Raw genomic sequence first — 56,879 nt, 5'->3', positions numbered from 1 at the left:
TCGTTCGAACCGATCCTCGGCGACGACGCCGTCGTGCTCGGCAAGGTCGTCGCGGTGCTCCGCGCGGTCTGAGCCACACCCTTCGACAACGCAGAAACCGCCCTTCCCGGAGATCCGGAAGGGCGGTTTCTGCGTTGTCGGCGGCGTCAGACCGCGACGTTCACGTCCTCGCGCACCCGACGGGTCGCATCGACGATGTTCCGCAGGGATGCCGTCGTCTCGTCGTAGCCTCGGGTCTTCAGGCCGCAGTCCGGGTTGACCCACAGCTGCCGCGTGGGGATTTCCAGGGCCGCACGGCGCAGCAGTGCCTCGATCTCGTCGACCGCGGGCACCCGCGGCGAGTGGATGTCGTACACGCCGGGTCCGATGCCGTGGTCGAACCCGACCTCGGCGACGTCGGCCACGACCTCCATCCGGCTCCGCGCTGCCTCGATCGAGGTGACGTCCGCATCCAGTGCCCTGATGGCGTCGATGACGACGCCGAACTCCGAGTAACACAGATGAGTGTGCACCTGTGTGCCGACGGCGGCGCCACCCGTGGCTAGCCGGAAGGATGCCACCGACCAGTCCAGGTAAGCGGCCTGGTCTCCCTGCTTCAGCGGCAGCAGTTCGCGCAGCGCCGGCTCATCGACCTGGATGATCGCGATTCCGGCATCCTCCAGGTCGCCGATCTCGTCCCGCAGGGCGAGGGCGACCTGGTTCGCCGTCTCCCCCAGCGGCTGATCGTCGCGCACGAACGACCACGCCAGGATCGTCACCGGACCGGTGAGCATGCCCTTGACGTGCTTGTCGGTCTTCGACTGCGCGTACCTCGACCAGTCGACCGTGATCGGCGCAGGCCGCGACACATCGCCCCAGAGGATCGAAGGACGCGTCGCGCGCGAGCCGTACGACTGCACCCAGCCGTGCTCGGTCACCGCGAATCCGTCGAGATTCTCGGCGAAGTACTGCACCATGTCGTTGCGTTCCGGTTCCCCGTGGACGAGGACGTCGAGACCGAGTTCCTCCTGCAGTCCGATGACCGCGTCGATCTCGCTCCGAAGGAACGCCTCGTACTCATCGCGCGGGAGCTCGCCCCTCGTGAACCGGGCACGCGCACGGCGGATGTCCCCGGTCTGCGGAAACGAGCCGATCGTGGTCAGCGGCAGCGCCGGCAGCTGCAGCGCCTCCTGCTGCGCCGCCTCGCGCTCGGCGTACGGCGCGCGTGCGAAGTCGGCGTCGCCGAGCTCTCGCGTACGCACCGTGCCGTCGCTGACGCCCGGCGCGCTCCGGCGGTCGGACAGAGCCGCGGTCGCGGCATCCAGCTCGCTTCGAATGGCCTCACGACCCTCGGCGATTCCGCGGGCCAACGCGACGACCTGCTCGACCTTCTGATCGGCGAAAGCGAGCCACGACACCAGCCGCGGATCCAGTGCGGACTCCTCGGTCACATCGTGCGGGACGTGCAGGAGCGAAGTGGACGTGGATGCCGAGACGGATGCCGCGCCCAGCCGTCCCAGTGCCTCGAGCTTCTCGAACGCTGCGGAGAGGTCGCCTCGCCAGATGTTGTGGCCGTCGATCGCCCCGCCCACGAGCACCTTGCCCTCGAGCCCCTCAGCAGCATCAGGCACCGTGCCGCGCACGAGGTCAACGGCGATGCCCTCGATCGGCGCTGCCGCCAATACCGCGAACGTTGCGCCCAGCGACGCGTACGGCGCGGCCACGAGGATCGCGGGACGGTCGGTCGCGCCACCGATGATGTCCAGGGCGCGAGTCGCGGCATCCGCCAGCTGCTGCGTCGATGCGGGCAGGGATTCGCTGACGAGGGCCGGTTCGTCCAACTGCACCCACTCGGCGCCGGCTGCGCGCAGGCGTGCCAGCAGCGCGACGTACACGGGTACTAGGTCGTCGAGACGGGAGAGCGGGTCGAAGCCCTCCGGTGCGGCATCCGACGCTTTCGCCAGGGCGAGCAGGGTGACCGGACCGACGATGACAGGACGCGTCACGAACCCGGCGGCCACGGCCTCCTCGACCTCGCGGACGAGCCGGTCGCTGGAGAGCGAGAACGTCGTCTCCGGCCCGATCTCCGGCACGAGGTAGTGGTAGTTCGAGTCGAACCACTTGGTCATCTCCAGCGGCGCGCGGTCGCCCTCCCCACGGGCGATCGTGAAGTACGCCGGGAGGCCGATCGAGCCGTCCGCCGAACGCAGGTCGTCGAAGCGCTCCGGGATCGCGCCGACCGTGACGGCGGCGTCGAGCACCTGGTCGTAGAACGAGAACGACTCCGGGATCGCGGAGTCCGCACGTCCCAGACCGAGTGCGACGAGGCGCTCCCGTGTGGTGGCGCGCAGCTCGGCTGCGGTCTGTTCGAGGGCTGCCAGGTCGGAGCGGCCAGACCAGAACGCCTCGACGGCCTTCTTGAGCTCGCGGCGACGACCGATGCGCGGGTAGCCGAGGATGGTCCCCTGAGGGAGTGCAGTCATGGTGTGTTCCTTTCGGGATGGATCTACGAACGCAACGCGGGCAGGAGGCCCGCCTCGGCGAGGACGGTGAGCACGGTGTCGTGCTGGTTGAACGCGTACAGGTGCACGCCGGGGGCACCGGCTGCCACGACCTCCCTGGTGAGACGAGCGGCCCACTCGATGCCGATCTCACGTCGTCCCTCGGCTGTCGGCTCGATCTCCAGTGCGATGGCGAGTTCGCTCGGCAGGTCCTCCCCCGTGAGCTCGAGTACGCGCGCGAGCCGCGCCGGCGATGTGATCGGCATGATGCCGGGGAGGATCGGGATCGTCACCCCGGCCGCACGGGCGCGCTCGACGAACGCGGAGTAGTCGTCCGGGTGGAAGAACAGCTGTGTGATCGCGAAGGTCGCGCCGGCCGCCTGCTTGGCCAGAAGCGCCTCGACATCCTGCGTGCGGTGCGTCGCGCGCGGGTGCCCTTTCGGGAAGGCGGCGACGGCGATGTTGACGTGGCGGCGGCTGGTGATGCGCGCGGCGCCCGGAAGCCCGGGTATCGGCGTTTCCTCGTACGGCGCGCACTCGGCCTGCACACGACCGATCAGCTGCACGAGCTGCGCCGAGGTCTCCAGGTCGCCCAGGAACGGCTCGGTCTGGCCGGCAGGCGGATCGCCCCGAAGGGCGAGAAAGCTGAGGATGCCGGCATCCAGGAACTCGCGGATGAGCGCGGCGGCCCCGGCGTAGGTGTTGCCGACGCAGGTGAGATGCGCGAGCGGTTCGACGTAGGTGTTCTCGCGGATGAATCGGAGCACCTCGAGCGAGCGACCGCCCGTCGATCCTCCCGCGCCGTAGGTGACCGAGATGAAGTCGGGGCCGGCATCCGCGAGTCGGCGGATGGTCTCGTGCAGCGCGTCCTCGCCCGAGGCGGAGCGCGGCGGATACAGCTCGAAGGAGAAGGGCACGCGCGAGCTGTCGAGCGTCGCGGACTCGGGTGGCATCTCTCTCCTGACAAGTGGGCTGGCCACGACGCTAGAGCGCGCGTGCATCGGCCGCACCATCTGTGACCGCATGTGTACCCGTGTGACGTCGTGTGTCGGACGGCGCGCATAGGCTCGAGTCATGCCTCAGCCGTACGGAACCTCGCCCTATGGAACATGGCCCTCGCCGTTCGCCGCCGCCGACATCGCGTCCTCCGCGCCACGCATTGACGGCGCCCGGTTCGTCGGCGTCGAGGTCTGGTGGGGCGAGTCGGTGCCGGCAGAGGGCGGTCGCGTCACCGTGCGGAGCTCCTCCGGCGACGTGCTGCTGCCGGAACCGTGGAGCGCGCGCTCTCGCGTGCACGAGTACGGTGGCGGAGCGTGGACTGCGGATGACGATGGGACGCTGTTCTTCGTCGACGCCGGCGATCAGCGGGTGTACCGGATGCCGCGCGGCGGCGAACCCGTCGCTCTGACTGCGCCGGGGCCGAACCACGGCGGCCTGCGGCAGCAGCACGGGCGCCTGTTCGCCGTCCGGGAGGATCTCACCGTCGAGCCGCATCGGCGATCGATCGTCGAGATCCCCACCGGCGGCGGCGACGCGAGCGTGATCGTCGCGACGTCCGGCTTCGTCGCACATCCCGCCCTCTCCCCCGACGGCGAACGCATCGCCTGGGTGCAGTGGAGCGACCGGCACATGCCGTGGCAGCTCGCACAGCTGCACGTGGCCGCTCTCGGCGGGGACACGATCGCGTCCACTCCGACTCGCGCGGCGCTGCAGCCGGAGTGGCTGAGCGACACAGAACTCGTGTACGCCGACGACCAGGACGGACGATGGCAGCTGCAGCGGATCGTCCTGGACGGGCTCGATCGTGTGTCCGAGGCCGACGCGCTGACATCCACCGACGCCGACACCGGCTACGGGCTGTGGGTGCTCGGCAACCGCTGGTACCAGCCGCTCGCCGACGGCCGCATCGTCGCGGTCCGCACGAACGGCTCGGACGAGGTCGTGGTGATCGGCCCTGGTGAGGCGATGCGGACTCTCGATGTCCCCGCCACCGCCCACGTCAGCGTCGACGACACCCGCGGCACGCGAGTCCTGCTGTCGGGCGGAGGCACGGGCGTCAGTGCCGGGCTCTGGAACGTGGACGTCGACTCGGGTGCGGTCACTCGCGTTCGCGGCGGAACCCCCGCGGACCCTGCGTGGATGCCGCCCGCGGCTCAGCTCACGATCGACGGCGCCCATGGACCGGTGCACGCTTTCGACTACGCACCGGCGAATCCCGACTCGTCCGCCCCCGAAGGGGAGCTGCCGCCGTACATCGTGTTCGTCCACGGCGGGCCGACCGCCCACGTCGCCGGCGCAGCATCGGCAGCCATCGCCTTCTACACGAGTCGCGGCATCGGCGTGCTCGACGTCAATTACGGCGGATCGACCGGGTACGGCCGCGAGTACCGCGAGCGACTCGACGGGCAGTGGGGCGTCGTCGACGTCGACGACGTGCTCGCCGCCGCGCGCGGCCTGGCGGAATCCGGTCGCGCCGACCCCGCACGGATCGCGATCCGCGGCGGATCGGCAGGAGGCTGGACCGTGCTGTCGGCTCTGGTCCGTGGCGGAGTGTTCGCCGCTGGCATCAGCCGATACGGCGTGACCGACCTGCGGATGCTGGCGCAGGACTCGCACGACTTCGAGAAGCACTACATCGACGGGCTCGTCGGACCGCTGCCCGAAGCCGAGCAGGTGTACATCGATCGCTCGCCGCTCACGCACGTGGAGCGGATCGACGTGCCGGTCCTGCTGCTGCAGGGCGAGGACGACCGGGTCGTGCCGCCGTCGCAGTCAGAGGCGATCCGCGACGCGCTGGCGGCACGCGGCATCCCGCACGAATACGTGCTGTATCCGGGTGAGGGCCACGGCTTCCGCCGGGCGGAGACGATCGTCGACGCGCTGGAGCGGGAACTGGCGTTCCTCGGCCGTGCGTTCGGCTTCACTTCGACTCGCTGAAGCTCGCTCAGTACAAGCACACCGTCGGAGTAGGCGCTACTCCCCCACGCGGTTGCGCAGACGCATAGCGCGCTCGGCCTCGCGGGTGTCCTGACGCTCGCGGAGCGTCTGGCGCTTGTCGTACTCGCGCTTGCCCTTCGCCAGGGCGATCTCGACCTTCGCGCGCCCGTCGAGGAAGTAGAGCTTGAGCGGCACGAGCGTGTAGCCGCCGGCCGAGACGGCGTGCTCGAGCTTGTGGATCTCCTCGCGGTGCATCAGGAGTTTGCGGATGCGCTTGGCGGAGTGGTTGGTCCAGTGTCCCTGCGAGTACTCCGGGATGTGCACGGAATCGAGGAAGATCTCGTTTCCCTTGATGAAGGCGTACCCGTCCGACAGGTTCGCGCGTCCCTGGCGCAGCGACTTCACCTCGGTGCCGGTGAGCACCATCCCCGCCTCGTACGACTTCTCGATGTTGTAGTCGTGACGGGCGCGACGATTGGTCGCGATGACCTTCTCCCCGCGTTCCCTTGGCATGTCTGTCTCCTGTGCATCCTGTCGTACGGCCAGCCCTCCACCCTACCCTTCGACAGGCTCAGGGACCGACACGACTTAGGTACGCAGCCAGCGACGGATCGCGAAGCCGGCCGAGAGTGCGGCGAGGACGACGCCGATCGCGATGAGGATCGGCACGACGACGAAGGCGTCCTGCATGCTCACCCACGTGGTGATAAACGGCACGCGCCCCTTGAGGTAGCCGTCGACGCCGAAGTGCATGCCGAGGATCACCGCGCCGCTCGCGAGCGCGGACCCGAGGAATGCGGCGAACACGCCCTCGAGCACGAACGGCGTCTGGATGAAGCGGTTCGATGCGCCCACCAAGCGCATGATCCCGATCTCCTTGCGGCGCGCATACGCCGACAGACGGATGGTCGTCGCGATCAGGAGCACCGCGGCGATGAGCATGAGCACGGCGATGCCGACGGCGATGTAGGTGGCGACCGTCAGCGCCGAGAACAGCGGGTCCAGGTACTGGAGCTGATCGCGCACCTCCTCGACGCCGGCGACACCGGAGAACGCCTCGACGATGACCTGGGACTGCGTCGGGTCCTTGAGCGTGACGTAGAAGCTCTCCGACATCTGCTCCTCGGTGAGGACGCTCGCCTGCTCGCCGAGCAGATCGGTGATGTTGGCGTACGCCTCTTCCTTGGTCTCGAACCGCAGATTGCTGATCAGCGAGCCCAGCGCGTCGCCCTCGAGCTCGCCCTTGACCTGATCGCGCTGGTCCTCGGTGGCCGCGCCGTCGAGACAGGTCTCGGCCGTCGAGACGGTGGAGCACATCGAGACCGACACCTGAGCGCGCTCGGTCCAGTAGCCGCGCATCGTGCTGATCTGCCCCTGCATGAGGATCGCAGCGCCGACGAAGGTCAGTGAGACGAAGGTCACGAGCACGACGGAGATCACCATCGAGATGTTGCGACGAAGGCCTCCGAGGGCCTCCATCAGGATCAGTCCCACCCTCACGAGGTCGGCCCCACTTCCTCGTCGTCATCGGCCGCGGACAGTCCGAGACGATCGGCGACGCCGAGCTCGGCGACATCGACCTCGGGCAGGAGGACCGGATGAGTGCGAGGAGTGGCCGGCTCCGCCGGCGGTTGCGCGTCTCGTGCGGCCTTCATCGACGCGATCATGTCGGCGGTGAGCGGCTGGAGCGACTCGGTCTGCCGCTGCACCTCCTGCACGGCCGTGAGCGCGGCCGTCGCGGCGGCTCCCCGCTCCTGCTCGGGAGCCAGTTGCGGGATCATCGAACGATCGCCGTAGCCGCCGTGCGTCTCGTCGCGCACCATCTCGCCGTTCTTGAGTTCGATGACCCGGCGCTGCATCTGGTCGACGAAGGCCGCCTCGTGCGTCGCCATCAGCACCGTGGTACCGCCGGCGTTGATACGCGCGAGCAGCTGCATGATATCGACCGAGGTCGCGGGGTCGAGGTTTCCGGTGGGCTCATCGGCGAGCAGCACCTGCGGGCGGTTCACGAGCGCCCGCGCGATCGCGACGCGCTGCTGCTCACCGCCGGACAGCTCGTGCGGCATCCGCTTCTCTTTGCCCTCGAGGCCCACCAGGGCGAGGGCCTCCGGAACGGCCTGCTGCACGAAGCCGCGCGAGGAGCCCGTCACCTGAAGCGTGAACGCGACATTCTGGAACACCGTCTTGGACGACAGCAGCCGGAAGTCCTGGAAGACCGAGCCGATGTGGCGGCGGAAATACGGCACCTTCCGGTTCGCGAGCGATCGCAGGTCGCGTCCGAGGACGGCGACGCGACCGGTGGTGGGCACATCTTCGCGGAGAATCAGCCGGAGACAGGAGGACTTTCCCGACCCGGATGCCCCGACGAGGAAGACGAATTCGCCCCGCTGGACTTCGAAGTCGACACCGGCGAGAGCCGGCCTCTTCGTGCCGCGGTAGCGCTTGGTGACGTTTTCGAACCGAATCATGGCCTTATGAGCCTAAGCGCGGGTTCGCGCCTGGCCGCGAGCGACACCCGGAGGGTGTCAGTCCTCGTCGGGGCGCTTGCGCCAGCGGATGCCGGCCGAGATGAAGTCGTCGAGATCGCCGTCGAACACCGCTGCCGGGTTGCCGGACTCATGGCCGGTGCGGAGGTCCTTCACCAGCTGCTGGCCGTACAGGAAGTAGGAGCGCATCTGGTCGCCCCAGCTCGCGGTGATGTTGCCCGCGAGCTCCTTCTTCTTCGCAGCCTCTTCCTCCTTCTGCAGCAGCAGCAGGCGGGTCTGCAGAACGCGCATGGCGGCGGCGCGGTTCTGGATCTGCGACTTCTCGTTCTGCATCGACACGACGATGCCGGTGGGAAGGTGCGTCAGGCGCACGGCGGAGTCGGTCGTGTTGACCGACTGCCCGCCGGGGCCGGAGGAGCGGAAGACGTCGACCCGGATGTCGTTCTCGGGGATGTCTACCTCGGTGGCCTCTTCCATCAGCGGGATGACCTCGACGGCGGCAAAGCTCGTCTGGCGCTTGTCGGCGGAACCGAACGGGCTGATGCGTGCCAGGCGGTGGGTGCCGGCCTCGACCGAGAGCGTGCCGAAGGCATACGGCGCGTCGATCTCGAAGGTCGCGGACTTGATGCCGGCGCCCTCCGCATAGGACGTGTCCATCACCTTGACGGGATACTTGTGCTGCTCGGCCCAGCGCAGATACATGCGCATGAGCATCTCGGCGAAATCGGTCGCGTCGTCGCCACCGGCACCGGAGCGGATCGTGATGATCGCGCTTCGGTCATCGTACTCGCCATCGAGCAGCGTCTGGACCTCGAGCTGGCTCAGCACGTCGGTGAGGGCGGCGAGCTCGGCGCGCGCTTCGGCAGCGGAGTCCTCGTCCTCCATCTCGTTGGCGAGGTCGATCAGGACCTCGAGGTCGTCGAGACGCTGGCCGATGTCGTTCACGCGCTTGAGCTCGGCTTGCTTGTGGCTGAGTGCGCTGGTGACCTTCTGCGCCTTCTCCGGGTCGTCCCAGAGATCGGGTGCGCCGGCCTCTTCGCTGAGCCGGGCGATGTCCGTCTGGAGTCGCGTGATGTCGACGACCTCGCTGATGTCGCCGTATGTGTGCCTGAGCGCCTGAATTTCGGCGGAGAGATCGAGTTCGAGCATGACGACTCAGCCTATCGCGGATCGGCTGATAGATGCGGCCGGGAAAGGCCGAGGGAGATCCGGAGTAGCGTGGCGGGAGTGAGCAGTGCGTCGACGGTCCTGAGACAGTTCGGGCCGATGGTCTACCTGCCCACCATCCTCTTCTCGATGGGCGAGGGCGCGGTCATCCCGCTGATCCCGGTCATAGCGGCGAACATGGGCGCCGACGTCGCGGCGGCAGCGCTGGTCGCCTCCGCCCTCGTCATCGGTCAGCTGTGCGGCAATCTGCCCGCCGGCTGGGCGGTCGCACGGATCGGCGAGCGATTCACGATGGTGATCGCCGGCGTCATCTCGATGATCGCCGTCGTCGGCATGGTTCTGGCGCCGGTGATCGCCGTGTTCGCGGCATCCGTCTTCCTGCTCGGGTTCTGCGCGGCGGCCTTCGGGCTCGCGCGCCACGCGTTCATGACGACACGCGTGCCGTTGGAGTTCCGCGCCCGCTCTCTGTCGCTGCTGGGCGGGAGTTTCCGCCTCGGCATCTTCGTCGGTCCGTTCGTCACCGCCGCCCTGCTGCAGGTCTTCGGCGACGAGCACGCCGCGACCTGGTTCTTCCTGGGCTGCCTCGTCGTCATGGTGCTGCTGGTGCTGTTCGGTCCCGACCCGGAGAAGACCAATCCCCCGGTCGTGAACCACTCCCCGCTCGCCGAGGACTCCGGCGAGGCCGTGAGCGGATCGATCCCCACGTTCGAACGGGTCGGGATCTTCCGCACGATGTGGCGCTTCCGCGGTGTGCTGCGACGGCTCGGGCTGGCCGCGGCATCCCTCTCGGCAGTGCGCTCCGCACGTCAGGTGGTCCTGCCGCTGTGGGGCGTCTCGCTCGGACTCGACGCGCAGACCATCGCGCTCGTCGTCGGCGTCTCCGGCGCCATCGACTTCGCGCTGTTCTACGCCAGCGGTCAGGTCATGGACCGCTTCGGCAGGCTCTGGGCGGCGATGCCGGCGATGGTGCTGATGGGCACCGGGTTCCTCGTACTCTCGGTCACCCACGACGGCGAGGCGGCCGTGCTGTGGTTCGGGATGCTCGCGGCGGTGCTCGGTGTCGGGAACGGCCTCTCCAGCGGCATCCTGCTCACACTCGGCGCCGACGTCGCACCGGCGCAGGACCCGGCACCGTTCCTGGGGTCGTGGCGAACGCTGACGGATGCCGGCGGCGCCGCAGCTCCCCTCATCGTCTCCGGCGTGACAGCGATCGCCTCGCTGTCAGTGGCATCGGCTGTGGTGGGCGTGATCGGCCTGCTGGGGGCGACGGGGTTCATCCGCTGGATCCCGCGGTTCAGTCCGCGCCGCAGCCCCGGCGACTGACGGCCACCGCGCTCAGCGGAGCGCGGTGCGGCTGGTCGCCGTCGCCTCGAGATCGACGCCCGCTGGCACGAAGGCGGAGACGAGCGGCGGATGCCATCGGGTCGTGACGGTCACCTGAGCGGAGACTCCGTCTGGCGCGGATGCCGACACCAGCCGGGCACCTGACGCCATCGCCGAGACGATCGCGGCGGCCTGATTCTGCACGCCGTCGTCGGTCAGTTCGGCGCGCACGCCATCGCCCTCCACGACGAGAGTGAATCCATCGGCTCCGGCGAGCGCCGCGGCATCCGCCAGAGAATCCAGACGCTTCTGGGCGATGTACAGGTCGGTGGCGCACGTGCAGACGAAGACCACCGCGATGGCCAGCACGACATAGCCCAGAAGAAGCGGAAGGATGCTGCCCTCGTCATCGCGGCGCACGTGACCGATCATCCCGCGCCCCACAGCCGGGAGACCTTCTGAGCGGCAGCGGCCTGCAGGGGGATCTGCGTGGCGCGATCGAGGCCGAAGATCTCGGGGACGAACGGCAGCGACACGTGAGTGCTGACGGTGATGATCACCGTCGCCCCGGCGGATGGGCACTCGCTTCCGGCCGGAGTGCAGGTCATGGAGACATCGACGTTCTCGGCATCCATGCCGTACTCCTCGATCACGCTGGCCAGCACCGCATCCCCGCGCTCGGCGGCGGCCCCCGCATCCTCGGCCTGACCGATCACCCGAGCAGTGTGCCGAGCTGCGGCCTCCGCACCGAGGAGCGTCTCCTGCACAGAGCCGAGCGTGATCACGAGGTAGGCCAGCGGTACGAGCAGGATCACACCGACCGTGATGAACTCCAGCGCGGCCGAGCCCTCGTCATTCCTCGCCCAGCGATTCCATCGGCGCATCCGCATCCACCTCCAGCGCGTACGGGATCCCGAGCAGTCCGATGATCGGCAGGGTGGCGCGGACCGTCACCACAGCCGTCGGATATCCGAGCCGGTCGCTCTGCGTGACCGCGACGTCGCCGGCGAACGAGTCTCCGACGGCTCTGCTGATCGCCAGCCGGGTCCGATCGGCGCCGTCCTCCAGCGCCGTGTCGGCCAGCGCCGCATAGTGGGCGCCTTCGACGGCGGCATCATGGACGACGTTGCGCACGTACACGGCGAAACCCAGCTGAAGGACGGCGAGGGTGAGCGTGGTCAGCAGTGCACCGACGAGGACGAAGTCCACCGGACTCGACCCGCGATCGTCGCCTGCCCGCCCGCGCATGTCAGAGTCCGGACACCCTCGATATGGCCTGTTCGAACAGCCCGGTCAGCGCGGGGCCGGCCACGGCCCAGATCACGACCACGAGTCCTGCGGTCATCAGCGTCACGAGAACCCAGCCAGGGACATCTCCGGTGTCGTCGTCGACGAACTCTCGCGCATCTGCGGTGAGGCCGTCCCACCAGCTTCGTAGTCGCTTCATGATCAATCCTTTCTTCGGTACGGTCGGTCGATTCGGTCAGCCCAGCCCGAGCTGCAGGATGAACATTCCCGGGAAGACGGCAAAGAGTACGGACAACGGCAGGATCAGGAAGACCAGCGGCAGCATCATGAGGATCTCGCGGCGGCCGGCCTGTTCGATCAGCGAGCGCTTGGCGTCCTCACGCGCGTCGGCCGCCTGCGCGTGGAGCACGGCCGCGAGCGGCGCTCCGTGCTCGAGCGCGGCGGTGATCTGGTCCACGGCGCGAGACAGCCCTGGCTGTCGAAGCCGCGAAGCCATCTCACCCAGCGCGTCCGCCAGCGGCGATCCGGTGCCGACAGCGAGCACGACCTGGCGCAGTTCCTCGGTGAGCTCGCCCGAACCGATCGCGGCGACGCGCCGCAACGCGTCGAGGAAGCCCTCCCCTGCCGACAGGCACAGAGCGAGGAACTCCAGGGTCGTCGGCAGCTCGTCACTGAGGCGCGCGAGGCGCGCTTTCACGCGAGTGCTGAGTACGACGTCGACGGCCATGGCCGCGCCGACCCCCAGCAGCACCGGCAGTACGGCTCCCGGCGGTGTCATGCGCCCGGTGATGGCGAGGATGATGACCAGCACGCTGCCCACTGCGAATCCGCCGAGCGCCCAGCCCAGCTGTCGCGCGCGGAACGCGGCGGGTTCATCATCTGTTCCAGCCTGCGCGAGGCGCAGCGCCAGCGCATCGTTGTCGCCGAGGCCGCCCAGCATTCGCACGCGCACGCGCTGCCACAACGAAGAGGCATCGACCGGGAGCACACCCGGATCGGGCAGGATTCCCGACGGCAGCGCGGCGTCCTCCACCGCGTCACGGATGTACGGGGCGATGCGCGCGGTCAACGATGCCGCCCGCCACCGCGGTGCCGTCGCGAGAATGCATATGATGCCGGCGCCGAACAGACCGCCCAGCAGGATCGCGATCGCGGCATCCGTCGCCAGCGTCACGCGAACCACCGCCGCGGCTCGGGAAGGCGGCCGATGCGGACCATGATGCGGAATGCGATCACCGAGACGATCACGCCGCCGATGATCACCATGACGCCCTCCGGGCTCGCGTACGCCTGGGCGCCCTCAGGGCGAAGCGCGAGCAGCGCGAGGATCACCCAGGGTGCGACCACGCCCAGCACGGCCGCCCCGCGGATCCAGGACTGCTTGGCCTCGATCTCTCCCCGCAGCGTCGCGTCTGCCCGCACCGATGAGGAGAGCGCGCGCAGCACGCCGGTGAGCTCGGTGCCGCCGACCTGGCGCGCCATCTTCAGGGCCTCGATGATCCGGTCGGCGATCGGATCGGCGAGCGTGGTCTTGAGCCTGTCGATACTGGTCTCGAACCGTCCGGTGGCGCGAAGATCGCGGGCGAAGACGACGAACGCCGGGCGCACGGCCGCGGGCGCCGAATCGGCCAGACTCGCGACGGCATCCGGAAGGGAGAGCCCGACCCTGATCGCCGCCACGAGCAGATCACACACGTCCGGCCACATCTGACGCCTGGCCTTGAGAAGGCGCAGCCGCCGCGCGCGCAGGAAAGCGATCGGCGCGGCGCCGGCGGCTAGCGCGGCGAGCACTGCCAGCACCGGGATGCCGGTGATCAGCCACGCGACTGCGGCGGCGAGAAGCGCGAGGACGAGCATCACGGCGATCACCCTGTGCCGCTCGACGGATGCGAGACCCGCCTCGTCCATGAGCCGGGTGAGCCGGTCGTCGCGACGCTCCTGGCGCTCGACACGCTCGCGCGCCGGCCACAGCCATGGCGATGCGCACAGCAGGAGTCCTGCCGCGAGCGCCGCTCCCAGCAGCAGCGTCATGTGCGCGGCTCCGCACGGTACACCGGGCGGGTGATGATGCGCCCTTCGACGATCTCGCCGGTCGGGGCGATGATCTCTTCCACGAACCGGTTGCCCGCCGCGTCGCGGGCGCAGTGCACGACGAGCGACACGGAGGCGGCGAGCGCCGGCGCGATGAAGGACCGATCGATGTTGCGACCGGCCAGCAGCGGCAGGATGGTGAGCTTCTCCAGCGCCTCGACCGCCGAGTTCGCGTGCACGGTTCCAGCGCCAGGGACGCCCGTGTTCAGCGCGAGCACGAGATCGAGCGCCTCGGCATCGCGCACCTCGCCGACGACCAGCCGATCGGGGCGCATGCGCAGCGCCTCCTTCACGAGCCTGCGCAGCGTGATCTCCCCGGTGCCCTCGAGGCTCGCCTGCCTGCCCTGAAGCGCGACGAGGTCTGGGCCGTCCACCGCGAGCTCGAACGTCTCCTCCACCGTGACGATGCGCTGCGCGTCGGCGCAGGACGCCAGCAGCGCTCCGAGCAGAGTAGTCTTGCCCGCGTGCGTCGCGCCGGACACGATGACGCTCATCCCGTCGCGCATCGCGCGGCGCAGCATCCCGGCGACCTCCTCGGGCATCGAGCCGAGCGTGACCAGCGCGTCCAGCGTGCGGTACCCCGGCAGGAACTTCCTGATGTTGACCGCCCAGGAGCCCCGCACGACATCCGCGATCGCGACGTGCAGGCGCGACCCGTCGGGAAGCGACGCATCGACGAAGGGCTGGCTGATGTCGACGCGGCGACCGGTGGCCTGCAGCATCCGCTCGACGAGGTCGCGCACCATGGCATCCGTCAGTGCGAGCGGGATCCGTTCGGAGACGCCGTCGCGCGCGATGAACACGCGGTCGGGGCCGTTCAGCCAGATCTCCTCGATGCTGGGGTCATCCAGAAGCGGCTGCAGCGCGCCGAATCCGCTGACCGACGCCAGCACGTCCCGCACGCAGGCTGACTCGTCGTCGATCATCGTGTCGCCGCGCGAAAGCGCGAGGTCGTTGTGCCGTCTCACCTCGGCCTGGGCGATCCGGCGCGCTTCGTCGGGAGCGAGCGTCGGATCGGTGCGCTCGGCGCGCAGCCGTTGCCGCACGCGCTCGGCGACGAGGAGGGACGGCTGGCTCACCCCGGCATCCTCGCAAGAATCCGGAACGGACCTCGGAAGTTATCCACAGCCGAGTTCGGGGTTCCCGTAATCGTGGCACTGGAATCCCGTGCTGTCACGCAAGCGGGCGCGCATCTAGACTGAATGCGCCGGCGGGAGTGGTGGAATTGGCAGACACGCAGGATTTAGGTTCCTGTGCCTCACGGCGTGTGGGTTCAAGTCCCACCTTCCGCACTGACGACAGCACCATCTGGCCATTTCTGTTCGACAGGAAACCATGCATCACATCGCACTCATCCCCTGGCTCGACCCCGAGGTGATCATCGGCGCGGCCGGCCCCTGGGCGCTTCTGGTGGTGTGCTTCATCGTCTTCGCCGAGACCGGGCTCCTGGTCGGCTTCCTGCTCCCCGGCGACACCCTGCTCGTGATCTCCGGTCTCCTGACGCACACCAGCGACGTGTTCGGCGTGAACATCTGGATGGTGTCGCTGCTGATCGCCCTCGCCGCGTTCGTCGGAGGCGAGGTCGGCTACCTGATCGGCCACAAAGGCGGCCCGGCCGTGTTCGAGCGCAAGGAATCAGGGCTGTTCAGCCGCAAGAACGTCGAGCGCACGAACGCGTTCTTCGAACGCTACGGCGGTCTCACCGTGATCCTCGCGCGCTTCGTCCCCATCGTCCGCACGTTCGCTCCGGTGGCCGCGGGCGTCGGTCATATGCCGTGGAAGAGATACAGCCTCTACAACTTCCTCGGAGCCGTGCTGTGGGGCTTCGGGCTGACGATGCTCGGTTACCTGATCGCCTTCATCCCGTGGGTCGCGCACCTGGTGACCGAGTACATCGACATCATCCTGCTCGCCGCGGTGGGCGGTACCGCGCTCATCACCCTCTGGCACTACTTCTCCGAGCGTCACAAGGTGAAGAAGGCGCTCGCCGCCGGTGGCGACCCCGAAACGGATGCTGCCGAGGCCGACGAACTCACCCTCGATCGCGAAGTGTTCGAGCGGGCGCCCGACGTCGATGGCGACGGCAAGCATTAGCCATCGGGTGCCGTCTCACCCGGCATCCTTCTTCTTCGCCCGCGACTTCTCCACGCTCGCCTTGAGCGCCTCCATAAGGTCGATGACCTCGCCGCCCTTGCCCTCGGCTTCGCCCTCTTCGGCGAAGGTCTCGGCGACGTCGAACGTGTCCCCTGCTTCGATCTTCGCGTCGATGAGGGTGCGGAGCTCCTTCTGGTACTCGTCCACGAACGATTCGGGGTCGAAGTCGCTGGCGTAGCTGTCGACCAGGCTCGCGGAGAGTTCGAGCTCCTTCTTGGAGATCTTCACGTCTTCGTCGAGGGACTCGAAGGATGCCTCGCGCACCTCGTCGGCCCACAGCAGCGTCTGCAGCACCAGCACGTCTCCTCGCACGCGGAGAGCGGCGAGCCTGGTCTTCTGCCGAAGGGTGAAGCGCACGATCGCGGTGCGGTCGGTCTGCTCGAGCGTCTTGCGCAGCAGCACGTACGCCTTCGGCGATTTCGAATCCGGCTCCAGATAGTAGGCCTTATCGAGCGTCAGAAGATCGACCTGCTCGCTCGGCACGAACTCGACGACGTCGATCTCCCGGCTGCGCTCTGCAGGCAGCGCGTCGAGGTCGTCCTTGGTGAGCACCACCATCTGCCCGTCGTCCTCGTAGGCGCGGTCGATGTTGGAGTACGCGATCACCTGACCGCAGATCTCGCAGGTGCGCTTGTAACGGATGCGCCCGCCGTCCTCATCGTGCACCTGGTGCAGCGGCACATCGTGATCCTCGGTGGCGGAGTACACCTTCACCGGCACGTTCACCAGCCCGAACGTCAGGGCACCCTTCCAGATCGACCTCATGCCACCAGTAGACACCGCAAGGGCCATCGAGCGACAGGGGGTTGCCGTTACTCTGGCGACATGCCAGCAGCAGCACAGATGGTCGAGGTCGGCGGCAGGCGTCTGCGCGTGACGAACCTCGACAAGGTGCTGTACCCCGAGACCGGAACGACCAAGGGCGAGGTGATCGCCTATTACACCCGGGTCGCCCCGCGGATGCTGCCGCTGCTCGCCGATCGTCCCGTGACGCGCAAACGCTGGGTCGAGGGCGTGGGAACGTCGGATGCTCCGGGCGAGGCGTTCTTCGCGAAGCAGCTGGAGCGCGGTGCACCGGAGTGGGTGCGCCGCCTGCCGATCGAGCACTCCGGCGGCGCGAAGGAGTATCCGATCGTCGATGACCTGCCCACCCTCGTGTGGATGGCACAGGTCGCCAGCATCGAGCTGCACGTGCCGCAGTGGCGATTCGGACCTGACGGCGAACGCCGCAATCCCGACCGGCTCGTGCTCGACCTCGATCCAGGTCCCGGTGCCGATCTAGCGCTGTGCGCGCACGTGGCCAGACTCGCACGCGAGATCCTCGGCGACATCGGATTGGACCCTGTACCGGTCACGAGCGGCAGCAAGGGCATCCATCTGTACGCCCGACTCGACGGCAAGCAGACCAGCGACCAGGCCTCCGCGATCGCCCGCGAGCTCGCCCGAGCCATCGAGACCGACCACCCGGACATCGCCACCGGCACCATGTCGAAATCGGTGCGCGGCGGCAAGGTCTTCATCGACTGGAGCCAGAACAACGGCTCGAAGACCACGATCTCGCCGTACTCCCTGCGCGGCAGGCTCCAGCCGACGGCGGCCGCGCCGCGCACGTGGGATGAGCTCGACGATCCCGAACTGCGTCACCTCTCCTTCGACGAGGTCGCCGCCCGCGTCGAGGAAGGCCTCGACCCGTTCGCGGACTTCATGCCGTCATCCGCCGATACCGCACTCGCTTCGTACCGCGCCAAACGAGACGCGGCCAAGACGCCGGAGCCCGTCCCGGAACGGACGTCCGTCTCAGCGGCCGGCGCGCTTCCCCGCTTCGTCATCCAGGAGCACCACGCCAGCCGGCTGCATTTCGATCTGCGCATCGAGCACGACGGGGTGCTGGTGAGCTGGGCGGTGCCGAAGGGTGTGCCGGAGTCCCCCGCGCGCAACCGCCTGGCGGTGATGACCGAACCGCACCCGCTGGAGTACCTCACGTTCCACGGAGAGATCCCGCGCGGGGAGTACGGCGCCGGCACCATGACGATCTGGGATACCGGAACCGTCGAGCTCGAGAAGTGGCGAGACGATGAGGTCATCGGCACGTTCACCGGCGCGGGCCCTCTCGGCCGCGCCCGGCTGGCGCTGATCCGCACCGAGGGCTCCGGCGAGAAGTCGTCCTGGCTGCTGCACCGCATGAAGGATCAGCAGCAGTCGCATCCGGCACCCGCGCGTCGCGCTCCTGCACCGGCAGATCCCCGCGCCGCGGACGCGGCCGCCGAACCCACCGCCGTGACCGACGACGACACGGCCACCACCGACGGCGCGATGCGCCCGATGCTCGCCGAGTCGGGCACCCCCGGGCTTGCGCGTGCACTGCGCGACCCGTGGAGCGAGATCAAATGGGACGGCATCCGTGCCCTCGGCACCTGGCGGGACGGCCGCCTGCGTCTGCATGCGCGCAGCGGCACCGACATCACGGCTCGCTATCCCGAGCTCACCGCCGACGGCGCCCCGCACTTCGCCGCAGGAGAGGCGATCGTCGACGGCGAGATCATCGCACTGGATTCCTCGGGGCGTCCGAGCTTCGGACGGCTCCAGCGCCGCATGCACCTCACCAAGGCGCGCGAGATCGAGCGCGAAGTCGTGCGTACTCCGATCGCGTACCACCTGTTCGATCTGCTCCGCCTCGACGGCCACGACCTCACCGGCATGCCGCTGCGGGACCGCCGCACTCTGCTCGAGACGCTCGGCGAGAGCGCAGACCGCCCGGTGGTCGTTCCCCCGGTCTTCGACGATCTGGATGCGGCGATGGAGACCAGCCGAGCCCTCGAGCTCGAGGGCGTGGTGGTCAAGGCATCCGGATCGAGGTATCGCCCCGGCATCCGCTCGGGTGACTGGCTGAAGATCAAGCACACCCGCACTCAGGAGGTCGCGATCGCCGGCATCCGCCCCGGCAGGGGCAACCGCGCGGGGACGTTCGGCTCCCTGCTCCTCGGGGTGCCGGATGCCGACGGGACGCTCCGCTACGTCGGCAGAGTCGGATCGGGCTTCGACGACCGGATGCTGCGCGACCTGCTCGCGCGGCTCGAACCGCTGCGCACCGACGAGAACCCGCTGGAGGGCGTGCCAGCCCCGGATGCGCGCGACGCGCTGTGGGTGCTCCCCGAGCTGGTCGGGGAAGTCGAGTTCAGCGAATGGACCTCGGACGGCTCGTTGCGTCATCCGCGCTGGCGCGGGCTGCGCCCCGACAAGTCGGTCGCGGACATCGTCGTCGAGTGATTCCGACAGGGCCGAGCGCTCAGTGCTGCGTCGACGTCTGCTGGTACACCGCCAACCGCACGCCGTGAGCGGTTCGGAGGTAGGTGCTCGCCATCATCGCCTCGAACGGCTCGGCATCCGCCGTGCGTGACGCGACACCGCGGTACACCAGGACCGCCGCATCCGCTCCGATCTGGATCAGACGGGGCTCCTCGATCCGGTAGTCATCCCACACGGGTGCCGCGGCGAGCGCCTCGACCACCTGATGGCGGGTCATCACCGAACCGTTGGCGAGGATCATCACGCCGTCCGCTGTCATCAGGTCGCCGTAGACCTGCGCCCCCGATCCGTCGCACAGCGATTGCCACCCGTGAATCTCGATCTGCAGAAGCTCTTCGATATCCATGTGACCACGATACGAAGCCCTGCGCCCCGTTCACCAGGGCCCTCGCGCGAATCTAGGCGTGGCTCTCGGTGCACTCCGCCTGGCCGTCGGGCTCGAGCTGGAATGTGGAGTGCGCGACGTCGAAGTGGTCGGTGAGGCATCCCTGCAGCTTCTCGAGGAGCGCGCCGGTGCGTCCCTCTGCGAACACCGCCGGGTCGACGCCGACATGCGCGGTGAACACCGGAGCGCCACGGGTGAGCTGCCACACGTGCACGTCGTGCACGCTGGTCACGCCGTCGAAGCCGAGCAGATGGTCGCGGATCTCGCTGACGTGCGTGTCCTTCGGTGCCGATTCGGCGAGCACCGAGAACACCTCGCGCAGCAGCGTGATCGCGCGTGGGATGATCATGACGGCGATGAACAGCGACGCGATGGCATCCGCCGGCATCCATCCGGTCACGACGATGACGATGGCGGCGACGATCACCGCGGCCGAGCCGATCATGTCGCCGAGTACCTCGAGGTACGCGCCGCGCACGTTGATGTTCGTCTTCTGCGCCGAGCTCAGCAGCCACATCGCGATGGCGTTCGCGAGAAGACCGACGATGGCCACGAGCAGCATGAGAGGTCCTGCGACCTCGGTGTCGGCGGGCTCGACCAGGCGGCGTACGCCCTCGATCCCAACGCTGACCGACAGCACGATGAGGATGATCGCGTTGACCAGTGCCCCCAGCACCTCGGCCCGCTGATACCCGAAGGTGCGGCGGTCATCGGCGGGACGCGCGGCGACGGCGGTCGCGATGAGGGCGATCACGAGCGCAGACGCGTCCGTGAACATGTGCGCGGCGTCGGCCAGCAGAGCGAGCGACCCGGTGAGGATCGCACCAACGACCTGCACCACCATGATTGTCGCGGTCAGGCACAGCGAGATCGTCAGCAGTCGGCGGCTGCCAGCCCCTCGAATCCCGTGCGCATGATCGTGCATGCTTCCAGGCTACGAGTGAAAGCGGCCGTCAGAGGCCATTTCCACCTGTCGGGAAGGGTAACGATTCTCAGTAGCGCCCTGCGACGACGACCCGCGGCGTCGGCCGCGCGATGCGGTATTCATTCGGTCGGCTCTGATCGCCCTTGACCGACCGAAATCATCCAGCATGTGCGGGCCGCGCCGCGCGCGAGAGCTAGAGCGTCTTCAGAAGAGGAACGAACGCCTCGAACGCCCGCGCGCGGTGCGACTGCGACTGCTTCTCGTCGTTCGACAGCTCCGCTGAGGTGCGCTCGGCACCGTCGGGCTGGCCGTCGGGGATGAAGATCGGGTCGTATCCGAAGCCGTTCGCGCCGGCTGGAGACAGCGCCACACGTCCCGGCCACACCCCGGCCACCGTCTGCTCGGTACCATCCGGCGTGACCAGCGCGATCGTCGAGACGAACTGTGCGGCGCGGTGGGGGTCGGCGATGTCGGCGAGCTGATCCAGCAGCAGCTCGAGGTTGGCCGTGGCATCCTTCTTCTGCCCCGCCCAGTAGGCGGAGAAGATGCCCGGCGAACCGCCGAGCACGTCGACGCAGATTCCCGAATCGTCGGCGAACGCCGCGAGTCCGGTGTGGGCAGCGGCGGCGCGCGCCTTGATCAGCGCGTTCTCCGCGAACGTGACGCCGTCCTCGACCGGCTCAGGACCGTCGTAACCGACGACCTCGAGGTCGGGGCGAGTCATCGCTACGATCTGCTGGAACTCCGCGACCTTGTGCGGGTTGTGCGTGGCGAGGACGACCCTCATCGCTCGGCCGCCAGGGCGGCGAGCTGCAGCTCCTTCAGATCCGCGCAGCCTGCGACACCGAGGTCGAGCAGCGCGTCGAGCTCGCGCTTGTCGAACGGCGCTCCCTCGGCCGTCCCCTGCACTTCGACGAAGAGGCCGCGGCCGGTGACGACGATGTTCATGTCGGTCTCGGCACGCACGTCCTCGACGTACGGCAGGTCGAGCATCGGCTCGCCGTCGATGATGCCGACTGAAACGGCTGCCACGGAGTCGATCAGCGGGGTGGCGTTCTTTCCGATGAACTTCTTCTCACGGCCCCACTCGATCGCGTCGGCGAGCGCGACGTACGCGCCCGTGATCGCGGCGGTGCGGGTGCCGCCGTCCGCCTGCAGCACGTCGCAGTCGATGACGATGGTGTTCTCGCCGAGCGCCTTGGTGTCGACGACAGCGCGCAGCGCACGGCCGATCAGGCGGGAGATCTCATGCGTGCGACCACCGATGCGCCCCTTGACGCTCTCGCGGTCGTTGCGGCTGTTCGTCGCCCGCGGCAGCATCGCGTACTCCGCGGTCACCCAGCCCTTGCCCTTGCCGGTGAGCCAGCGCGGGACGCCGTTGGTGAAGGATGCCGTGCACAGCACCTTCGTGCCGCCGAAGCTGATCAGCGCCGACCCCTCGGCGTTCGCGCTCCAGCCGCGCTCGATCGTGATCTCACGGAGCTGATCGGTGGCGCGGCCGTCCGCGCGGACGATGTCAGACATGGGTTCCCTTCGGGTCGGATGCCGTGTTGTCGGCGAGTTCGGAAAGATCCGGAAGCGTGATTACGCCGGTCTGCACGTGCTGCACGTCACGCACCTCGGCGCCCATGAGCCGGTTAGCCAGCGCCGTGAACTCCTCGGTGGACTCCCCCGTGGCCTCATAGACGTAGGTGGCCCTGGCGTCAGGCGGAGCGAGCAGGTCGCCGCGCGTCAGTTGCCGATACACATCGCCGGCGGTCTCGTCGTCGCTGGAGACCAGCGAGACGCCCTCCCCCATCACGTAGCTGATCGCGCCGCGCAGGAACGGGTAGTGCGTGCATCCGAGTACGAGCGTGTCGACATCGGCCTCGCGCAACGGTGCGAGGTACTCCTCCGCGGTCTCGAGGACCTCGCGGGTTCCGGTCACGCCGGCCTCGACGAACTCGACGAAGCGCGGGCACGCCGCAGTGAAGACCTCGAGCTGCTCGTTGACCTCGAGCATGTCCTGGTAGGCGCGCGATCCGATCGTGCCGACCGTGCCGATGACGCCGACCCGGCCGTTGCGAGTGGTCGAGACGGCACGGCGGACGGCCGGTCCGATGACTTCGACGACCGGCACGTCGTAGCGCTCGCGCGCGTCGCGCAGCATCGCGGCGGATGCCGTGTTGCACGCGATGACGAGCATCTTCACGCCCTGGTCGACGAGGGTGTCGAGTACTTCGAGCGAGTACCGCCGGACGTCGGCGATCGGCTTGGGACCGTAAGGCGAGTGGAGCGAGTCTCCGATGTAGACGAAGGATTCCCTCGGCAGCTGGGCGCGGATCGCGCGTGCCACGGTGAGTCCGCCGACACCGGAGTCGAAGATGCCGATCGGTGCCGCGTTCATGACTCACCAGCCTACCCTTCCCGGTCATCGAGACTGTCGAAATGCCGAGGGAGCCCGACAGTAAGCTGAGCGCATGACCTCGTCGACGGCGCTGCTCACCGACCGCTACGAACTCACCATGCTGGCCGCGGCACTGCGCGACGGCACAGCCGCACGACCGAGCGTGTTCGAGCTCTTCGCCCGCCGTCTCTCCGGTGGCCGCCGGTTCGGTGTCGTCGCCGGCACGGGCCGTCTGCTGTCGCTGCTGCGCGACTTCCGGTTCGGCGAGGACGAGCTGCGTTTCCTTCGCGACAACCACGTGGTGGATGCCGAGACGCTGACGTATCTGGAGAACTACCGGTTCACCGGATCGATCCACGGTTACCGCGAGGGTGAGCTGTACTTCCCCGGCTCCCCCATCCTCACCGTCGAGGGTTCCTTCGCCGACGCCGTCGTGCTCGAGACGATCGCCCTGAGCGTGATGAACCACGACTCCGCCGTCGCGACCGCCGCATCACGGATGAGCATCGCCGCCGGCGAGCGCCCACTGTCCGAGATGGGCTCGCGGCGTGCCGCCGAGATGTCGGCGGTTGCCGCGGCGCGGGCCGCCTACATCGCCGGCTTCGGCGCGACGAGCAACCTCGAGGCCGGCCGCCGGTGGGACATCCCGACGATGGGCACCGCCGCGCACTCGTGGACGCTGCTGCACGAGACCGAGGAGGACGCCTTCCGGGCGCAGATCGACAGTCTCGGCGTCGACACCACGCTGCTGGTGGACACCTACGACATCCGCGAGGGCGTCGCCACCGCCATCCGTGTCGCAGGCACGGACCTCGGCGGCGTGCGCCTGGACTCCGGAGACCTCCCGACCGTGGCGGCGGCCGTGCGCGAGCACCTCGACGAGCTGGGCGCCCGGAACACGAAGATCACCGTCACGAGCGACCTCGACGAATACGCGATCGCGGCGCTTGCGGCATCCCCCGTCGACTTCTACGGCGTCGGCACCTCCGTCGTCACCGGTTCCGGGTATCCGACGGCAGGCATGGTCTACAAGCTCGTAGCTCGGCAGGATGCCGGCGGCGGCTGGGTCGCGGTCGCGAAGGCCTCCACCGACAAGGGCTCAAAGGGCGGCCGGAAGGCCGCGTTCCGCACGCTGCGCGATGGTGTCGCGACAGCGGAGACGGTCGTCGTCTCCGACGGATTCGAAGAGCTGGGGACCGCCGCCGAGCACCCCGGCTCCCGGCCACTGCAGGTCACGCTCGTCGACGGCGGCGAGATCGACAGCTCATACGAGGGTGCGGCCGGCACGGCATCCGCGCGCGAGCATCACCTGCACGTGCGGGAGGAGCTCCCGGTTCGCGCGCTCGCGCTGAGCAAGTCGGATCCTGCGATCCCGACTCTTTTCGTCGATGCCCCGCAGGGTCCGACCGGTCCCTGAGCCTGTCGAAGGGTCGTCGATCAGGAGTGACGGCCGTCAGCCGACCATCGACTCGTAGATCTCCTTGCAGGTCGGGCAGATCGGAAACTTCTCCGGGTCGCGCCCCGGGGTCCATTTCTTGCCGCACAGGGCACGCACCGGCTTGCCGGTGATCGCGGACTCGAGGATCTTGTCCTTCTTCACGTAGTGCGAGAAGCGCTCGTGGTCGCCAGGCTCGACATTCTCTTCCTTGAGAAGTTCTTCCAGTTCACGATCAAGCGTTGCCACGCCGCCCTGATCGGGGCTGTCCAGCGGAGTACTCATGCGCTGAGTCTATCCGCCCGCTGGGCCCCGCGGGGCGGTGTCAGGCCGTCTCGACGAACTCCATCAGGCGCGCCCCACCGCGGTCGTAGACGCGTCCGCCGATGACCAGGCCGAGAGCGAGAACGACGAGCCCTGTGCCGATGCCGACCCAGAAGGTGGCCGGGTTGTAGGAGTCGTCCTCGATGACCGTCATGACGAACAGCCAGATCGTCGGTGCGCTCAGCACGAGCGCGCTGATGAATGCGATGGCGGGCGCGTATCCCCCGCGGGATGCCGAACGCTGCGGCTGCTGGAACGGGCTGTCCCCCGGACGAGAGACCGCGTACGGCGAGGTCACCGAGATGACGCTGGACACGCCAAGACCCCCGAGGAACAGGCTCGCGGTGAGACCGATCATCGGCATCAGCAGATACCAGCTCTCGACCATCGCCAGAGTCAGCGGGATCGCCACGGCCAGCGTGGGGACGGCGACCAGGCAGATCGGGATGAGCCGGCCGGCGCGGTCGGCGACTCCGCGCACTCCGCTGGCGACGTGTACCCACAGCGCCGTCGAGTCATACGCCACGTCGTTGTGCGGCAACCACCCGAAGAACAGCGCCATGACGGGGACGGGCACGAGGGCGGCGATATAGAGAGGCACGCCGGCCACGAGCAGAGGGAAGACGGTGAGGATGCCGGCGATCGGGACGATCACGAAGTTCACGATGTACCGGCGGTCGCGCAGCCAGTACACCAGGCTGCGCGAGGCGATCGCACCGAAAGCGTTCGGCGGCAGCAGACCGAACCAACCGAGGCCCGACCTCTCGCGGGAGGTCGCCGGACGGTCGGTGCTCGTGAGCAGGCGTCGCACCAGCCACGACCAACCTCCCCACAACGCGAGCACGGTGAACAGCGCGACGAGCCCACTCGCCCACGCGCCGGCGGAATCGCTTCCCGCCACGGAGAGCGCGAACGCGGGTACCGCCGCGAACGGCGTGAGCCCGATCGCCGCGGTGGCCGATGCCACAGCCTCCGGTACCCGGCCATCCCATTCCAGGGAAGCGAGGAACACGGCGACCGGGAAGGCGACGACGACGACGAGGAGGACGAAAAGCGCCGTGAGCTCGCGAGACCGGCGCTCGGGCAGGAGCAGGGCGCTGGTCGCCATGCCGACGCGCGCCGCGATGTTCGACGAGATGACGCCGATCACTCCCACGAGCACGGCGATCGCCGTGGGCGTGCCCAGCTCGATGAGCACGATGACCACGCAAACGGCGACGGCGATGAGCGCGAACGACGGCACGCTCACCAGGCCGCCGATCGCGAGGATCCACGGCATGTGCGGCACGTCGACGCCGAAAACCCCGAAGCGGCGGGGATCGAGCTGATCGACCGTGCCGGTGAGGATCGGACCGACGAGGAATCCGAGCAGGGAGGCCGCTCCGCCGAGCACAAGCACCGTGCGCGCGACGGCCAGCGGTGCGTCGGCGAGGCTGAGGACGGCGGTGCACACGGCGACGGTCGCGGCGGCGAGCGCCAAAAGGCCCACCACGGTGCGCACGACCCGGTCGCCCCGCAGGGCGCCGAGCATCAGCGCGAGCCTCAGTCGGAGAACGTGTGCAACCATTCGAGCCCCTCCACCTCGCCGGTTCCGCCTGCGAGTTCGATGAAACGGGATTCGAGTGTCTGTCCGGCGCGCACCTCATCGACCGTGCCCTCGGCGAGCACGTCTCCGCCGACGATGATCGCGACGCGAGAGCACACCCGCTCCACGAGGTCCATGCCGTGGCTGGACAGGATCACGGTGCCGCCGTGGGAGACGTAGGCGCGGAGGATGTCGAGGATGACTGCAGAGGAGACGGGGTCGACCGACTCGAACGGCTCGTCGAGCACGAGCACGCGCGGGGAGTGGATCATGGCGCCGGCGAGCATGATCTTCTTCGTCATGCCGGCCGAGTAGTCGGAGACGACGCGGAGGGCCGCGTCGCCGAGGTCGAAGGCGCGCATGAGGTCCGCCGAGCGCTTCTCGATGACCTCGGCGGAGAGCCCGCGCAGCAGTCCGTAGTAGTGCAGCAGCTGGCGACCGGTGAGCCGGTCGAAGGTGCGCAGACGGTCGGGAAGGACACCCATGACGCGCTTGGCGGCGAGGGAATTCTTCTGCTGATCGATCCCGCAGATCTGCACCTCACCAGCCGTCGCGCGCAGGAGCCCGGCGAGGATCGAGAGGGTCGTCGTCTTACCGGCGCCGTTCGGGCCGACGATGCCGTAGAACGACCCCGCCGGGACCGTGAGGTCGATGCCGTTCACCGCGCGGTGGTCGCCGAATTCCTTGACCAGTCCCCGCACGACGATCGCGTCGGTCGCCGTTGCCGCCGGAACGTCGGTGACGACGGCCTCGGTCGCAGCTTCGATGCCGGGTTCTGGCTCGAGTTCGGACTCCGGCTCGGGTTCCGCGCGTGGCTCGTCGTCGGAGATCGCTTCCGCCGCGACGACGGATTCCGGCTCTGCGACAAGCTCGGCATCGACTGCCGGCTCCGCCTCGGCGACGGGCTCGACGACCGGCGCAGGATCGGCGGTCTGTTCTGCATCGCCTGCCGACTCGGGTTCGGGCTCCGTCTCAGGCCCGGACTCAGACTCAGGCTCAGCGATCAGGCCGAGGTCAGCGAGCACCTCGGGTTCCACGACGGTCTCTGCGGTCGGGGCCGCGTCTTCCGCGGCGACCAGCGGCTTGGGGCGCGAGGGTGCGGTTGCCGCGGCATCCCGTGCCTCGACAATTGCTGCCTTCTCCTGCTCGGCCTTCGCGGCCTTCTCCTGCTCCTTCGCGGCCTTGGCCGCGGCGGCCTTCGCGGCCTTGGTCGCTGCCGCCTTCGCCGCCGCTGTCTTGGCCGCGGCGGTCTTCTGCGCCGTGGTCTTCGAGGCGGTGCTCTTCGCCGTGGTCTTCGCGACGGCCGTGCGAGACGCCGCCGTCTTCGCGGCCGCCGTCTTCGAGGCGGTGCTCTTTGCCGCTGCCGTCTTCTTCGCCTCGGTGGCCTTCGCGGCCTCGGTCTTCGCCGCCGCGGCCTTCGCGGTCGTCGCCTTCGCAGCGGTGGTGCGCGTCGTCGTCTTCTTCGTCGCGGGCTTGGACGGGCGCGCCACCACGGCCTTCACCGCAGCGGACTTCGTAGAGGCCGCCTTCTTCGACGCCCTGGCGCCAGGCGCGTCAGCGGGCTCTTCGGCGTGGTCGTCCAAGGATGCAGTCACCGTCCTACGGTATCAACGGGAGTGGACTTTCTCCTGGGCGCGCGCAACAATCGGCACAGGGTGGCACACCGGATTCCTCGACCTGTGGATCCCGTGTGTACCTGATCACGAAATGGCAACGTCGCGGGCTTACCCCGAGGCTTCCCAGGGGGCATGGCTACCATGAACTCGGCACGAAGAAGTGTCTGGTCGGTGAACCGGCCGTGAACACAGATTCTTTTTAGGAGTATTCGTGACTCTTCAGACCGTCATCCTGGCCGCCGGCATGGGCTCGCGCCTCGGCCGTGCGCTTCCGAAGCCGCTGACCCAGCTCGGCGACGGCCGCACGATCATGCAGCAGCAGCACGAGAACATCCGTGCCGCCTTCGGCCGCGAGGCCCGCATCACCGCTGTCGTGGGCTATCGCGCCGAGACGATCATCGAGGCGTTCCCGCACGTCAACTACGTGCACAACGAGCGCTACGACGAGACCAACACGTCCAAGAGCCTGCTGCGCGCGCTCGGCGCGACCGGTAAGGGCGGCGTGCTCTGGATGAACGGCGACGTTGTCTTCGATCCGCGCATCCTCGGCCGCGCGATCGAGTACATCGAGCGCGACCAGTCCTTCGTCACCGTCAACACCTCGAAGGTGAGCGATGAAGAGGTCAAGTACACCGTCACCGCCGAGGGCTTCATCAAGGAGCTGTCCAAGACGGTCAAGGGCGGCCTCGGTGAGGCTGTCGGCATCAACTACATCTCGTCCACGCACAAGAAGGCGTTCATGCGCCAGCTGCAGCGCGTCGACGATCAGGACTACTTCGAGCGCGGCCTCGAGCTCGCGATCGCCGAGGACGCCCTGCTCCTCGAGCCGATGGACGTCTCGGACCTGTACGCGGTCGAGGTCGACTTCGCCGAAGACCTCGAGCGGGCGAACCTGTACGTCTGACCCTTCGGCCTCCGAGCCGGTCTACGCATTGAGAGCCCGATCCCGCCCAGGGGTCGGGCTCTCTGCGTTCTCCCGGATGCGGAATCTAGGATCGTCGTGATGGCGAAGAAGGTGCACAAGATCCACTCCCTCCCGGACGACTCCGCCTGGGACAAGGGAGTGCCGCCTGTCGGCTCCGACGAGCATCCGCTCACCGTTCGTGGCCTCGACAAGGTTCTGGCCATCCAGCGTCCGCTGGTGCTCGCGCACATCCGCAGCATCCGTCTGCGCAATCCGAATGCCGCACCCGACCAGCTCGTACGCATCCTGGAGCGCCGGTATCTGGCCGCCGTCACGACCGGAGGCGCCGCCGTGGGTGCGACCGCCGTCGTGCCCGGCATCGGAACCGGGGTGACGCTGGCGCTGTCGGGCATCGAGACCCTCGGGTTCCTGGAGTCCACGGCACTGTTCGCGCAGTCGCTCGCCGAGGTGCACGGCATCGCGGTGGAGAATCCGGATCGCGCACGAGCCCTGGTCATGACGCTGATGCTGGGCAAGGAGGGCGTCGATCTCGTCGGGCAACTCGCGACGCAGGTGGCGGGAAAGGGATCGAGCCGCTCGTCGTACTGGGGCGAGATGGTGACGAAATCACTCCCCCGCGCGGCCGTCGGGCCGGTCGTCGACCAACTGAAGACCCGGTTCGTCAAGCATTTCGCCGCGGCCGGCGGTGCGTCATTCGTCGGCAAGGCCATGCCGTTCGGCATCGGTGCCGCGATCGGCGGCGCGGGAAACCACCTACTCGGGCGCCGCGTGCTGACGACGTCTCGTCGCGCCTTCGGCATCGCTCCGGCGGTGCTTCCGCCCGACCTGGAACCGGTGGACGGCACGCAGAAGCTCGAGATGCGGATGCTGCGCGGCGCCCGCTACGCCGGAACCGCCGTCGCAGGAGCCGCCGGTTCGGTCGCTCGCGGCGCCGGCTGGGTCGGGCACAAGCTGGGCGAGGCGACGCACGTGCGACGCAAGGATCGCGAGCTGGACTCACCCTCCACAGACACGGATTCCTGACACTTCTCCCCTTTTCGTGGGGAGGCCGCCGTCTGCCAGTGTCGGGCGTCGGCGGCCGTTCCTACCGTGGCCCGCATGCTGCGTCTCATCGATCCGTCCGACACCCCTCCGCCCGTCGCGTATCGCGTGCCGTGGTTCGTCCGCCGCACGGATCCCAGCCATCCCGTCGTGATCAACGGCAGTGCGGAGAGTGCCGACTTCGTGCGGGTATTCCGCGACGATCGACCCGATGAGGGTACGCAGCTGTGGGGCCAGGTACTGCCGACGGAGGACATCGAGCTGTGCCTGTGCGCCGCCGACATCGACGACGTGGTCGTCACCCTCGCCTGGTTCCGGCCGACCGACGGACTCGAGTACGTCTGGAGGTTTGTCGTGTGAGCCTGCGCTCAGTAAGGGGCGTCCCGGCCGGTGGCCGGGACGCCCCTGCTCGTCGGCGAACTCAGCTGAACTGGTTCATCGTGTTGTCCTTGCCACCGGCCTTGAGCGCGGCGTCGCCGGCGAAGTACTCCTTGTGGTTGTCGCCGATGTCGCTGCCGGCCATGTTCTGGTGCTTGACCGTCGCGATGCCCTCACGGATCTCGCGCCGCTGGACGCCCTGCACGTAGGCGAGCATGCCCTCGTCTCCGAAGTAGCCCTTGGCGAGATCATCGGTCGAGAGCGCAGCCGTGTGGTAGGTCGGCAGCGTGATGAGGTGATGGAAGATCCCGGCCTGGGCGGAGCCGTCACGCTGGAAGGAGCGGATCATGTCGTCGGCGACCTGCGCGAGCTCGGTGCCGTCGTAGTCGACGCTCATGAGCTCTGCCCGGTCGTAGGCCGAGACGTCCCTGCCCTCCGCCACGAACCGGTCGTAGGCCTGCTGGCGGAAGTTGAGTGTCCAGTTGAAGGACGGGCTGTTGTTGTAGACGAGCTTGGCGTTCGGGATGACCTTGCGCACCTCGTTCATCATCCCCGCGATCTGCGCGACGTGCGGCTTCTCGGTCTCGATCCACAGCAGGTCGGCGCCGTTGCGCAGCGACGTGATGCTGTCGAGCACGCAGCGCGCCTCACCCGTGCCGGCACGGAACCGATACAGGTTGCTCGCCAGACGCTTCGGGCGCAGGAGCTTGCCGTCGCGCTTGATGACGACGTCGCCGTTGCCCAGCTCGTCCTCCGAGATCTCCTCGACGTCGAGGAACGAGTTGTACTGGTCGCCCAGGTCACCGGGTTCGTGCGTCACGGCGAGCTTCTGCGTGAGTCCCGCGCCGAGCGAGTCCGTGCGCGCGACGATCACGCCGTTGTCCACGCCGAGCTCGAGGAACGCGTACCGGACGGCCGTGAGCTTGGCGATGAAGTCTTCATGCGGAACCGTGACCTTGCCGTCCTGGTGTCCGCACTGCTTCTCGTCCGAGACCTGGTTCTCGATCTGGATGGCGCACGCCCCCGCCTCGATCATCTTCTTGGCCAGCAGGTAGGTCGCTTCGGGGTTGCCGAACCCGGCATCGATGTCGGCGATGATCGGCACGACGTGGGTCTCGTAGTTGTCGATCTGCGACTGGATGAACTCCACCGCCGTCTCGTCGCCCGCCACACGGGCGTCATCGAGCTCGGTGAACAGCAGGTCGAGTTCGCGGGCATCGGCCTGACGCAGGAACGTGTAGAGCTCCTCGATGAGCGCGGGCACCGACGTCTTCTCGTGCATCGACTGATCGGGCAGCGGCCCGAACTCCGAGCGCAGCGCGGCGACCATCCAGCCCGAGAGGTAGAGGTAGCGCTTGTTCGTCGTCTTCAGGTGCTTCTTGATCGAGATGAGCTTCTGCTGGCCGATGAATCCGTGCCACACCCCGAGCGACTGCGTGTAGAGCGAGGAGTCCGCGTCGTACTCTGTCATGTCGCGGCGCATGATGTCGGCGGTGTACTGGGCGATCTCCAGTCCCGTCCTGAAGCGATTCTGTGCCCGCATTCGGGCGACGTGCTCGGGGTTGATCGCATCCCAGCTGGAACCGTTGCGCTCCTTGAGAGCCTGAACGGCGTCGATGTCGTCTTGGTAGGCAGTCATGTTGTGTCCTTTGCGGTGGTGGCTGAGTCGCATTGCCTCCACCATGCGCCAAGAAAAGGGCGTCTTCCCGACATTCCCTCGTAGAAGATCTGCCGATCTTCTACGAACTGGAATATAGCCTGTCCCGCTGACTCGTTCGAACCGCCAAAGGAACCGGCTCTCCGTTGTGCGAGGCATCCAACGCCACGCGTCGCGCCGCTACTAGTGTGGAATCCGTGACGGACACGCCTGACCTCTCCACGACCGCCGGCAAGATCGCCGACCTTCGCTCCCGCTTCGATGAAGCGGTCACAGAGCCCGAGAAGATCGCGCAGGAGAAGCAGCACGCCAAGGGCAAGATGACCGCCCGCGAGCGCATCGAACTGCTCGTCGATCCCGGCAGCTTCGTCGAGTTCGACGAGTACGTCCGCCACCGCACCACGGCGTTCGGAATGGACCGCAACCGCCCGTACGGCGACTCGGTCGTCACCGGGATCGGCACGATCCACGGGCGCACCGTCGCGGTCTACTCGCAGGACTTCACGACCTTCGGCGGCTCGCTCGGCGAGGTCTCCGGCGACAAGATCATCAAGATCATGGAGTTCGCGCTGCAGGGCGGCATGCCGATCATCGGCATCCTCGACTCGGGCGGCGCCCGCATCCAGGAGGGCGTGCTCGCCCTCAGCAAGTACGGCGAGATCTTCCGCCTGAACACCCGCTCCTCGGGCGTCATCCCGCAGATCTCGATCATCATGGGCCCGGCAGCCGGCGGCGCCGTCTACGGCCCCGCGCTCACCGACTTCGTCATCATGGTCGACAAGACGAGCCAGATGTTCGTCACCGGCCCCGACGTCATCAAGACCGTCACCGGCGAGGACGTCGGCATGGAGGAGCTCGGCGGCGCCCTCACGCACAACACCCGCTCGGGCGTCGCGCACTACCTCGCCGACGACGAGGACGATGCGATCGACTACGCGCGCACCCTGCTCGGCTTCCTGCCGGACAACAACATGGCCGAGATCCCCGGCTACGAGTCCGATTTCGAGTGGGAGACGACGGATGCCGATCGCACCCTGAACGCGATCATCCCGGACTCCGCGAACCAGCCCTACGACATCCACACCGTCATCGACCACGTGATCGACGACGACTTCCTCGAGGTGCAGCCGCTCTTCGCCCCGAACATCGTCATCGGCTTCGGACGTGTCGAGGGCCGCTCGGTCGGCATCATCGCCAACCAGCCCTCGCAGATGGCCGGCACCCTGAACATCGAGGCGGGCGAGAAGGCCAGCCGTTTCGTGCGCTTCTGCGACGCCTTCTCGGTCCCGATCGTCACCCTCGTCGACGTGCCGGGCTACCTGCCGGGCACCGACCAGGAATGGACCGGTGTCATCCGCCGCGGCGCGAAGCTCATCTACGCCTACGCCGAGGCCACCGTGCCGCTGGTCACCGTGATCCTGCGCAAGGCCTACGGCGGCGCGTACATCGTCATGGGCTCCAAGCAGCTCGGCGCCGACGTCAACCTCGCGTGGCCGACCGCCGAGATCGCCGTCATGGGAGGTCAGGGTGCGGTGAACATCCTGTACCGCAACGAGATCCGCAAGGCCGAGGAGAACGGCGAGGATGTCGCCGCGGTCCGCACTCGCCTGGCCAACGAGTACACCTACAGCGTGACGTCGCCGTTCCTGGCGGCAGAGCGCGGCGAGATCGACGGTGTCATCGAGCCCGCGAACACGCGCGTGTCCATCGCCAAGGCGCTGCGTTCGCTGCGCGGCAAGCGCGCAGAGCTGCCCCCGAAGAAGCACGGGAACATCCCGCTGTGACCGAGGAGCAGCCCGCCCCCGGACTTCGCGTCGTCCGCGGCACGGCGAACGAGGAGGAACTCGCTGCCCTCATCGCCGTGGTCACCGACGCGTACGAGCGCGAGGCCGCGGATGCCGTCGCCGAGGAGCCGAGCGTGTCGGCGTGGCAGCGGACCCAGCGGCCGATGCGCAAGCCGCTGCGCCGCGACATCCCGTGGGGGCGATTCTCGGGCTGAGTCGGCCGTTGAGGCTCGGCGTCTGAGGTTTCGACTCGCCATCGGCTCGCTCAACCCGTTTCGTCTCGCTCCGCTCGCTCAACGACCCGCAGAAGGAGTCCGCGGGGAGAGGAGTGGCCCCAGCGGGGAACGTAAGCGCGGGTCGTTGAGCGGAGGCGGCGAAGCCGACGGAGACGAAACGGGCTGAGCGAGCGCAGCGAGACGAAGCCTGCCGTCAGCGAGACCCGCGCGCGCCGAGGAAGCGGAGCGTGACGATCTGGAACGGACGCAGCGTCAGGGCGACGCTCTCGCCTGACGCGGACGTGACCGCAGCGGCATCCACTTCGCGCTCCAGCAGATCCGTCTCGATCACGTCATCGAACGCGAACGAGGCCGCCAGCCTCGCCTGAGCCCTACCGCCGTGCGCCTCGTACAGCCGCACGATCACGTCACCGCCACGATCCTCCGCGAGCTTGACGGCCTCGACCACCACTGCACCCGACGACATTGTCACGAGCGGCTCCACAGGACCCGCGCCGACCACCTGACGCGCGGGCAGGTTCAGCCGGTAGCCCTCGCGCACGGCATCCGCGATCGACGAATCAGGGCGGATGCTGACCCGGAACGTATGCTCGCCCTGATCCGCCTCCGGGTCCGGGTACAACGGCGCCCGCAGCAGGGACAGGCGCACGTTCGTGACCGTCCCGCCGCCCTCTCGAGGCCCGCGCGTGATGTCGTGCCCGTACGTGGAGTCGTTCGCGACCGCGACGCCGAACCCGGCCTCGCCCACGTGCACCCACCGGTGCGCGACCGTCTCGAAGCGCGCCATGTCCCACGACGTGTTGGCGTGCGTCGGACGCTGCACGTGGCCGAACTGGATCTCCGAGCTCGCACGATCCGCGTGCACGTCGAGCGGGAACGCGAGTTTCAGCAGCTTCTGCCGCTCGTGCCAGTCCACAGCCGTCTCGATCTCGAGGGCGCGCGAACCCGCCCCGAGCGTCAAAGTCTGCGTGATCCGCGTTGCCCCCCGGCTGCGGACCACGCAGACGACTGCGGCGGTGGGATGGGGGACGTGGTCGATAGAGTCCACGTCGGTCAGGTCGATGACATGACGACGGTAGTGCTCATCGATGTCCCACGCGTCCCACCGCGTCGGTGTATCGCGATGCAGCTGCAGGAGGTTGCCCTTCTGCCCCGGTGCGATCACTTCGCGTCCTGTCGCGCGGACGACGAGAGAACTCACCAGCCCCATCTCGTCGAGTTGCACCGACAGGTGCTCGTTGCGCAGTTCGAACCCGCGCCGTGTGCGATTCACGGTGGCGGGACTCTCCGAGACCGGCGTGACGGCGGAGATGCTCATCGCCGCCGCACCGCACTGCTCATACGGGCCCGCGTTCGCCGCGAGTGCGCTCGCCCCCTCGCCTGCGAGCTCTCCGAGCGCACGGGTCGTGAGCTGCTCGACCGCCGCGAGCACCTCGTCATAGCGCCGCTCAGCCTCACGATGCACCCAGCCGATCGAGCTGCCGGGAAGGATGTCGTGGAACTGCTGCAGCAGCACCGTCTCCCAGAGCGACTCGAGCTCGTCGTACGGGTACGCGGCGCCGCGCAGCGCGGCAGCCGTCGCCCACAGCTCCGCCTCGCGCAGAGCGTGCTCGCTTCGGCGGTTGCCGCGCTTGGTGCGTGCCTGCGATGTGTACGTGCCGCGATGGAACTCGAGGTACATCTCCCCCGACCACACCGGCGGATGCTCGTACTCCGCCTCGGCGGCCTCGAAGAACTGCGCGGGGCTCGACAGCGTGACCGCCGGCGATCCCTCGAGCGAGCGCAGTCGTTGCGCCGCGGCGAGCATCTCGCGGTTCGGGCCACCGCCGCCGTCGCCGTGCCCGAACGGCACGAGCGAGGTGTTCGCGGCGCCCTTCTCGGCGTACTGCCGCTCGGCGCGGGCGAGTTCCGCGCCGGACAACTGCGCACTGTAGGTGTCCACGGGCGGGAAGTGCGTGAAGATCCGCGTCCCGTCGATGCCCTCCCACAGGAACGTGTGATGCGGCATGCGATTCGTCTCGTTCCACGACATCTTCTGCGTCAGCATCCAGCGCGACCCGGCAGCGCGCGCGATCTGCGGCAGCGCCGCGGAGTACCCGAACGAGTCGGGCAGCCAGACATCCAGCGGCTCGACGCCGAACTCGGCCATGAAGAAGCGCTTGCCGAGGACGAACTGTCGCGCCAGCGCCTCACCACCCGGCATGTTCGTGTCGGACTCGACCCACATCCCGCCCGCCGGGGCGAACCGGCCGGATGCCACGGCCTCCCGCACCCGCGAGAACAGCTCCGGCTGGTACTTCTTGAGCCAGGCGTACTGCTGAGCGGACGACGCCGCGAAAACGAAGTCGGTCTCCTGCTGCAGCGACAGCACGTTCGAGAACGTCCGCGCCACCTTTCGCTGCGTCTCGCGCACCGGCCACAGCCAGGCCGAATCGATGTGGGCGTGCCCCACGGCGTGCGCGCGGTGCGCCGAGGCGGATGCCGGGCTGGCGAGCACGCCGGCGAGTTCGGCCCGCGCGTCCGAGGCCGTGCCTGCGACGTCGTCGGGATCGGCCGCGTCGACCATGCGCTCGAGGGCCCGCAGGATCTCTGCGCGTCGCGGCGCGGTCTCGGGCAGCTCCATCATGAGCTCGGACAGCACGATGGCGTCCTGCAGGAGTTCCCAGACCTCGAGGTTCCTGACGGCGATGTCGGCCTGCCGGAATTCGTACATCGGCTCGTCGCCTGCGGTGTCGAGCGCCCCGAGCGGCGTAGGCCGGAAGGTGCGGAAACCGTCGGCGACGTCGGGGTTCGCCGCGGCCTCGAGGTAGAGCTCGAACTCCTCGCCCGGCGCCCCTTCGAGCGGCACATGCGCATTGCGCGGCTCGACGGCCTTGACGATCGAACCGTCACGCCGATAGACGGTGCCCTCGGCCTGGAATCCCGGCTCTGACGCGTTGAATCCGAGATCGAACAGCAGTTCGGCGCCGGGTGCGTCCGGTACCGTTCCCCGCAGCCTCAGCCACGTCGTCCCCCACGGCCTCCCCCATTTCGTCCCCACGGCGAAATGCTCGTAGACCTGACCTACAGCTTCGGTGAACGGTACCGGCTCCCCCGGCACTTCCCAACTCGCCAATACCGCTGGCGTGAGGTCCCCGTGCACATTCGGTCGCAGCCGTTCGTCGATGAAGCGTCGAACTCGGGCTTCAATCAGTACGGCTGTGTCGTGCATGCGCCATGGGACTCCAACATCGGGTTGCAGATAGTCAATCGATTGGATTTACCCTTGTCAAGACCTCTCACCCTCAGGAATCGAGGAAGAGAGCGGATGCTCGAGGCGAGAGCACCTCGTCCAGCACCACGCATCCCGCACCGACCGCGCCGACGTCGTCACCGACGACGGTGCCGACGACCGGCAGGTCGCGCACGGCTCGGGTGGCGCTCTGCCGATCAAGCAGCCGCGGCAGCAGTGCGAGGTGGCGTGCGCTGACGCGCGACCAGAACGGCCCGCCCAGGACCACCCGGTCGACGTCCAGCATGTTCGTGAGCACGGAGATCAGCACGGACAGGTGCTGCACCGATTCATCGAGCACCGCGCGTGCGGCTTGATCACCGTCGTTCGCGAGATCGCACAGGGCGCTGTATCGCTCGTCGACGGCTTCGGGGTCGCTGCCCACCCTGTCGTCGGCGAACACCCCCGCCCGCTCGGCGTGCTCCACGATCGCCTGAGGCGTGCACACGACTTCGACGCAGCCGCGCTTCCCGCATGCGCATTCGGGCCCGTCCGGGTCGACGATGATGTGCCCCACCTCGCCGACGTTGCGCGAGACCCCTCGTACGACCTCGCCGTCGAGCACTAGTGCCGCGCCGATTCCGATGCCGAGATACGCGAACAGGAACGAGCCGTCCGGCGGCACATCCCCGGTCCACAGTTCTGCTGCGGCGGCCGCTGTGGTGTCCTTCTCGAGCGTCACGCGGAACCCGGTCGCCTCGGCGAGCGCATCGCGCAGCGGCACCCGATGCCAGGAATGGAGCTTCGGCGGATCGATGACCGTGCCCCGAGCAGCATCGAGCGGCCCCGGTGTCGCCACGCCGATACCGGTGACGAGGTCGCGGGACACACCGGAACGGTCGATGAGTTTCTCGATGGCGTCGGCCATAGCGGCGATGATGTGACGCGCGTCACTGGCAGGTGTGCGACGGGCACGTCGCCCCACGACGTTGCCGGCAAGATCGAGCAGGACGAACGTCATCACCGCCGGGTCGAGGTGCACACCGATCGAGAACCGGCTGCCCGCGTTCAGCCGCAGCGTCGTGCGCGGCTTGCCCGGGCCCTGGATCGTCCGTCCCGCCTCCTCCACGATGCCGTCGTCGAGAAGCCGGCGGGTGATGTTCGTCACGGTCTGCGCGGAGAGGCCGGTGGCATCTACGAGTTCTGTCCGGCTCAAGCCCTCGCGGGAGCGGCGGATCGCCTCGAGGATGACGGACTGGTTGAAGTCCCCCATCTTCGGAAGATTGGTACCCCGGCGACGCAGATCCACGGCTCCATCATGGCGCATTCACGCGAATCCGTGTCCCCCGAAATACCTACAGACAAACATCTTGCGGCTCGGTCAGACTGTAGTCGACGCTTCGCGTTCGATCGGTCTCTCTGCCCCAGGGTAGGCAGACGGTGATCGATCTCCGGCGGTGGGTTTTCGGGTAACTTCACCGCACTGGCGAGGGGCGGGCGGCTTCGCCGCCCCTCGCCCTCTCTCACTTCGCGGCATCCGCCTCACGAGGGATCACGTGCCACAGCCCTACGGCATCCTCATCAGAGGAATCTCCGGCACCCGTCCGCCCGACCACCGTGACGGCAGCATGCGCATCCCTGGCCGCACGGATGATGATCCGCTCGGCATCCGCGCTCGCGAGCACGTCGGCCAGCTCATCCCGGATCTGATCCCGACGCTCCTCGTCGAGCTCGTCGAGGCCCCCCTCGTCGAACACCGTGACCGCGCTGCCGCGCAGCCGCACCTCGCGGATCGCACCGCGTACCGCGTCGTTGAGCAGGCTGGCACCGCGCAGCTCATCCCGAAGCCGGCCCTCCGCCATGCGCGCGTCCTGTCGCTCCTCGTCCGTGAGGCGGCCGTGCGCGGCCACGGTCCTGGCGAGCACCGGGCCTGCCGAGGCGAGCGCGTACTGCACGCGCAGCCGGCGTTCCCGCTGACGCACGAGCTGGATGGCGTGCCAGGAGGATACCGCGCGCTGGATGCCGGCGAGGTGCTCGGTGTCGTGCACAGCGCGGTCCCAGAACAGCACGAGCAGCTGGGCGACCACGGCCCACATGATCGATCCGACCAGTCCGAGCTCCAGCGCGACGAACAGACCGAGGTAGGCCGACGACGAGATGACGAGGGCGGCGAGCACCACCCAGCCGATCACCGGTCGACGGCGGACGATGCACGTCACCGAGAGCACGCCGATCGCGCCGATGTACCAGGTCGCGAAGGGGGCGGTGCGGTGCAGCGGCATCAGTGAGGCGTTGACCATGAACGGGATGGCGAGGCTCGCGGCGACGGCGATGACGCCCCACCACAGGGGCATCCGCAAGCCGTCCGGCGTCTCGATCAGTACCGTGGTGACGACGATTGCCAGATAGAGGAGGATCGCCGCGACCATCAGCAGCGGTGCGATCGGCTGCACGGTCCACCAGATCGCCCTGGCCGCGAAGTAGATGGCGAAGCCCACGGCGAGAGCGGTGGCCACGCCGCGCACGGAGCGGTTCATGTGCGCTCCCATCCGAGAACGACCCTGGTGCCCGTCGAGTCGGAGTCGATCGTCGCGTGTCCGGCGACGGCCGCCATCCGGGCGAGGATCGAAGCTCGGATGCCGAGGCGGTCCTCCCCGATCGTCGCCATGTCGAACCCGGGGCCGGTGTCGATCACGGTGACTGTGACGCCCTCATCCCCGTTCCCCTCCGCGACGATGTGCAGCCCTCTGCCCTGGGCATGGGCGATCGCGTTGCCGATCGCCTGTCGCGCCGCGAGCACGATGGCCCGCGCCGCCTTGCCCGGAATGAGACCGGCGGAGCCGCGTTCTTCGACGATCGCGTCAGCGCCGAGCTCGGACAGCGCCCTGCGCAACTCGGCGACGATGAGCGCAGTGCCGACCGGGTCGTCGCTGCCCTCCTGTGCGACCGCTGCCTCGGTGTTCGCCAACCGGGTGAGCGCTTCTCTGGCCATCGCGACCGCGAGGTCCCTCGCCCTGTCCGAGTCGGCGCGCTCCGCGGCCAGCAGCGCAGCCAGCACGCTGTCGTGCATGAGCGCGGCCATCGCGACCCGCTCCTCTTCGGCCGCCGCGGCCGCCGCCGCCGAGGCATAGGAGGCGACGGCCTTCCCACGGGCATCGTCGACGCCGGCGGCGACGGAGCGGAACATCCAGCCCAGCGCGATGATGACGAGACCCAGGATGATGGTGAACGACACATCGAATGCCGTGGTCGTCCAGAACGTGGCGGTGAATTCCCCCTCCACCAGGCGCACGTAGCCGTAGACCAGCGGAACCCCGAGGGCCCAGACCAGCTGAGCCCAGATCGGGAACGCCAGCAGCGCGGCGACGACGCCGACGTTGACGAGGAAGAAGATCCACGGCTGGTTCTCCTTCGCGCCGTCGGACTCGAGCACGAACGGCCACGTGGCGAGTGCCACCACGTAGACGATCGCGAAGGCCCCGCCCGTCACACGCACACCGCGTCCGATGGCGCATGCGATCAGCATCCCGACCAACGGCACGTAGACGACCACCAGCAGCAGGATCTGCACGCCGGAGGTGCGGTCGGTCATGCCTCCGATCGCGGAGATGAGCGCCTGAGCGCCGAGAATCGCGGAACCGATCGCCACGACGGTGGCGAGGATGCGCTCCATCCGCTTTCCGGTGAAGCGCTCGAACGCGGTGTCCGCGGTCCCCGGTGAGGGGATCCGCCCCCAGGCCTCGCGCAGCGCGGCGTCAGCCGACACTCGTCGCCCCGTCTGGGGAGACGATGCCGTCCTCCATGGCGCGGCGGAGCAGATCGACCTTCGTGGGCGCGGGGCGGCCCACCTCGACGTACTTCACCCGCACGCGCGTGATGTTCTCCTTGGCGGTGGAGTACGCCACCCCGAGCCGCTCTGCGACAGCCTTGAGCGGAAGGCCCGCCGCGTAAAGGCGCAGCACGTCGCGTTCCCGCACCGACAGCTGCGCGTCGGCGAACTCCCGGTCGCCCTCGACGGCGCTGGCCCACTCCACGTTGTTGAGCGCGTCGCCGCGCGCGACGGTGCGGATCGCGTCGACCACATCATCCAGGGCGGAGGATTTGCTCACCACTCCGGCGGCGCCGGCGGCGAGTGCCTCGCGCACCGCAGCAGGACGGTCGGCGACGCTGTGGATGACCACGCTCGCGCCGTCCGCCACGAGCGCGGTCACGTTCTCGGTGACGGTGGTCCCGTCACCCAGTGTCAGATCGAGCACCACGACATCCGCGGGCCGCGATCCGGGCGTCGCCCGCCAGTCGAGGTAGGAGCCGACCGTGCTGCCGGAGAAGACGACCGTTCCCTCGCCGGCGCGCTCGCAGGCGAGCTCCAGTCCCAGCCGGACGGACTCGTGGTCGTCGATGAACGCGACAGTGCTCATGCGCTCAGCCTATCGATCTGCTGAGCGTTCAACGGGTCAGCAGCGCGACGGCCTCGATGTGGTGCGAGTGCGGGAACAGGTCGAACGCCTGGAGGGACTCCACTTCCCAGCCCAGTCCGCGGAAGGTCCCGAGGTCGCGCGCCAGGGCGACCGGGTCGCAGGCCACGTAGACGACGGCATCCGGCGTGAGGGCATGGACGCCTTCTACCACTGCGCGCCCGGCGCCGGCGCGCGGCGGGTCCAGAACGACGGCTCCGGCCCGCGCACCGTCCGGGAGCCCCGCGAGATAGCGGTCGACGCGCGCCGTCACGGCGGTCGCGTCCAGATCGGCGAGATTCTCCTGCGCGTGGGCGGTCGCGGCACGGCTGGACTCGACCGTGACGATGTCGGTCGCGCCCGCCGCCGCGAGCGAGGATGCCAGCAGCCCGACGCCGCCGTAGAGATCCAGGTGCGTGGCGTTCGGATCGACCCGGCCGGAGAGCGCCGCGCGCACCGCCGAGTCCAGAGTGGATGCCGCGTGCGGATGGACCTGCCAGAAGCCGTCGGCATCCACCCGGAACGAGCGCTCGCCGACCCGCTCGGAGATCACGCGTGCCGCAGGACGCTTGCCGCGCTCCGGGCGACGCAGCACGTGCACCTCGCCGTCCGCCGACTCGACCAGATCGATGCGTCCCTGCTTGGCGTTGCGCAGCGACAGCCCCTCAGCGGCGACTCGCGGCCTGGCGAGCGGCAGCGACCGGACCGGGATCACGCGGTGGCTGCGGGCGGCGTAGGGGCCGACGACGCCCTCGGCGTCGACGTGCAGCGAGACGCGCGTGCGCCACCCGGTGCCGTCGGTGTCGTCGACGGCGGCGACCTCTGGTGTCTGAATGCCACCGCCGGCGAACTTCTCGAGCGCCTCGCCGAGCACCTGGCGCTTCAGAACGCGCTGGTGGTCGAGGTCGATGTGGCCCAGGTCCGCGCCGCCGGCCCGATCGTCCGGGTCCAGGGAGACATCCGCCTCCGGCCACACGTGCGGGCGGCGGTGCGGGGAGGCATCCAGCACCTCGACGGTCTCGGCGCGCCAGAACGAGGCCTTCGCGTCGTCGGTGACTCGCGCGCGCACGCGCTCACCCGGAATGGCATCCGAGACGAACACGACTCGGCCCTCATGACGGGCGATGAACGTGCCGCCGTGTGCGATGCCGGTGATGTCGAGGTCGAGCAGGTCAGGTGCGGAGGAGGCCATCCTTCCAGGATACGGTTCGCGCGACGATACGGTGGTGCTCATGCAGGTCTGTCTCGCCTCCACGTCGCCCGCCCGTCTCATGCTGCTCCGGCAGGCCGGAATCGAGCCGCTCACCCGCGCCCCCGAGACGGATGAGGATGCCGTGGCCGCGCAGGCTGCCGCCGAGCGCGGCGTCGAGTTGCCGCCGGACGAGCTCGTGCTGCTGCTCGCCCGAGCCAAGGCCGCCGATGTCGCCCTGCGGCTCGCGGAACAGGAACCGACCTTCGACGGCATCGTGATCGGGGGCGATTCGATGTTCGCCCTCGACGGACAGGTCTACGGCAAGCCGTACACCGCTGAGGCCGCCACCGCGCGCTGGCGCGGCATGCGGGGCGCGACCGGCATCCTGCATTCGGGCCACTCCGTCTTCCGGGTCCAGCCGGGGCACGAGCCGCGCGAGGCGACGGCGGTGGCCGCGGCATCCGTGACCTTCGCAGACGACATCACCGATGAGGAGATCGCCGCATACGTCGCCAGCGGCGAGCCGCTGCACGTCGCAGGCGCGTTCACGGTCGACAGCCTCGGCGGGGCGTTCATCACGCGCGTCGACGGCGATCCGTCCACGGTCGTCGGCATGTCGTTGTCGACCATCCGCCGCCTGGCGCGCGAACTGGGCGTGTCGTGGACGAACCTCTGGTCGTAGACATCCCGCCACGTTTTCAAGGATTTCTTGTGGAGAGTGCTCAAAAAGATCGGCCTTGATCTCGCTAGGCTGGCACTCATGCCAATCGAGAAGGTGCTCATCGCCAACCGCGGTGAGATCGCCGTACGCATCATCCGCGCCGCTCGCGATTCGGGAATCTCCTCCGTCGCCGTCTACGCCGACCAGGACCGTGACGCACTGCACACGCGCCTAGCGGACGAGGCATACGCTCTCGGCGGCGAGACGAGCGCGACCACCTACCTGCAGATCGAGAAGATCCTCTCGATCGCCCGCCGCTCCGGCGCCGATGCCGTGCATCCCGGCTACGGCTTCCTCGCCGAGAACGCCGACTTCGCCCGCGCCGTGATCGGCGCAGGCATCACCTGGATCGGCCCCTCCCCCGAGGCCATCGAGTCGCTCGGCGACAAGGTCACCGCCCGCCACGTCGCCGAGAAGGTCGGCGCCCCGCTGGCACCCGGTACCCCCGGGCCGGTCGAGTCGGCCGACGAGGTCATCGCTTTCGCTGAGGAGCACGGCCTGCCGATCGCGATCAAGGCCGCATACGGCGGAGGCGGACGAGGCCTGAAGGTCGCCCGCGAACTCGACGAGGTCGCCGAGTCGTTCGAGTCGGCCACCCGTGAAGCGGTCGCGGCCTTCGGCCGCGGCGAGTGCTTCGTGGAGAAGTACCTCGACAAGCCGCGTCACGTCGAGACGCAGTGCCTGGCGGATGCCGAGGGCAACGTCGTCGTCATCTCCACGCGCGACTGCTCGCTGCAGCGCCGCCACCAGAAGCTCGTCGAAGAGGCGCCGGCACCGTTCCTGACCGATGAGCAGAACGAGCTGCTGTATTCGGCGTCCAAGGCCATCCTCAAGGAGGTCGGCTACGTCGGCGCCGGCACCTGCGAGTTCCTCATCGGCGCAGACGGCACCGTCTCGTTCCTCGAGGTGAACACCCGTCTGCAGGTCGAGCACCCGGTCTCCGAAGAGGTCACCGGCATCGATCTGGTGCGCGAGCAGTTCCGCATCGCCGCAGGCGGCACCATCGACTACGACGACCCGACCCCGAGCGGCCACTCGTTCGAGTTCCGCATCAACGGCGAGGACCCGGGTCGCGGGTTCCTCCCCCAACCCGGCCCCATCCACGTCTTCAAGACGTTCGGAGGCCCCGGCATCCGGCTCGACTCCGGCGTCACCGCCGGCGACTCGGTCTCCGGCGCGTTCGACTCGCTGCTGGCGAAGATCATCGTCACCGGCAAGAACCGCGACGAGGCGCTGGAACGGGCCCGTCGGGCGCTCGACGAGTTCGAGGTCGCCGGTCTCCCGACCGTGCTGCCGTTCCACCGCAAGGTGGTGCGGGATGCCGCCTTCACCGCCGAGAACGGCGAGTTCGGCGTCTACACGCGCTGGATCGAGACCGAGTTCGACAACGACATCCCCGCCTGGGACGGCGAGCTGGATGCACCGGCCCCCGCCGAGAGCCGTCACACGGTCGTCGTCGAGGTCGCGGGCAAGCGCCTCGAGGTGAGTCTGCCCGACCGCGTCACCGTCGCTGCCGGCACCGCCGGGCGACCCGCCGCCGTTCCGCCGTCCCGCCGCAGCCACGCCATGACCGCCTCCGCCGGAGCATCCGGCGACGCGGTGAAGTCGCCGATGCAGGCCACCGTCGTCAAGATCGCCGTCGAGGAGGGCCAGCAGGTCGTCAAGGGCGATCTGGTCGTCGTCCTCGAGGCGATGAAGATGGAGCAGCCGATGCAGGCCCACAAGGACGGCGTGATCGGCAACGTCAACGCCGCGGCCGGCACCACTGTCGCCGCGGGCCATCAGCTGCTGACGATCTCCTGACTCGAACACCGGACGCTTCGACAAGCTCAGCGGCCGGCCTCAGCCCTCAGGCGGAGCGGACCCTGAGCCCGTAAGCGACCTATCCACAGTTCCGCTCCCCGCGGCATCCGCTCGTACTCGATCGCGCACACTGGGCGTATGCCCTGGATGTATATCGTCGAGTGCTCCGACGGCACGTTCTATACCGGCAGCACGGTCGAGGACGCTGAGGCCCGAACCTGGGCGCACAACAACCTCGATGAGAAGGCCGCCAACTACACGCGGAAGCGACGACCAGTGCGGCTGGTCTGCGCTGAGGAGTACGAGCGGATCGAGGAGGCCTTCGCACGGGAGAAGCAAGTCCAGGGGTGGTCGCGTCGTAAGAAGCAGGCCCTGATCGATGAACGCTGGGACGACTTGCCGGAGCTCTCACGGACTGCCACAGAGCGGCCGGACGCACAGAGCGGACCCTGAGCCTGTCGAAGGGGACGCGAACCACGCAGACCAGCCGGACGCTTCGACAAGCTCAGCGACCGGCTTCAGCCCTCACCCACAGAGCGGACCCTGAGCCTGTCGAAGGGGAAGCGACCGGGCTCGCTCGAAGCGGGCGGTCGTCTCAGCTGATGTTCACGAGGTGCATGGCGCGCGAGGCATCCGTGATGCTCGAGGACAGCGACGGATAGGCGGCGAACACGCGCGAGACCTGATCGACGGTCAGGCGCCGCTCGACCGCGACGGCGATCGGATAGATCAGCTCCGAGGCCTTCGGCGCGACGATCACGCCGCCGATGACGGTGCCTGAACCCTTGCGCGCGATGATCTTCACGAAGCCGTCCTTGATGCCCATCATCTTCGCGCGCGGGTTCGCGGACAGCGGCAGCTTGTAGACGAGGCCGTCGGCCGCACCGTCCTCGACGTCCTTCTCGCCCAGGCCCACCGTCGCTATCTCGGGAGCGGTGAAGATGTTCGAGGTGATCTTCACCTTCTCCAGCGGGATGACGATGTCGCCGAGTGCGTGGAACACCGCGGTGCGGCCCTGCATGGATGCGACCGATGCCAGCGGGAAGAAGTTCGTGCAGTCACCGACGGCGTAGACGTTGGGCACCGAGGTGCGCGCGACCTTGTTCACCCGGATATGACCGGCCTCGGTCAGTTCGACTCCGACATCCTCCAGGCCGATGTCGGCGGTGTTCGGGATCGACCCGACCGCCATCAGGCAGTGGCTGCCCTCGACCGTGCGGCCGTCGGAGAGCGTGACCAGCACGCCGTTCTCAGTGCGCTCGACCGTGTTCGCGCGGGACTTCGAGAGCACCGTCATCCCGCCGCGTTTGAAGACCTTCTCGAGCACGCGTGCAGCATCCTGGTCCTCACCGGGGAGCACCTGGTCACGGCTGGAGATCAGGGTGACCTTTGCGCCGAGGTTCATATAGGCCGACGCGAACTCTGCACCCGTGACGCCGGAGCCGACCACGATGAGGTGCTCGGGCAGCGCCTTCATGTCGTACAGCTGCGTCCAGGTGAGGATGCGCTCGCCGTCGGGCTTCGCAGTGTCGAGTTCGCGCGGCGAGGCGCCGACCGAGACCACGATGGTGTCGGCCTCCACGCGATCGAAGTCGGTGCCGCCGGGGCCGGTCGAGACGACGATCGCGTTCGGCCCCTCGAGCCGCCCATGGCCGGAGAGGATGCGCACGCCGGACTCCAGCAGCGTCGAGCGCATGTCCTCCGACTGCTGGCCGGCGAGCGCCAGCAGGCGCTTGTTGACCGCGGCGAGGTTGATCGCGATCTCGGGCTTGAGCGGCTTGCCCTTATCGCCCTTGGCGTAGAACTGCACCCCGAGGTCGCTGGCCTCCGCGATGGCGACGGCGGCGTCCGCCGTGGCGATCAGGCTCTTCGACGGCACGACGTCGGTCAGCACGGCCGATCCGCCCACCCCGACCCGCTCCACGAGTGTCACCTCGGCGCCGAGCTGAGCGGCGGCGAGCGCCGCCTCGTAGCCGCCGGGACCGCCGCCGAGGACGGCGACGTGCTGAGTGCGCTCAAAGGGAGTCGAAGACATGGGTTCCATTCTTCCGCAATCCTCACGCACTTGCCGCCGCCTTCCTTAGAGTGGATCCATGACCGACATTCATGACAATCCCCTCGACGCTCCGAACGCAGACCCGTTCGAGATCGCAGCCCGAGCCGCCGCGGACATCGCGCGGCTCACCGGCGTCGAGAAGCACGACATCGCCCTCACGCTCGGCAGCGGCTGGGGCAAGGCGGCCGAACTCATCGGCGAGACCGTCGCCACGATCCCCGCCACCGAGGTCACCGGATTCTCCAAGCCCGCCCTCGAGGGCCACGTCGGGACCCTCCGCAGCATCCGCACCCCCGGCGGCAGGAACGTGCTCGTCATCGGAGCGCGCACGCACTACTACGAGGGCCACGGCGTTCGCCGCGTCGTGCACAGCGTCCGCACCGCGGCGGCCACGGGAGCCTCGATCATGGTGCTCACCAACGGCGCCGGCGGCATCCGCGAGACCTGGCAGCCCGGCCAGCCGGTGCTGATCAGCGACCACCTCAACCTCACCGCCGACTCCCCGCTCGAGGGCGCGAAGTTCGTCGACCTCACCGACCTGTACTCGCAGCGCCTGCGCGACATCGCTCACACCGTCGACCCCTCGCTCGACGAGGGGGTGTACACCCAGTTCCGCGGTCCGCACTACGAGACCCCCGCCGAGGTGCAGATGGCGAAGGCCATCGGCGGGCACATCGTCGGCATGTCGACCGCGCTCGAGGCCATTGCCGCCCGCGAGGCCGGCATGGAGATCCTCGGCTTCTCGCTGATCACCAACCTCGCCGCAGGCATCCAGAAGACGCCGCTCAGCCACGGTGAGGTCATCGAGGCGGGCAAGGCGGCGGAGCCAGTGATCTCGGCGCTGCTCGCCCGCGTGGTGGAGGCGCTGTGAGCGTCGAGGAGAGGCTCGAGACCGCGCGCGCCTGGCTGCGTCAGGACCCGGATGCCGAGACCCGCGACGAGCTCGCCGGCCTCATCACGCGTGCCGCCTCGGGGGACGCCGCGGCCATCGCCGACCTCGACGACCGCTTCGGCACCCGGCTCGCCTTCGGCACGGCGGGTCTTCGCGGCGCGCTGGGAGCCGGCAGCAACCGGATGAACCGCGTGCTCGTCTCTCAGGCCGCCGCCGGCTTCGCCGCCTACCTGCTCGAACGCTCCGGCGGCCAGACGCCGACGGTCGTCGTCGGCTACGACGGCAGGCGCAACTCGCGCCGGTTCGCGCTGGACTCCGCCGAGCTGTTCGCCGGTGCAGGGCTTCGCGCGATCCTGCTCCCCCGCCTGCTGCCGACGCCGGTGCTGGCCTTCGCCGTGCGTCACCTGGGTGCAGATGCCGGGGTCATGGTGACCGCGAGCCACAACCCGCCGAACGACAACGGCTACAAGGTGTACCTCGGCGGAGCGGAGGAGGGATCGCAGATCGTCGCCCCCGCAGACGCGGAGATCGCCGCGCACATCCAGCGCACGGCGGATGCCGGTGACATCGCCGCGCTCCCCCGCTCGAGCGGGTACGAGGTCGCCGGCGAGGACATCGTGGATGCCTACGTCGCCGCCACCGCGGCCGTCGCGCCGGCGCCGGAGTCCGCGCGCGGCCTCACCTGGGTGTACACCGCGATGCACGGCGTCGGGTGGGAGACGCTCGCCCGGATCCTCGATGCCGCCGGTTACCCGCGCCCGAAGACGGTGTTCGAGCAGTTGAACCCCGACCCCACCTTCCGCACGGTCGCGTTCCCCAACCCCGAGGAGCCCGGCGCGATGGACCTTGCGTTCGCCGCCGGTCGCCGGACCCGCGCCGACTTCATCCTCGCCAACGACCCGGATGCCGACCGCCTGGCCGTCGCGATCCCCGACGAGTCCGCCGAGGGCGGTTGGCGCCGACTGAGCGGCAACGAGATCGGTCTGCTGCTCGGAGCCCGCGCGGCCCGCGCCGCCGAGGGCACAGCCGGGGCGTCGCTGGCGTGCTCGCTCGTCTCCTCCCCTGGGCTCGGCGTGATCGCCGCGCACCACGGCCTCGACTTCCACGAGACGCTGACCGGCTTCAAGTGGATCTCGCGCGCCCCCGGCATGGTGTTCGGGTACGAGGAGGCGCTCGGCTACCTCGTGAACCCGGAGACCGTCCGCGACAAGGACGGCATCTCCGCGGCCATCGCGGTGCTGGGGCTCGCCGCCGAAGCCCGCGAACGCGACGAGACGCTCGCGAGTCTGCTCGCCGACCTCGGTGAGACCTATGGCCACTTCGCGAGCGGGCAGGTCTCGGTCCGGGTCGACGATCTCTCGATCATCGGCAAGGTGATGCTGGCTCTGCGGACGCTTCCGCCGACCAGGATCGGTGCTGTCGCCGTCGAGTCCGTCGAGGACCTGCTGCAGGCCGGAGCCGGCCAGCCGTCCGGTGACGTGCTGCGCTACCGGCTCGCCGACGGCTCGCGCGTCATCGTCCGCCCCAGCGGCACGGAGCCGAAGCTCAAGGTCTATCTCGACGCGCAGGCTTCGTCCGCCGCGGACGCGACCGGCGTCGTCGCGGCGCTCGAGGACGGCGTCCGAGCTCTGCTCGAGGAGCGCTCCTGACGCTTCTTATCGTCGGGATCGCGGCATCCGTCGCGGGGGTGATCCAGCGCGTCACCGGCCTCGCGTTCGTGCTCGTGCTGATCGGCCCGATCGTGCTCGTGTACGGCGCGGTCGAAGGGGTGACCCTCGCGGTGCTGCTCGCGGTGATCGCCTCGGCGTTCGCCCTGCCATCCGCCTGGCAGCACGTGGACTGGCCCCGAACGCTGTGGCTTCTCGGTGCCGGCCTGCTCGCTGCGCCGTTCGGGGCGCTGATGACACGCCTGCTGCCTGAACCGGCGCTGTTGTTCGTGATCGCGGCCATGGCGATCGTCGCCCTTCTCGGACCTCGCCTGAGCAGCCCGGCGGCCGCGCTGCTCCGTGGTCGGCGAGGCGCGATCGTGGCGGGAGCGGCGGCCGGCTTCATGCACAGCTCCAGCGGGCTGTCCGGACCTGCACTTGCCGCCTACGCGGTCAGCGACCGCTGGGAGCAGCGCCGGTTCGCGGCGAGCGCTCAGGTGATCTTCCTCGGCTACGGGCTCGTATCAGTGGCCCTGCGAGGTCTGCCGGCGTCGCCGACCTGGGAGGTGGTGGTGCTGGGCGCGTGCACCGCAGCCGGCATCGTCGGCGGCGCGCTGCTCGTGCGGGTCGTCCCGGTGGCGCTGGCCCGCGCGGTGATGCTGTGGTGCGCGTGGATCGGAGCGCTGGTCGTGCTGGTGCGAGCGATCCTGGCCGTCACGGCGTGAGCGTCGGTAGCATCTGTCGAAGAGGAGGCGTCGATGCCGATCAGACATGTGGTCGTCAGCGCTCGGGATGGCATGCATGCCAGGCCGGTCGCCGAGCTGGCGCGCCTCGCGCTCGACCATGCGCAGCCGATCACGCTGACCACGGCGACCGGAGTCACGGTCGACGCCGGCAGCGTCCTCGCCGTGATGGACCTCGCACTGAGCGCGGGTGATGAGGTCAGACTCGAGACGCCGGCGTCAGCGTCGGCCGACCAAGTGCTCGACGAGCTCGTGGCCGTGCTCGACCCGCGGGCCTGACCGTCCGTCGTCGAGGCGGCTCAGCCGTCGATCACTGCGACGAGCTCGTCGAGGAACGCCTCGAACGTGGTGCCTCGACGGACGATCCGCTGCACGCTGTCGCGTTCGCTGAACACCTCGACCAGCTGCTCGAACACGGTCTGGAACGCCGTCCGGTCGCTCTCGCTGAACGCGGCGAGCGCGACGACCTGCACGCGTCCGTCGCCCCATGCGACGGACCCGTCCGCGACCCCGATGGCGATGGCGGTGCGTTCGGCGGTCATCTGCAGCGCGTGGGGCACGGCGAGCGCGTCGGTGAACGCCGTCGACGACATCCGTTCCCTGGTGATGGTGTTCTCCACGTAGTCGTCGCCGATCATGCCGGACGCCGTCAGCATCCCGCCGAGGCGGCGGATGATCGCCTCGGCGCCCTCATCGGGCAGCGGATGCAGGTACGCGTCCGCGGAGAAGTAGCGGGAGAGCTCTTCGCGCAGCCGGTTCAGCCGCCGGGCACGGCGCAGGCGCGCAGCGGTCTGCGACACCCGCTCGATGTCGGCGTCCGTGAGGAACGGCTGGATGCGCACGTAGCGATCGCCGCTCGCGCCCGGATCAATGGTCGTGAGAACCAGGTCGGTGTCGATGCTCCCCCAGTCGGGATCCACGGTGGTGACGACGCCCGTCACTTCGACCGATGAGCCCAGCGATCGGTCGACGCTGGAGCGCAGCAGCTCGTGAAGCTCGTAATAGCCGGGGCAGACGATCGTGGCCGTGAGGATCGACTCGGCCTTGCGGCTGCGCTCGAGCCGACCGCCGATGTGCATGGCGATGTACGCGATCTCATCGTCGTGGATGGGCGCACCGAGCCGGTCGTGCAGACCGCTGGCGATCGACACGGCGACCTCGAAGATCATCGGGTACGACGACTTCAGCGAGCGGGTGAGCGGATTGCGGGTCCAGGCCTGCTCGTCGGCGCGGCGCAGCAGGTTCTGCACGTGCAGCGCGAGGCGCAGGATGAACTTCTCGTCGACGAGATCGACCTGGTAGTCGGCGGCGGCCTGCACGATCTCCGTGCGCACCGCGGTCTCGATCGCGGGATCCACTCCGCTGCGCACCGCGTCGGCGGCGGCATCCTGGCCCGGAGCGATCGCGCGCGTCAGCACCAGCGTCGCCAGGTGGACGCTGTCGCCCTCTCCGAGGGTGACGCCGAAGTGCTCGGACGCCAGGTCGCGGATCACCGCGCCGAGCTTCGGGATCTCCTCCCAGGTTCCGGCGACGGGCGTCTCCAGCGCACGGCCGGCCGAGACCCGGTCGGCGGCGATCGCGATGTGCAGCAGCACGTCCGAGATCGCCATCTCGTTGACGTAGTACCCGAGTCCGCCGAGCTCGCGCACCAGCGCCGTCTTGAACGGGCCGACGGCATGCGCGGCGACGGCGGTGCCGGTCAGTGCCCGCCGGATGCTTTCGGGGTGGAACGAGCCGGCATCCATCTCGTCGTGGGCGAGCCTGCTGAGCAGGCGCCGCTGGGCGACCTCCGCCCCGCGCAGGCGCACGATCTCGCGGTCGCGCTCCAGCCGTAGATCCATGCCGTCGAGCAGCCCGCGGACCCTTGCGAGATCGGATTCCAGCGTCGCCTCGCTGACGTGCATGCGGTCGGCGGTCTCGTAGACGTCGATGCCGTCGGTGGCATCCAGCAGCATCCGAACGACCGTGTGCAGGCGGTCGCGCGGTGCGGAGTCTCCGGTGACCCGCGCCCGCAGCGCGTCATGGGCCCCGGGGCCCGCCCGGTAACCGGCCGGCCCGGACTCGACGGCATCGGTCTCCGGCGTCCTGGCGTTCAGCGCCGCGACATACGAGCGGATGCTGCGCGGCGTCACGCCCAGCAGGTCGGCGAGGCTCGCCGCGGTGGCCCACTCGTCCTGCCGGAGCAGGGTCTGCAGGAGCCGGTCCTGGCGCTGTCGCGACATGCATCCCATGATGCCAGCACGTGCGCTCGGCGGGCGGGAAGCGCAGGTTCCGCAGGGGCGGAAAGGAACGTGGTGGCACCCCTCTCAGGCTTTTCCCAGAATGGAGGAAGCCTGAGCAGGCGCGTAGAAGAGGTGGCATCGATGAGGATCCTGGTGGTGTGCGGCGCGGGCGCGTCGAGCACCTTCGTGGCGCAGCGTCTGCGACAGGCCGCCACTGCCGCCGGCCGCGACTGGCAGACTTCCGCCGGCACCGAACGCACGATCCCGTCGTCGTTCGCCGATCTCGTGCTGATCGGCCCGCATCTGGCCGACCGCGTGGACGCGATCCGCGCGTCGACATCCGCCCGTGTGGCGGTCCTCCCCGACGATGTCTTCGGCGACCGCGACGGCACGCGAACCCTCACGATCGCCGAGACCGCGCTGACTGATTCCCCGTCCACTGCGAAAGGAACATCATGACCGAGATCTCCCGCACCGTCCGCATCGGCTCCTCCCACGGGCTGCACGCCCGCCCGGCGAAGCTGTTCGCGCAGGCGGCGAAGGATGCCGGCATCCCGGTGACCATCGCGAAGGACTCCGGCAAGCCGGTCAACGCCGCCAGCATCCTCGGCGTCATCGCGCTCGCCGTCGAGCACGGCGACTACGTGACACTCACGGCCGACGGCGACGGCGCTGAGGGCGTGCTGGACACGCTGACCGAGCTGCTCACGACAGACCACGACCAGGAGCCTGCCTGATGACCGAGCTGCGCGGCGTCGGCATCGGGCAGGGCGTCGCCCAGGGCCCGGTCGTGCGGATGGCAGAGGCGCTCCCCGCACCCGAGAAGACACCGAGCGCCGTCGGAGCAGATGCCGAGCGCACCCGCGCCAGGGAGGCCGTCGCGGCGGTCGCCGCTGAACTGCAGCAGCGCGCCGAGACCGCCGGCGGCTCCGCCCAGGAGGTGCTGGAGGCCCAGGCGATGATCGCCGAGGACCCGACCCTGCAGGACGAGGTGGACACCCGCATCGACGACGGCAGCACAGCAGAGTGGGCCGTGCACGATGCCTTCGCGGGCTTCCGCGCGACCCTCGAAGCCGTCGGCGGCTACCTCGGCGAGCGCGCCGCCGACCTAGACGACATCGCCCAGCGTGTCCTCGCGCGCCTGCGCGGGGTCGACGCTCCAGGCGTCCCCGACCCCGGTCACCCGTTCGTGCTGGTCGCGCGCGACCTCGCGCCCGCCGACACGGCGCTGCTGAACCTCGAGCAGGTGCTCGCCCTGATCACCACCGACGGCGGACCCACCTCGCACACGGCGATCCTCGCCAGGGAGAAGGGCATCGTCGCGATCGTCGGCGCGGTGGAGGCGACGACGCTCGCGAACGGCACCACAGTGATCGTGGATGCCGCCGCGGGCACGGTCACCACCGACCCGTCCGCCGCGCAGCTCGAGCGCGCCGAGGCGCGGGCCGCCGCCCGTGCCGCGGCGGTCGACGCGCCGCCCTCCCCCGGTTCCCTCGCCGACGGCACGGCTATCGCCCTCCTCGCCAACCTCGGCAAGCCCGCCGACGCGGCCGAGGCAGTCGCCAGGGGTGCCGAGGGCGTTGGGCTGTTCCGCACCGAGTTCCTGTTCCTCTCCGCCTCCCAGGCGCCGACGGTCGCCGAGCAGAGCGCGACTTACCGCGAACTGCTGGCCGCGTTCGGTGACAAGAAGGTCGTCGTGCGGATGCTGGATGCCGGCGCCGACAAGCCGCTGGCCTTCCTCAACGACGCACACGAAGAGAACCCCGCGCTGGGCCTCCGGGGCCTGCGGTCGCTGCGCGCCAGCGAGGACATCCTCCGTGAGCAGCTCACGGCGCTCGCCGAGGCGGATGCCGCAACGAACGCCGACCTGTGGGTCATGGCCCCCATGGTCACCACAGTCGAGGAGACGAAGTACTTCACCGATCTCGCCCGCGAGTACGGGCTGAAGACGGCAGGAGTCATGGTCGAGGTCCCCGCTAGCGCGCTGCTCGCCGACCGGGTGCTCGCACACGCCGACTTCGCCTCGATCGGCACGAACGACCTCACGCAGTACACGATGGCCGCCGACCGCATGCTCGGCTCGGTCGCCGGATTCCAGGACCCGTGGCACCCCGCGGTGCTGCGCCTGGTCGGCGAGGTCGGCGCCGCCGGCGCTCGCACGGGCAAGCCGGTGGGCGTCTGCGGCGAGGCCGCCGCTGACCCGCTGCTCGCCCTGGTCCTCGTGGGCCTCGGCGCAACAAGCCTGTCGATGGCTCCGTCGGCACTCGCCGACGTCAGACTCGCGCTCTCCGAGCGCACCCTCGACGAGGCACGGAGCCTAGCAGAGGTCGCACTGGCGGCGGACGACGCCGCCGGTGCCCGCAACGCCGTGGCAGAAGCCGCCGCGGCCCTACCCTCCCACCAGAAAGAGACGACATCATGACGACGACGTCAACCGCCGCCCGGAAACCGGGTGGTCTCAGAGTCGGAGTGCAGAGGTTCGGCACCTTCCTCTCCGGAATGATCATGCCGAACATCGCTGCATTCATCGCATGGGGATTCATCACCATGCTCTTCATCCCCGCCGGGTTCTTCGGCGCGGACAGCCCGTTCGGCTGGCACTGGGCGCCGGTCGCCGAGATCATCGGCGGCGGCGGCGATTCCGGCGTCATCCTGTGGCAGGGCGCCATGACCGCTGTGGCCGAGGGCGATGGCGGAAACATCCTCGCCTATGTCGGACTCGTGGGCCCCATGGTCACCTACCTGCTGCCGCTGCTCATCGCGAACACCGGTGGACGCATGGTCTACGGCGAGCGCGGCGGCGTCGTCGCCACGATCGCCACCATGGGCGTCATCGTCGGCACCAACATCCCGATGTTCCTCGGTGCGATGATCATGGGCCCGCTCGCGGCCTGGATCACCAAGCAGATGGACAAGCTCTGGGACGGCAAGATCAGGGCCGGCTTCGAGATGCTGGTGAACAACTTCTCCGCAGGCATCCTGGGCATGATCCTCGCCATCGCGGGCTTCTTCGCCTTCGGTCCGGTCATGCTCGGCATCAGCACCGTTCTCGGTGCGGCCGTCGACTGGCTGGTGTCGCTGCAGCTGCTGCCGCTGGTGTCGATCATCGTCGAGCCCGCGAAGGTGCTGTTCCTGAACAACGCCATCAACCACGGCGTCTTCACCCCGCTCGGCATCGAGCAGGCGACGGAGACCGGCAAGTCGATCCTGTTCCTCATCGAGGCGAACCCCGGCCCCGGCCTCGGCCTGCTGATGGCGTTCACGTTCTTCGGCGTCGGCGCAGCGAAGGCATCCGCTCCTGGTGCTGCGATCATCCAGTTCTTCGGTGGCATCCACGAGATCTACTTCCCCTACGCGCTGAGCAAGCCGATCACCATCCTCGCCCTCATCGCGGGTGGCGCCTCCGGTGTGACGACGAACATGCTGCTGGGCGGTGGACTCGCCTTCCCGGCTGCTCCAGGAAGCATCATCGCCGTCACCGCGGCCGCCATCGGCCCCGGCGTATGGAACCTGGTGGTCGTCTACCTGTCGGTGATCATCGCCGCCGTGGTGACGTTCCTGATCACCGCGGTCATCCTGCGGGCATCGCGCAAGCGCGACCTGGCTGCCGAGTCCGACACGTTCGGCGCCGCCATCGCGCAGACCGAGGCGAACAAGGGCAAGAAGTCCGAGCACCTTTCGAACCTCGCCGCGAGCGCCGGTGCGACGGGCGCAGCGGGCACGACGGCCACGGCCGTCGCCACCGCACCCATCCAGAACATCGTGTTCGCGTGCGACGCCGGCATGGGGTCGTCGGCGATGGGCGCGAGCGTGCTGCGCAACAAGCTGAAGAAGGCCGGAATCGAGGACGTCAAGGTCACCAACCAGGCCATCGCGAACCTCGACGGCACAGCCGACCTGGTGATCACGCAGCAGCAACTGACGGATCGCGCGAAGAGCAAGTCCCCGGACTCGCTGCACGTATCGGTCGACAACTTCATGAATGCGCCGCAGTATGAAGAGGTCGTCGAGATGGTGCGCGAGCAGAAGGAATCCGGCGAGTAATCCCATGCGGCGGGGGGGGGGGGGGC

The 56,879-nt window shown here is 68.9% G+C and carries 53 protein-coding genes and 1 tRNA gene (1 of these 54 running past the window's edge); 23 read left to right on the top strand and 31 right to left on the bottom strand.

Going from position 1 to position 56,879, the window contains the following annotated elements; genetic code table 11:
• Positions 1–72, top strand: the final stretch of a protein-coding gene (lexA, locus tag MAE01_RS00275) for a transcriptional repressor LexA (protein WP_147037557.1). The gene continues 615 nt to the left of window position 1, outside the view; 72 of the gene's 687 nt are visible here — the last part of the coding sequence; its start codon lies off the left edge, out of view; its stop codon occupies positions 70–72.
• Positions 73–146: 74 nt separating this feature from the next.
• On the opposite strand, the gene metE is transcribed toward lexA, so the two are convergent.
• Positions 147–2,462 (bottom strand): 5-methyltetrahydropteroyltriglutamate--homocysteine S-methyltransferase, encoded by a 2,316-nt coding sequence (gene metE / locus MAE01_RS00270; protein WP_147037556.1) that lies wholly within the window; start codon positions 2,460–2,462, stop codon positions 147–149.
• Positions 2,463–2,485: 23 nt separating this feature from the next.
• Entirely contained in the window at positions 2,486–3,433 is a 948-nt protein-coding gene (locus MAE01_RS00265) for a methylenetetrahydrofolate reductase (RefSeq protein ID WP_147037555.1), read from the bottom strand.
• 121 nt (positions 3,434–3,554) lie between these two features.
• Between MAE01_RS00265 and MAE01_RS00260 the strand changes: the two genes are divergently transcribed.
• Entirely contained in the window at positions 3,555–5,417 is a 1,863-nt protein-coding gene (locus tag MAE01_RS00260; RefSeq protein WP_147037554.1) for a S9 family peptidase, read from the top strand.
• A gap of 36 nt (positions 5,418–5,453) precedes the next feature.
• Here MAE01_RS00260 and smpB read toward each other — a convergent pair whose 3' ends face one another.
• From smpB to prfB, 4 genes are all read right to left on the bottom strand, one after another.
• Positions 5,454–5,930: an SsrA-binding protein SmpB gene (gene smpB / locus MAE01_RS00255; protein WP_147037553.1), complete on the bottom strand. Its 477-nt coding sequence runs from the start codon at positions 5,928–5,930 to the stop codon at positions 5,454–5,456.
• A 75-nt stretch (positions 5,931–6,005) separates the two neighbouring features.
• Positions 6,006–6,917, bottom strand: coding sequence for a permease-like cell division protein FtsX (gene ftsX, locus MAE01_RS00250; protein WP_147037552.1), 912 nt, complete (start codon positions 6,915–6,917; stop codon positions 6,006–6,008).
• Positions 6,914–7,885 (bottom strand): cell division ATP-binding protein FtsE, encoded by a 972-nt coding sequence (gene ftsE, locus MAE01_RS00245; protein ID WP_147037551.1) that lies wholly within the window; start codon positions 7,883–7,885, stop codon positions 6,914–6,916. Before ftsE ends, ftsX begins: the two co-directional genes overlap by 4 nt.
• Positions 7,886–7,942: 57 nt before the next feature.
• The gene (prfB, locus tag MAE01_RS00240; RefSeq protein ID WP_147037550.1) at positions 7,943–9,052 is read right to left on the bottom strand and encodes a peptide chain release factor 2; all 1,110 of its coding nucleotides are present in this window, start codon (positions 9,050–9,052) and stop codon (positions 7,943–7,945) included.
• Between the two features lie 117 nt (positions 9,053–9,169).
• Between prfB and MAE01_RS00235 the strand changes: the two genes are divergently transcribed.
• The gene (locus tag MAE01_RS00235; protein WP_147037893.1) at positions 9,170–10,393 is read left to right on the top strand and encodes an MFS transporter; all 1,224 of its coding nucleotides are present in this window, start codon (positions 9,170–9,172) and stop codon (positions 10,391–10,393) included.
• Between the two features lie 12 nt (positions 10,394–10,405).
• On the opposite strand, the gene MAE01_RS00230 is transcribed toward MAE01_RS00235, so the two are convergent.
• Genes MAE01_RS00230 through MAE01_RS00200 form a run of 7 tightly spaced genes read right to left on the bottom strand, consistent with a single transcriptional unit; the run spans position 10,406 to position 14,811 of the window.
• A complete protein-coding gene (locus MAE01_RS00230) occupies positions 10,406–10,825 on the bottom strand; it encodes a pilus assembly protein TadG-related protein (RefSeq protein ID WP_147037549.1) in 420 nt (139 codons plus the stop codon).
• Complete coding sequence (locus tag MAE01_RS00225; protein ID WP_147037548.1) at positions 10,822–11,277, bottom strand: TadE family protein; 456 nt, start codon at positions 11,275–11,277, stop codon at positions 10,822–10,824. Before MAE01_RS00225 ends, MAE01_RS00230 begins: the two co-directional genes overlap by 4 nt.
• A complete protein-coding gene (locus MAE01_RS00220) occupies positions 11,246–11,641 on the bottom strand; it encodes a TadE/TadG family type IV pilus assembly protein (protein WP_147037547.1) in 396 nt (131 codons plus the stop codon). Before MAE01_RS00220 ends, MAE01_RS00225 begins: the two co-directional genes overlap by 32 nt.
• 1 nt (position 11,642) lies before the next feature.
• Positions 11,643–11,840, bottom strand: a complete 198-nt coding sequence (locus MAE01_RS00215) for a hypothetical protein (protein WP_147037546.1) — start codon at positions 11,838–11,840, stop codon at positions 11,643–11,645.
• Between the two features lie 36 nt (positions 11,841–11,876).
• Positions 11,877–12,815, bottom strand: coding sequence for a type II secretion system F family protein (locus tag MAE01_RS00210; protein ID WP_147037545.1), 939 nt, complete (start codon positions 12,813–12,815; stop codon positions 11,877–11,879).
• Positions 12,812–13,672 carry a type II secretion system F family protein gene (locus MAE01_RS00205; protein ID WP_147037544.1) on the bottom strand — a complete coding sequence of 287 codons (861 nt, stop codon included), beginning with the start codon at positions 13,670–13,672 and terminating at the stop codon, positions 12,812–12,814. The genes MAE01_RS00210 and MAE01_RS00205 overlap by 4 nt, the downstream gene beginning before the upstream one ends.
• Positions 13,669–14,811, bottom strand: coding sequence for a TadA family conjugal transfer-associated ATPase (locus MAE01_RS00200; RefSeq protein ID WP_147037543.1), 1,143 nt, complete (start codon positions 14,809–14,811; stop codon positions 13,669–13,671). The genes MAE01_RS00205 and MAE01_RS00200 overlap by 4 nt, the downstream gene beginning before the upstream one ends.
• A 131-nt stretch (positions 14,812–14,942) precedes the next feature.
• Between MAE01_RS00200 and MAE01_RS00195 the strand changes: the two genes are divergently transcribed.
• Both MAE01_RS00195 and MAE01_RS00190 read left to right on the top strand, forming a co-directional pair.
• Positions 14,943–15,024 (top strand) — tRNA-Leu (locus MAE01_RS00195).
• 43 nt (positions 15,025–15,067) lie between these two features.
• A complete protein-coding gene (locus tag MAE01_RS00190) occupies positions 15,068–15,826 on the top strand; it encodes a DedA family protein (RefSeq protein WP_147037542.1) in 759 nt (252 codons plus the stop codon).
• A 15-nt stretch (positions 15,827–15,841) separates the two neighbouring features.
• On the opposite strand, the gene ku is transcribed toward MAE01_RS00190, so the two are convergent.
• Positions 15,842–16,651: a non-homologous end joining protein Ku gene (gene ku / locus MAE01_RS00185; protein WP_147037541.1), complete on the bottom strand. Its 810-nt coding sequence runs from the start codon at positions 16,649–16,651 to the stop codon at positions 15,842–15,844.
• 60 nt (positions 16,652–16,711) lie between these two features.
• On the opposite strand from ku, the gene MAE01_RS00180 reads away from it, so the two are divergent.
• Entirely contained in the window at positions 16,712–19,153 is a 2,442-nt protein-coding gene (locus MAE01_RS00180) for an ATP-dependent DNA ligase (protein WP_147037540.1), read from the top strand.
• Positions 19,154–19,172: 19 nt separating this feature from the next.
• Here the strand turns inward: MAE01_RS00180 and MAE01_RS00175 are convergent, their stop codons facing one another.
• From MAE01_RS00175 to murI, 5 genes are all read right to left on the bottom strand, one after another.
• Positions 19,173–19,538 carry a nuclear transport factor 2 family protein gene (locus MAE01_RS00175; protein WP_147037539.1) on the bottom strand — a complete coding sequence of 122 codons (366 nt, stop codon included), beginning with the start codon at positions 19,536–19,538 and terminating at the stop codon, positions 19,173–19,175.
• A 52-nt stretch (positions 19,539–19,590) separates the two neighbouring features.
• Positions 19,591–20,502, bottom strand: coding sequence for a cation diffusion facilitator family transporter (locus tag MAE01_RS00170; protein WP_147037538.1), 912 nt, complete (start codon positions 20,500–20,502; stop codon positions 19,591–19,593).
• Between the two features lie 193 nt (positions 20,503–20,695).
• On the bottom strand, positions 20,696–21,289 hold the full coding sequence (gene rdgB / locus MAE01_RS00165; RefSeq protein WP_147037537.1) for an RdgB/HAM1 family non-canonical purine NTP pyrophosphatase: 594 nt from the start codon (positions 21,287–21,289) through the stop codon (positions 20,696–20,698).
• Complete coding sequence (rph, locus tag MAE01_RS00160) at positions 21,286–22,026, bottom strand: ribonuclease PH (protein WP_147037536.1); 741 nt, start codon at positions 22,024–22,026, stop codon at positions 21,286–21,288. The genes rdgB and rph overlap by 4 nt, the downstream gene beginning before the upstream one ends.
• On the bottom strand, positions 22,019–22,888 hold the full coding sequence (murI, locus tag MAE01_RS00155) for a glutamate racemase (protein WP_147037535.1): 870 nt from the start codon (positions 22,886–22,888) through the stop codon (positions 22,019–22,021). The genes rph and murI overlap by 8 nt, the downstream gene beginning before the upstream one ends.
• A 73-nt stretch (positions 22,889–22,961) precedes the next feature.
• Between murI and MAE01_RS00150 the strand changes: the two genes are divergently transcribed.
• A complete protein-coding gene (locus MAE01_RS00150; RefSeq protein WP_147037534.1) occupies positions 22,962–24,305 on the top strand; it encodes a nicotinate phosphoribosyltransferase in 1,344 nt (447 codons plus the stop codon).
• A gap of 36 nt (positions 24,306–24,341) precedes the next feature.
• On the opposite strand, the gene MAE01_RS00145 is transcribed toward MAE01_RS00150, so the two are convergent.
• From MAE01_RS00145 to MAE01_RS16125, 3 genes are read right to left on the bottom strand one after another with little or no spacing between them, the layout of a single operon-like run.
• Positions 24,342–24,608, bottom strand: a complete 267-nt coding sequence (locus tag MAE01_RS00145) for a DUF3039 domain-containing protein (protein WP_147037533.1) — start codon at positions 24,606–24,608, stop codon at positions 24,342–24,344.
• A 40-nt stretch (positions 24,609–24,648) separates the two neighbouring features.
• Positions 24,649–26,214: a hypothetical protein gene (locus MAE01_RS00140; RefSeq protein WP_147037532.1), complete on the bottom strand. Its 1,566-nt coding sequence runs from the start codon at positions 26,212–26,214 to the stop codon at positions 24,649–24,651.
• Positions 26,190–27,827 carry an ABC transporter ATP-binding protein gene (locus MAE01_RS16125; RefSeq protein WP_229718287.1) on the bottom strand — a complete coding sequence of 546 codons (1,638 nt, stop codon included), beginning with the start codon at positions 27,825–27,827 and terminating at the stop codon, positions 26,190–26,192. The genes MAE01_RS00140 and MAE01_RS16125 overlap by 25 nt, the downstream gene beginning before the upstream one ends.
• Positions 27,828–28,059: 232 nt before the next feature.
• On the opposite strand from MAE01_RS16125, the gene MAE01_RS00125 reads away from it, so the two are divergent.
• The 3 genes from MAE01_RS00125 (at position 28,060) to MAE01_RS00115 (ending at position 30,174) form a co-directional block, all read left to right on the top strand.
• A complete protein-coding gene (locus MAE01_RS00125; protein WP_147037531.1) occupies positions 28,060–28,752 on the top strand; it encodes a phosphocholine cytidylyltransferase family protein in 693 nt (230 codons plus the stop codon).
• 99 nt (positions 28,753–28,851) lie between these two features.
• Positions 28,852–29,796, top strand: a complete 945-nt coding sequence (locus MAE01_RS00120; RefSeq protein WP_147037530.1) for a hypothetical protein — start codon at positions 28,852–28,854, stop codon at positions 29,794–29,796.
• 75 nt (positions 29,797–29,871) lie between these two features.
• Complete coding sequence (locus MAE01_RS00115) at positions 29,872–30,174, top strand: hypothetical protein (RefSeq protein ID WP_147037529.1); 303 nt, start codon at positions 29,872–29,874, stop codon at positions 30,172–30,174.
• A 61-nt stretch (positions 30,175–30,235) separates the two neighbouring features.
• Here the strand turns inward: MAE01_RS00115 and MAE01_RS00110 are convergent, their stop codons facing one another.
• Positions 30,236–31,831 (bottom strand): isocitrate lyase, encoded by a 1,596-nt coding sequence (locus MAE01_RS00110; protein WP_147037528.1) that lies wholly within the window; start codon positions 31,829–31,831, stop codon positions 30,236–30,238.
• Positions 31,832–32,037: 206 nt separating this feature from the next.
• On the opposite strand from MAE01_RS00110, the gene MAE01_RS00105 reads away from it, so the two are divergent.
• Entirely contained in the window at positions 32,038–33,633 is a 1,596-nt protein-coding gene (locus tag MAE01_RS00105; RefSeq protein ID WP_147037527.1) for an acyl-CoA carboxylase subunit beta, read from the top strand.
• Positions 33,630–33,848, top strand: a complete 219-nt coding sequence (locus MAE01_RS00100; protein WP_147037526.1) for an acyl-CoA carboxylase subunit epsilon — start codon at positions 33,630–33,632, stop codon at positions 33,846–33,848. Before MAE01_RS00105 ends, MAE01_RS00100 begins: the two co-directional genes overlap by 4 nt.
• Positions 33,849–34,062: 214 nt before the next feature.
• Here MAE01_RS00100 and MAE01_RS00095 read toward each other — a convergent pair whose 3' ends face one another.
• From MAE01_RS00095 to MAE01_RS00070, 6 genes are all read right to left on the bottom strand, one after another.
• Positions 34,063–37,080, bottom strand: coding sequence for an alpha-mannosidase (locus MAE01_RS00095; RefSeq protein WP_147037525.1), 3,018 nt, complete (start codon positions 37,078–37,080; stop codon positions 34,063–34,065).
• Between the two features lie 73 nt (positions 37,081–37,153).
• Positions 37,154–38,353, bottom strand: coding sequence for an ROK family transcriptional regulator (locus MAE01_RS00090; protein WP_147037891.1), 1,200 nt, complete (start codon positions 38,351–38,353; stop codon positions 37,154–37,156).
• Between the two features lie 250 nt (positions 38,354–38,603).
• Positions 38,604–39,617 carry a hypothetical protein gene (locus MAE01_RS00085; protein ID WP_147037524.1) on the bottom strand — a complete coding sequence of 338 codons (1,014 nt, stop codon included), beginning with the start codon at positions 39,615–39,617 and terminating at the stop codon, positions 38,604–38,606.
• Positions 39,614–40,846, bottom strand: coding sequence for a sensor histidine kinase (locus tag MAE01_RS00080; protein WP_147037523.1), 1,233 nt, complete (start codon positions 40,844–40,846; stop codon positions 39,614–39,616). Before MAE01_RS00080 ends, MAE01_RS00085 begins: the two co-directional genes overlap by 4 nt.
• Positions 40,836–41,498 carry a response regulator gene (locus MAE01_RS00075; RefSeq protein ID WP_147037522.1) on the bottom strand — a complete coding sequence of 221 codons (663 nt, stop codon included), beginning with the start codon at positions 41,496–41,498 and terminating at the stop codon, positions 40,836–40,838. Before MAE01_RS00075 ends, MAE01_RS00080 begins: the two co-directional genes overlap by 11 nt.
• A gap of 28 nt (positions 41,499–41,526) precedes the next feature.
• Positions 41,527–42,726, bottom strand: coding sequence for a class I SAM-dependent RNA methyltransferase (locus MAE01_RS00070; protein ID WP_147037521.1), 1,200 nt, complete (start codon positions 42,724–42,726; stop codon positions 41,527–41,529).
• A gap of 40 nt (positions 42,727–42,766) precedes the next feature.
• On the opposite strand from MAE01_RS00070, the gene MAE01_RS00065 reads away from it, so the two are divergent.
• From MAE01_RS00065 to MAE01_RS00055, 3 genes are all read left to right on the top strand, one after another.
• Entirely contained in the window at positions 42,767–43,408 is a 642-nt protein-coding gene (locus tag MAE01_RS00065; RefSeq protein WP_147037890.1) for a Maf family protein, read from the top strand.
• 78 nt (positions 43,409–43,486) lie between these two features.
• Positions 43,487–45,250, top strand: a complete 1,764-nt coding sequence (locus MAE01_RS00060; RefSeq protein WP_147037520.1) for an ATP-binding protein — start codon at positions 43,487–43,489, stop codon at positions 45,248–45,250.
• A gap of 138 nt (positions 45,251–45,388) precedes the next feature.
• A complete protein-coding gene (locus tag MAE01_RS00055) occupies positions 45,389–45,703 on the top strand; it encodes a GIY-YIG nuclease family protein (protein ID WP_147037519.1) in 315 nt (104 codons plus the stop codon).
• Between the two features lie 142 nt (positions 45,704–45,845).
• Here MAE01_RS00055 and MAE01_RS00050 read toward each other — a convergent pair whose 3' ends face one another.
• A complete protein-coding gene (locus MAE01_RS00050) occupies positions 45,846–47,294 on the bottom strand; it encodes an NAD(P)H-quinone dehydrogenase (RefSeq protein ID WP_186806071.1) in 1,449 nt (482 codons plus the stop codon).
• 49 nt (positions 47,295–47,343) lie between these two features.
• On the opposite strand from MAE01_RS00050, the gene MAE01_RS00045 reads away from it, so the two are divergent.
• From MAE01_RS00045 to MAE01_RS00030, 4 genes are read left to right on the top strand one after another with little or no spacing between them, the layout of a single operon-like run.
• On the top strand, positions 47,344–48,177 hold the full coding sequence (locus MAE01_RS00045; protein WP_147037517.1) for a purine-nucleoside phosphorylase: 834 nt from the start codon (positions 47,344–47,346) through the stop codon (positions 48,175–48,177).
• The gene (locus MAE01_RS00040) at positions 48,174–49,847 is read left to right on the top strand and encodes a phospho-sugar mutase (RefSeq protein ID WP_147037516.1); all 1,674 of its coding nucleotides are present in this window, start codon (positions 48,174–48,176) and stop codon (positions 49,845–49,847) included. Before MAE01_RS00045 ends, MAE01_RS00040 begins: the two co-directional genes overlap by 4 nt.
• The gene (locus MAE01_RS00035) at positions 49,844–50,569 is read left to right on the top strand and encodes a TSUP family transporter (protein ID WP_147037515.1); all 726 of its coding nucleotides are present in this window, start codon (positions 49,844–49,846) and stop codon (positions 50,567–50,569) included. The genes MAE01_RS00040 and MAE01_RS00035 overlap by 4 nt, the downstream gene beginning before the upstream one ends.
• Positions 50,570–50,602: 33 nt before the next feature.
• On the top strand, positions 50,603–50,866 hold the full coding sequence (locus MAE01_RS00030; RefSeq protein ID WP_147037514.1) for an HPr family phosphocarrier protein: 264 nt from the start codon (positions 50,603–50,605) through the stop codon (positions 50,864–50,866).
• A gap of 20 nt (positions 50,867–50,886) precedes the next feature.
• Here MAE01_RS00030 and MAE01_RS00025 read toward each other — a convergent pair whose 3' ends face one another.
• Entirely contained in the window at positions 50,887–52,809 is a 1,923-nt protein-coding gene (locus tag MAE01_RS00025) for a BglG family transcription antiterminator (protein ID WP_147037513.1), read from the bottom strand.
• Between the two features lie 141 nt (positions 52,810–52,950).
• On the opposite strand from MAE01_RS00025, the gene MAE01_RS00020 reads away from it, so the two are divergent.
• From MAE01_RS00020 to MAE01_RS00005, 4 genes are read left to right on the top strand one after another with little or no spacing between them, the layout of a single operon-like run.
• Positions 52,951–53,268 (top strand): PTS sugar transporter subunit IIB, encoded by a 318-nt coding sequence (locus tag MAE01_RS00020; RefSeq protein WP_147037512.1) that lies wholly within the window; start codon positions 52,951–52,953, stop codon positions 53,266–53,268.
• A complete protein-coding gene (locus MAE01_RS00015) occupies positions 53,265–53,546 on the top strand; it encodes an HPr family phosphocarrier protein (RefSeq protein WP_147037511.1) in 282 nt (93 codons plus the stop codon). Before MAE01_RS00020 ends, MAE01_RS00015 begins: the two co-directional genes overlap by 4 nt.
• Positions 53,546–55,231 (top strand): phosphoenolpyruvate--protein phosphotransferase, encoded by a 1,686-nt coding sequence (gene ptsP, locus MAE01_RS00010; protein WP_147037510.1) that lies wholly within the window; start codon positions 53,546–53,548, stop codon positions 55,229–55,231. Before MAE01_RS00015 ends, ptsP begins: the two co-directional genes overlap by 1 nt.
• Positions 55,228–56,853 carry a PTS mannitol transporter subunit IIBC gene (locus tag MAE01_RS00005; RefSeq protein WP_147037509.1) on the top strand — a complete coding sequence of 542 codons (1,626 nt, stop codon included), beginning with the start codon at positions 55,228–55,230 and terminating at the stop codon, positions 56,851–56,853. Before ptsP ends, MAE01_RS00005 begins: the two co-directional genes overlap by 4 nt.
• The last annotated feature ends 26 nt before the right edge of the window (positions 56,854–56,879 follow it).

This window comes from Microbacterium aerolatum (genome assembly GCF_007988825.1).
In the GTDB taxonomy this organism is placed as follows: Bacteria; Actinomycetota; Actinomycetes; order Actinomycetales; family Microbacteriaceae; genus Microbacterium; species Microbacterium aerolatum.
Note: the sequence above shows the minus strand (reverse complement) of the source record. Positions and strands in the feature narration are given on the sequence as shown.

Coding starts and splice junctions, on each gene's coding strand:
- MAE01_RS00005 (WP_147037509.1), top strand. CDS start 55,228: ATGACGACGACGTCAACCGCCGCCCGGAAACCGGGTGGTCTCAGAGTC.
- MAE01_RS00050 (WP_186806071.1), bottom strand. CDS start 47,294: ATGGAACCCATGTCTTCGACTCCCTTTGAGCGCACTCAGCACGTCGCC.
- MAE01_RS00060 (WP_147037520.1), top strand. CDS start 43,487: ATGCCAATCGAGAAGGTGCTCATCGCCAACCGCGGTGAGATCGCCGTA.
- MAE01_RS00225 (WP_147037548.1), bottom strand. CDS start 11,277: ATGCGCCGATGGAATCGCTGGGCGAGGAATGACGAGGGCTCGGCCGCG.
- MAE01_RS00150 (WP_147037534.1), top strand. CDS start 22,962: ATGACCTCGTCGACGGCGCTGCTCACCGACCGCTACGAACTCACCATG.
- MAE01_RS00075 (WP_147037522.1), bottom strand. CDS start 41,498: ATGAGCACTGTCGCGTTCATCGACGACCACGAGTCCGTCCGGCTGGGA.
- MAE01_RS00115 (WP_147037529.1), top strand. CDS start 29,872: ATGCTGCGTCTCATCGATCCGTCCGACACCCCTCCGCCCGTCGCGTAT.
- MAE01_RS00265 (WP_147037555.1), bottom strand. CDS start 3,433: ATGCCACCCGAGTCCGCGACGCTCGACAGCTCGCGCGTGCCCTTCTCC.
- MAE01_RS00205 (WP_147037544.1), bottom strand. CDS start 13,672: ATGACGCTGCTGCTGGGAGCGGCGCTCGCGGCAGGACTCCTGCTGTGC.
- MAE01_RS00190 (WP_147037542.1), top strand. CDS start 15,068: ATGCATCACATCGCACTCATCCCCTGGCTCGACCCCGAGGTGATCATC.
- rdgB (WP_147037537.1), bottom strand. CDS start 21,289: ATGAGGGTCGTCCTCGCCACGCACAACCCGCACAAGGTCGCGGAGTTC.
- MAE01_RS00085 (WP_147037524.1), bottom strand. CDS start 39,617: ATGAACCGCTCCGTGCGCGGCGTGGCCACCGCTCTCGCCGTGGGCTTC.
- ftsE (WP_147037551.1), bottom strand. CDS start 7,885: ATGATTCGGTTCGAAAACGTCACCAAGCGCTACCGCGGCACGAAGAGG.
- MAE01_RS00235 (WP_147037893.1), top strand. CDS start 9,170: ATGGTCTACCTGCCCACCATCCTCTTCTCGATGGGCGAGGGCGCGGTC.
- MAE01_RS00095 (WP_147037525.1), bottom strand. CDS start 37,080: ATGCACGACACAGCCGTACTGATTGAAGCCCGAGTTCGACGCTTCATC.
- MAE01_RS00260 (WP_147037554.1), top strand. CDS start 3,555: ATGCCTCAGCCGTACGGAACCTCGCCCTATGGAACATGGCCCTCGCCG.
- MAE01_RS00090 (WP_147037891.1), bottom strand. CDS start 38,353: ATGGGGGACTTCAACCAGTCCGTCATCCTCGAGGCGATCCGCCGCTCC.
- metE (WP_147037556.1), bottom strand. CDS start 2,462: ATGACTGCACTCCCTCAGGGGACCATCCTCGGCTACCCGCGCATCGGT.
- MAE01_RS00025 (WP_147037513.1), bottom strand. CDS start 52,809: ATGTCGCGACAGCGCCAGGACCGGCTCCTGCAGACCCTGCTCCGGCAG.
- smpB (WP_147037553.1), bottom strand. CDS start 5,930: ATGCCAAGGGAACGCGGGGAGAAGGTCATCGCGACCAATCGTCGCGCC.
- MAE01_RS00145 (WP_147037533.1), bottom strand. CDS start 24,608: ATGAGTACTCCGCTGGACAGCCCCGATCAGGGCGGCGTGGCAACGCTT.
- MAE01_RS00055 (WP_147037519.1), top strand. CDS start 45,389: ATGCCCTGGATGTATATCGTCGAGTGCTCCGACGGCACGTTCTATACC.
- MAE01_RS00045 (WP_147037517.1), top strand. CDS start 47,344: ATGACCGACATTCATGACAATCCCCTCGACGCTCCGAACGCAGACCCG.
- MAE01_RS00120 (WP_147037530.1), top strand. CDS start 28,852: ATGGCGAAGAAGGTGCACAAGATCCACTCCCTCCCGGACGACTCCGCC.
- MAE01_RS00230 (WP_147037549.1), bottom strand. CDS start 10,825: ATGATCGGTCACGTGCGCCGCGATGACGAGGGCAGCATCCTTCCGCTT.
- ptsP (WP_147037510.1), top strand. CDS start 53,546: ATGACCGAGCTGCGCGGCGTCGGCATCGGGCAGGGCGTCGCCCAGGGC.
- ku (WP_147037541.1), bottom strand. CDS start 16,651: ATGAGGTCGATCTGGAAGGGTGCCCTGACGTTCGGGCTGGTGAACGTG.
- MAE01_RS00020 (WP_147037512.1), top strand. CDS start 52,951: ATGAGGATCCTGGTGGTGTGCGGCGCGGGCGCGTCGAGCACCTTCGTG.
- MAE01_RS00220 (WP_147037547.1), bottom strand. CDS start 11,641: ATGCGCGGGCGGGCAGGCGACGATCGCGGGTCGAGTCCGGTGGACTTC.
- MAE01_RS00175 (WP_147037539.1), bottom strand. CDS start 19,538: ATGGATATCGAAGAGCTTCTGCAGATCGAGATTCACGGGTGGCAATCG.
- MAE01_RS00215 (WP_147037546.1), bottom strand. CDS start 11,840: ATGAAGCGACTACGAAGCTGGTGGGACGGCCTCACCGCAGATGCGCGA.
- murI (WP_147037535.1), bottom strand. CDS start 22,888: ATGAACGCGGCACCGATCGGCATCTTCGACTCCGGTGTCGGCGGACTC.
- prfB (WP_147037550.1), bottom strand. CDS start 9,052: ATGCTCGAACTCGATCTCTCCGCCGAAATTCAGGCGCTCAGGCACACA.
- MAE01_RS00015 (WP_147037511.1), top strand. CDS start 53,265: ATGACCGAGATCTCCCGCACCGTCCGCATCGGCTCCTCCCACGGGCTG.
- MAE01_RS00140 (WP_147037532.1), bottom strand. CDS start 26,214: ATGGTTGCACACGTTCTCCGACTGAGGCTCGCGCTGATGCTCGGCGCC.
- MAE01_RS00070 (WP_147037521.1), bottom strand. CDS start 42,726: ATGGCCTCCTCCGCACCTGACCTGCTCGACCTCGACATCACCGGCATC.
- rph (WP_147037536.1), bottom strand. CDS start 22,026: ATGTCTGACATCGTCCGCGCGGACGGCCGCGCCACCGATCAGCTCCGT.
- MAE01_RS00030 (WP_147037514.1), top strand. CDS start 50,603: ATGCCGATCAGACATGTGGTCGTCAGCGCTCGGGATGGCATGCATGCC.
- MAE01_RS00065 (WP_147037890.1), top strand. CDS start 42,767: ATGCAGGTCTGTCTCGCCTCCACGTCGCCCGCCCGTCTCATGCTGCTC.
- MAE01_RS00110 (WP_147037528.1), bottom strand. CDS start 31,831: ATGACTGCCTACCAAGACGACATCGACGCCGTTCAGGCTCTCAAGGAG.
- MAE01_RS00180 (WP_147037540.1), top strand. CDS start 16,712: ATGCCAGCAGCAGCACAGATGGTCGAGGTCGGCGGCAGGCGTCTGCGC.
- MAE01_RS00170 (WP_147037538.1), bottom strand. CDS start 20,502: ATGCACGATCATGCGCACGGGATTCGAGGGGCTGGCAGCCGCCGACTG.